The organism is Zobellia russellii, assembly GCF_018728565.1.
GTDB lineage: Bacteria > Bacteroidota > Bacteroidia > Flavobacteriales > Flavobacteriaceae > Zobellia > Zobellia russellii.
Map to the genome: position 1 here is coordinate 1 of NZ_JACSOI010000013.1, position 57671 is coordinate 57671.

57 protein-coding genes (1 of these 57 running past the window's edge) are annotated in these 57671 nt (G+C 38.1%); 35 read left to right on the plus strand and 22 right to left on the minus strand.

Annotated elements, in window-relative coordinates; translation table 11 throughout:
- Both H9565_RS19595 and H9565_RS19600 read left to right on the plus strand, forming a co-directional pair.
- On the plus strand, positions 1–678 hold a 678-nt coding region (locus tag H9565_RS19595; protein WP_215442072.1), incomplete at its 5' end, for a DUF5011 domain-containing protein.
- Between the two features lie 783 nt (positions 679–1461).
- Entirely contained in the window at positions 1462–1932 is a 471-nt protein-coding gene (locus H9565_RS19600) for a hypothetical protein (protein WP_215442073.1), read from the plus strand.
- 71 nt (positions 1933–2003) lie between these two features.
- Here H9565_RS19600 and recG read toward each other — a convergent pair whose 3' ends face one another.
- Positions 2004–4109 (minus strand): ATP-dependent DNA helicase RecG, encoded by a 2106-nt coding sequence (recG, locus tag H9565_RS19605; protein ID WP_215442074.1) that lies wholly within the window; start codon positions 4107–4109, stop codon positions 2004–2006.
- A 78-nt stretch (positions 4110–4187) separates the two neighbouring features.
- Here recG and H9565_RS19610 point away from each other — a divergent pair, with 78 nt between their 5' ends.
- Together H9565_RS19610 and H9565_RS19615 are read left to right on the plus strand one after the other, a co-directional pair.
- Positions 4188–6251 carry a M1 family metallopeptidase gene (locus tag H9565_RS19610; protein ID WP_215442075.1) on the plus strand — a complete coding sequence of 688 codons (2064 nt, stop codon included), beginning with the start codon at positions 4188–4190 and terminating at the stop codon, positions 6249–6251.
- A complete protein-coding gene (locus H9565_RS19615; protein WP_215442076.1) occupies positions 6251–7171 on the plus strand; it encodes a patatin-like phospholipase family protein in 921 nt (306 codons plus the stop codon). The genes H9565_RS19610 and H9565_RS19615 overlap by 1 nt, the downstream gene beginning before the upstream one ends.
- Before the next feature lie 62 nt (positions 7172–7233).
- Here the strand turns inward: H9565_RS19615 and H9565_RS19620 are convergent, their stop codons facing one another.
- From H9565_RS19620 to H9565_RS19635, 4 genes are all read right to left on the minus strand, one after another.
- Positions 7234–7755, minus strand: coding sequence for a DUF7935 family protein (locus tag H9565_RS19620; protein ID WP_215442077.1), 522 nt, complete (start codon positions 7753–7755; stop codon positions 7234–7236).
- Between the two features lie 74 nt (positions 7756–7829).
- Positions 7830–8600, minus strand: coding sequence for a hypothetical protein (locus tag H9565_RS19625; protein ID WP_215442078.1), 771 nt, complete (start codon positions 8598–8600; stop codon positions 7830–7832).
- A gap of 66 nt (positions 8601–8666) precedes the next feature.
- Positions 8667–10241, minus strand: coding sequence for an FMN-binding glutamate synthase family protein (locus tag H9565_RS19630; RefSeq protein ID WP_215442079.1), 1575 nt, complete (start codon positions 10239–10241; stop codon positions 8667–8669).
- Positions 10242–10294: 53 nt separating this feature from the next.
- Positions 10295–11569, minus strand: coding sequence for an amidohydrolase (locus H9565_RS19635; RefSeq protein ID WP_215442080.1), 1275 nt, complete (start codon positions 11567–11569; stop codon positions 10295–10297).
- A 260-nt stretch (positions 11570–11829) separates the two neighbouring features.
- Between H9565_RS19635 and H9565_RS19640 the strand changes: the two genes are divergently transcribed.
- From H9565_RS19640 to H9565_RS19655, 4 genes are all read left to right on the plus strand, one after another.
- Positions 11830–13692 carry a DNA topoisomerase IV subunit B gene (locus H9565_RS19640; RefSeq protein WP_215442081.1) on the plus strand — a complete coding sequence of 621 codons (1863 nt, stop codon included), beginning with the start codon at positions 11830–11832 and terminating at the stop codon, positions 13690–13692.
- 25 nt (positions 13693–13717) lie between these two features.
- A complete protein-coding gene (locus H9565_RS19645; protein WP_215442082.1) occupies positions 13718–16450 on the plus strand; it encodes a DNA gyrase/topoisomerase IV subunit A in 2733 nt (910 codons plus the stop codon).
- 14 nt (positions 16451–16464) lie between these two features.
- Complete coding sequence (gene mscL / locus H9565_RS19650) at positions 16465–16896, plus strand: large conductance mechanosensitive channel protein MscL (protein WP_215442083.1); 432 nt, start codon at positions 16465–16467, stop codon at positions 16894–16896.
- 111 nt (positions 16897–17007) lie between these two features.
- Positions 17008–17964, plus strand: coding sequence for a sterol desaturase family protein (locus tag H9565_RS19655; RefSeq protein ID WP_215442084.1), 957 nt, complete (start codon positions 17008–17010; stop codon positions 17962–17964).
- Positions 17965–18200: 236 nt separating this feature from the next.
- Here the strand turns inward: H9565_RS19655 and H9565_RS19660 are convergent, their stop codons facing one another.
- Complete coding sequence (locus H9565_RS19660) at positions 18201–18578, minus strand: DNA topoisomerase IV (RefSeq protein WP_215442085.1); 378 nt, start codon at positions 18576–18578, stop codon at positions 18201–18203.
- Positions 18579–18603: 25 nt separating this feature from the next.
- The gene (locus H9565_RS19665) at positions 18604–18987 is read right to left on the minus strand and encodes a helix-turn-helix domain-containing protein (protein ID WP_215442086.1); all 384 of its coding nucleotides are present in this window, start codon (positions 18985–18987) and stop codon (positions 18604–18606) included.
- 290 nt (positions 18988–19277) lie between these two features.
- On the opposite strand from H9565_RS19665, the gene H9565_RS19670 reads away from it, so the two are divergent.
- The 3 genes from H9565_RS19670 (at position 19278) to H9565_RS19680 (ending at position 21571) form a co-directional block, all read left to right on the plus strand.
- Positions 19278–20387, plus strand: coding sequence for a M14 family metallopeptidase (locus H9565_RS19670; RefSeq protein WP_215442087.1), 1110 nt, complete (start codon positions 19278–19280; stop codon positions 20385–20387).
- A gap of 115 nt (positions 20388–20502) precedes the next feature.
- Positions 20503–20982, plus strand: a complete 480-nt coding sequence (locus H9565_RS19675; protein WP_013995861.1) for an Lrp/AsnC family transcriptional regulator — start codon at positions 20503–20505, stop codon at positions 20980–20982.
- Between the two features lie 70 nt (positions 20983–21052).
- Entirely contained in the window at positions 21053–21571 is a 519-nt protein-coding gene (locus tag H9565_RS19680) for a DinB family protein (RefSeq protein WP_215442088.1), read from the plus strand.
- Positions 21572–21580: 9 nt separating this feature from the next.
- On the opposite strand, the gene H9565_RS19685 is transcribed toward H9565_RS19680, so the two are convergent.
- Positions 21581–21907, minus strand: a complete 327-nt coding sequence (locus tag H9565_RS19685; RefSeq protein ID WP_215442089.1) for a hypothetical protein — start codon at positions 21905–21907, stop codon at positions 21581–21583.
- Between the two features lie 130 nt (positions 21908–22037).
- Positions 22038–23102 carry a 3-dehydroquinate synthase gene (aroB, locus tag H9565_RS19690; RefSeq protein ID WP_215442090.1) on the minus strand — a complete coding sequence of 355 codons (1065 nt, stop codon included), beginning with the start codon at positions 23100–23102 and terminating at the stop codon, positions 22038–22040.
- A 127-nt stretch (positions 23103–23229) separates the two neighbouring features.
- On the opposite strand from aroB, the gene H9565_RS19695 reads away from it, so the two are divergent.
- The gene (locus H9565_RS19695; protein WP_215442091.1) at positions 23230–24396 is read left to right on the plus strand and encodes a proline dehydrogenase family protein; all 1167 of its coding nucleotides are present in this window, start codon (positions 23230–23232) and stop codon (positions 24394–24396) included.
- A gap of 40 nt (positions 24397–24436) precedes the next feature.
- Here H9565_RS19695 and H9565_RS19700 read toward each other — a convergent pair whose 3' ends face one another.
- The 6 genes from H9565_RS19700 to porX form a co-directional block, all read right to left on the minus strand.
- Positions 24437–24817 (minus strand): DUF4258 domain-containing protein, encoded by a 381-nt coding sequence (locus tag H9565_RS19700; RefSeq protein ID WP_215442092.1) that lies wholly within the window; start codon positions 24815–24817, stop codon positions 24437–24439.
- A 142-nt stretch (positions 24818–24959) separates the two neighbouring features.
- Positions 24960–26159, minus strand: coding sequence for an alanine dehydrogenase (locus tag H9565_RS19705; RefSeq protein ID WP_215442093.1), 1200 nt, complete (start codon positions 26157–26159; stop codon positions 24960–24962).
- Positions 26160–26265: 106 nt separating this feature from the next.
- Positions 26266–26649, minus strand: coding sequence for a hypothetical protein (locus tag H9565_RS19710; protein WP_215442094.1), 384 nt, complete (start codon positions 26647–26649; stop codon positions 26266–26268).
- A 378-nt stretch (positions 26650–27027) separates the two neighbouring features.
- Complete coding sequence (locus tag H9565_RS19715; protein ID WP_215442095.1) at positions 27028–27288, minus strand: hypothetical protein; 261 nt, start codon at positions 27286–27288, stop codon at positions 27028–27030.
- A 193-nt stretch (positions 27289–27481) separates the two neighbouring features.
- Positions 27482–27892, minus strand: coding sequence for a tRNA (adenosine(37)-N6)-threonylcarbamoyltransferase complex ATPase subunit type 1 TsaE (gene tsaE, locus H9565_RS19720; RefSeq protein WP_215442096.1), 411 nt, complete (start codon positions 27890–27892; stop codon positions 27482–27484).
- A gap of 13 nt (positions 27893–27905) precedes the next feature.
- Complete coding sequence (gene porX, locus H9565_RS19725; protein ID WP_215442097.1) at positions 27906–29447, minus strand: T9SS response regulator signal transducer PorX; 1542 nt, start codon at positions 29445–29447, stop codon at positions 27906–27908.
- A gap of 144 nt (positions 29448–29591) precedes the next feature.
- Between porX and H9565_RS19730 the strand changes: the two genes are divergently transcribed.
- The 20 genes from H9565_RS19730 to hisIE all read left to right on the plus strand — a co-directional run bounded on the left by H9565_RS19730 (position 29592) and on the right by hisIE (position 49916).
- A complete protein-coding gene (locus H9565_RS19730) occupies positions 29592–30821 on the plus strand; it encodes an HD domain-containing protein (RefSeq protein ID WP_215442098.1) in 1230 nt (409 codons plus the stop codon).
- Positions 30822–30844: 23 nt separating this feature from the next.
- A complete protein-coding gene (gene lpxD / locus H9565_RS19735) occupies positions 30845–31894 on the plus strand; it encodes a UDP-3-O-(3-hydroxymyristoyl)glucosamine N-acyltransferase (RefSeq protein WP_215442099.1) in 1050 nt (349 codons plus the stop codon).
- Positions 31875–33260, plus strand: coding sequence for a bifunctional UDP-3-O-[3-hydroxymyristoyl] N-acetylglucosamine deacetylase/3-hydroxyacyl-ACP dehydratase (locus H9565_RS19740; protein WP_215442100.1), 1386 nt, complete (start codon positions 31875–31877; stop codon positions 33258–33260). The genes lpxD and H9565_RS19740 overlap by 20 nt, the downstream gene beginning before the upstream one ends.
- Before the next feature lies 1 nt (position 33261).
- Entirely contained in the window at positions 33262–34047 is a 786-nt protein-coding gene (gene lpxA / locus H9565_RS19745; RefSeq protein WP_215442101.1) for an acyl-ACP--UDP-N-acetylglucosamine O-acyltransferase, read from the plus strand.
- A gap of 82 nt (positions 34048–34129) precedes the next feature.
- Positions 34130–34696: an elongation factor P gene (gene efp / locus H9565_RS19750; protein WP_215442102.1), complete on the plus strand. Its 567-nt coding sequence runs from the start codon at positions 34130–34132 to the stop codon at positions 34694–34696.
- Positions 34697–34754: 58 nt separating this feature from the next.
- Positions 34755–35687, plus strand: coding sequence for a UDP-3-O-(3-hydroxymyristoyl)glucosamine N-acyltransferase (locus tag H9565_RS19755; RefSeq protein WP_215442103.1), 933 nt, complete (start codon positions 34755–34757; stop codon positions 35685–35687).
- Between the two features lie 70 nt (positions 35688–35757).
- Complete coding sequence (gene sucD / locus H9565_RS19760) at positions 35758–36630, plus strand: succinate--CoA ligase subunit alpha (RefSeq protein ID WP_215442104.1); 873 nt, start codon at positions 35758–35760, stop codon at positions 36628–36630.
- 116 nt (positions 36631–36746) lie between these two features.
- The gene (fabG, locus tag H9565_RS19765) at positions 36747–37493 is read left to right on the plus strand and encodes a 3-oxoacyl-[acyl-carrier-protein] reductase (RefSeq protein ID WP_215442105.1); all 747 of its coding nucleotides are present in this window, start codon (positions 36747–36749) and stop codon (positions 37491–37493) included.
- A 70-nt stretch (positions 37494–37563) separates the two neighbouring features.
- Positions 37564–39591 (plus strand): VWA domain-containing protein, encoded by a 2028-nt coding sequence (locus H9565_RS19770; protein WP_215442106.1) that lies wholly within the window; start codon positions 37564–37566, stop codon positions 39589–39591.
- A gap of 10 nt (positions 39592–39601) precedes the next feature.
- On the plus strand, positions 39602–40417 hold the full coding sequence (locus H9565_RS19775) for a prohibitin family protein (RefSeq protein WP_215442107.1): 816 nt from the start codon (positions 39602–39604) through the stop codon (positions 40415–40417).
- 249 nt (positions 40418–40666) lie between these two features.
- The gene (gene hisG, locus H9565_RS19780) at positions 40667–41524 is read left to right on the plus strand and encodes an ATP phosphoribosyltransferase (RefSeq protein WP_215442127.1); all 858 of its coding nucleotides are present in this window, start codon (positions 40667–40669) and stop codon (positions 41522–41524) included.
- Positions 41525–41533: 9 nt separating this feature from the next.
- Positions 41534–41971 carry a GNAT family N-acetyltransferase gene (locus tag H9565_RS19785; protein WP_215442108.1) on the plus strand — a complete coding sequence of 146 codons (438 nt, stop codon included), beginning with the start codon at positions 41534–41536 and terminating at the stop codon, positions 41969–41971.
- Between the two features lie 5 nt (positions 41972–41976).
- Entirely contained in the window at positions 41977–43266 is a 1290-nt protein-coding gene (gene hisD, locus H9565_RS19790; RefSeq protein ID WP_215442109.1) for a histidinol dehydrogenase, read from the plus strand.
- 679 nt (positions 43267–43945) lie between these two features.
- Positions 43946–44995 carry a histidinol-phosphate transaminase gene (hisC, locus tag H9565_RS19795; protein WP_215442110.1) on the plus strand — a complete coding sequence of 350 codons (1050 nt, stop codon included), beginning with the start codon at positions 43946–43948 and terminating at the stop codon, positions 44993–44995.
- Positions 44996–45020: 25 nt separating this feature from the next.
- Positions 45021–46157 carry a bifunctional histidinol-phosphatase/imidazoleglycerol-phosphate dehydratase HisB gene (gene hisB / locus H9565_RS19800; RefSeq protein WP_215442111.1) on the plus strand — a complete coding sequence of 379 codons (1137 nt, stop codon included), beginning with the start codon at positions 45021–45023 and terminating at the stop codon, positions 46155–46157.
- A gap of 83 nt (positions 46158–46240) precedes the next feature.
- A complete protein-coding gene (gene hisH / locus H9565_RS19805; protein WP_215442112.1) occupies positions 46241–46828 on the plus strand; it encodes an imidazole glycerol phosphate synthase subunit HisH in 588 nt (195 codons plus the stop codon).
- Between the two features lie 159 nt (positions 46829–46987).
- Positions 46988–47755 (plus strand): 1-(5-phosphoribosyl)-5-[(5-phosphoribosylamino)methylideneamino]imidazole-4-carboxamide isomerase, encoded by a 768-nt coding sequence (gene hisA / locus H9565_RS19810; RefSeq protein ID WP_215442113.1) that lies wholly within the window; start codon positions 46988–46990, stop codon positions 47753–47755.
- A 74-nt stretch (positions 47756–47829) separates the two neighbouring features.
- On the plus strand, positions 47830–48585 hold the full coding sequence (hisF, locus tag H9565_RS19815) for an imidazole glycerol phosphate synthase subunit HisF (protein WP_215442114.1): 756 nt from the start codon (positions 47830–47832) through the stop codon (positions 48583–48585).
- A gap of 28 nt (positions 48586–48613) precedes the next feature.
- Positions 48614–49306 (plus strand): aspartate/glutamate racemase family protein, encoded by a 693-nt coding sequence (locus H9565_RS19820; RefSeq protein WP_215442115.1) that lies wholly within the window; start codon positions 48614–48616, stop codon positions 49304–49306.
- 10 nt (positions 49307–49316) lie between these two features.
- Positions 49317–49916 (plus strand): bifunctional phosphoribosyl-AMP cyclohydrolase/phosphoribosyl-ATP diphosphatase HisIE, encoded by a 600-nt coding sequence (gene hisIE, locus H9565_RS19825; RefSeq protein WP_215442116.1) that lies wholly within the window; start codon positions 49317–49319, stop codon positions 49914–49916.
- 8 nt (positions 49917–49924) lie between these two features.
- On the opposite strand, the gene H9565_RS19830 is transcribed toward hisIE, so the two are convergent.
- The 4 genes from H9565_RS19830 to H9565_RS19845 all read right to left on the minus strand — a co-directional run bounded on the left by H9565_RS19830 (position 49925) and on the right by H9565_RS19845 (position 51995).
- Entirely contained in the window at positions 49925–50647 is a 723-nt protein-coding gene (locus H9565_RS19830) for a head GIN domain-containing protein (protein WP_215442117.1), read from the minus strand.
- 55 nt (positions 50648–50702) lie between these two features.
- A complete protein-coding gene (locus H9565_RS19835) occupies positions 50703–50897 on the minus strand; it encodes a hypothetical protein (protein ID WP_215442118.1) in 195 nt (64 codons plus the stop codon).
- Positions 50894–51559, minus strand: coding sequence for a hypothetical protein (locus H9565_RS19840; protein WP_215442119.1), 666 nt, complete (start codon positions 51557–51559; stop codon positions 50894–50896). Before H9565_RS19840 ends, H9565_RS19835 begins: the two co-directional genes overlap by 4 nt.
- 118 nt (positions 51560–51677) lie before the next feature.
- On the minus strand, positions 51678–51995 hold the full coding sequence (locus H9565_RS19845) for a winged helix-turn-helix transcriptional regulator (RefSeq protein WP_215442120.1): 318 nt from the start codon (positions 51993–51995) through the stop codon (positions 51678–51680).
- A gap of 119 nt (positions 51996–52114) precedes the next feature.
- On the opposite strand from H9565_RS19845, the gene H9565_RS19850 reads away from it, so the two are divergent.
- Both H9565_RS19850 and H9565_RS19855 read left to right on the plus strand, forming a co-directional pair.
- The gene (locus H9565_RS19850) at positions 52115–52627 is read left to right on the plus strand and encodes a lactoylglutathione lyase family protein (RefSeq protein WP_215442121.1); all 513 of its coding nucleotides are present in this window, start codon (positions 52115–52117) and stop codon (positions 52625–52627) included.
- 198 nt (positions 52628–52825) lie between these two features.
- A complete protein-coding gene (locus tag H9565_RS19855) occupies positions 52826–53836 on the plus strand; it encodes a hypothetical protein (protein WP_215442122.1) in 1011 nt (336 codons plus the stop codon).
- A gap of 67 nt (positions 53837–53903) precedes the next feature.
- On the opposite strand, the gene H9565_RS19860 is transcribed toward H9565_RS19855, so the two are convergent.
- The 3 genes from H9565_RS19860 to H9565_RS19870 are packed head-to-tail and all read right to left on the minus strand — an operon-like array spanning position 53904 to position 56057.
- A complete protein-coding gene (locus H9565_RS19860) occupies positions 53904–54992 on the minus strand; it encodes a hypothetical protein (protein ID WP_215442123.1) in 1089 nt (362 codons plus the stop codon).
- Positions 54976–55515: a hypothetical protein gene (locus H9565_RS19865; RefSeq protein WP_215442124.1), complete on the minus strand. Its 540-nt coding sequence runs from the start codon at positions 55513–55515 to the stop codon at positions 54976–54978. Before H9565_RS19865 ends, H9565_RS19860 begins: the two co-directional genes overlap by 17 nt.
- Positions 55515–56057 (minus strand): RNA polymerase sigma factor, encoded by a 543-nt coding sequence (locus H9565_RS19870; protein WP_155601226.1) that lies wholly within the window; start codon positions 56055–56057, stop codon positions 55515–55517. The genes H9565_RS19865 and H9565_RS19870 overlap by 1 nt, the downstream gene beginning before the upstream one ends.
- 244 nt (positions 56058–56301) lie before the next feature.
- On the opposite strand from H9565_RS19870, the gene H9565_RS19875 reads away from it, so the two are divergent.
- Positions 56302–57671, plus strand: partial view of a TonB-dependent receptor gene (locus H9565_RS19875; protein ID WP_215442125.1) — the 5' portion only. 1039 nt of this gene lie beyond the right edge of the window; only the first 1370 of its 2409 coding nucleotides appear in the window; the start codon lies at positions 56302–56304; its stop codon lies beyond the right edge, outside the window.

The window sequence follows — 57671 nt, forward strand, 5'->3', positions numbered from 1 at the left end:
ATCCAAATATCGGGCACTGTAAATACCGACGTTGTTGGGAATTACACGGTCACCTATAACGTGAGCGATGCTGCGGGCAATGCTGCACTTACCGTAGAGCGTAGTGTAGAGGTAAGCGTCGCCCCGGATACTACACCGCCGGTAATCACCTTGATAGGGGGCGACGTGGATTTAACGGTGGGCCAGAACTATGTGGAACAGGGAGCAACGGCAAATGATAACGTTAATGGCGATATCACGGCCAACATCCAAATATCGGGCACTGTAAATACCGACGTTGTTGGGAATTACACGGTCACCTATAACGTGAGCGATGCTGCGGGCAATGCTGCACTTACCGTATCGCGTAGTGTCATCGTAAGTGCTCCAGTTGTAGTTACGCCAAAGGCTTCATTTAGTGGTTCACAAAATGTCAGTAATGGACAGCCGTCGGTCAGCGGAACAGTTACAATTTCAAATGGACCAATGACTTTTAACTTTGGGATGACCTCATTTGGGCCCGAAAGTGGAATAATAACATTCACAATCAGTGGTAGCAGTTACACTGTATCTGTCCAAGGGGGTGAAAGTCAAAATCGAACATTAACAGAAAGTTTTCCTCCCGGCACATACAATTACTCGTTAACTTTAAACGGTCCAGGTAATTACAACGGAGGGGTGATTGCTCAACAATTATAAAAAACTTAGAACTTTATCTTGTGAATTGTATTTATAAATTTCACGAATTCTAGCAGTGTTAGAATCAGATACTATTTTGCTAATTTAAAATCAAATGGTTTAAAATAATACAGTAGTTTTATTTTACAAAAACATACATTTTATTATTCTTTTTAGTTAAAAAAGGCCCTCCTATACTATAATTAAAATAATATTTACGAGGTTTTCCTATAGGACCATAATAAATTAGTGCAGTATAAGTACAGAAAATTTTTGATTATAGCAAGAAAGTCGAAATTAACTATTCTATACCACCCCAAATACTGCCGCCAAAGCTATGTTAGCGAAGGTAACTATAAACAATGGCATGCATTTAGAGAAAACAACAACATATCATAACAATATTGTACATATTTTTAGAGTTCTTTTATGACACCAAAACATTGGGCCGTTTTTACGGCGAATACTTCACAAAAAGAGGAAACTGATAACAGCACTTTTATAAGGGCCACTTCCCGAAGGTTTTTATGAGCTGAAAAATTTAAAGGGGGGCTAATTTCCAAATTGGCCGTTGAGCGCTTTATTGACAGAGAACCGCCATGATAGTAAGGTTATTACATCAGACACTTAACAAAGTTTAAAATCAATGTCTAGTGGGGAGCAAAAAAAAGCATAATTAAAATATATCCTTAGCAGCTAGCGGGATTTTATTGTTCTGGATAACCCATTTGACAATCTGGATATTGACGCCCAAGAAGGCCTCAAGAATACACTTCAGGAAGTTTCGGTTCATACCCCCCCCCTTTGGTACAAATATTAAGTCGCAAAGCAGATGTAATGCCCTTTGCTAACACGTTTTATAAGTTGGAAGGTAAAGATTTAGTTGCCACAGGTACGCCTGATGATTTTACGGCAACCGCTACTATAACAATTGAGCCAGCTCCAACATCGATAACCTATAATGAATCTACCGGAGTATACACAGCACCAGCAGGGTCACGAGTTACAGTTACACTTAGTTCATCCGGAACTGGCAAAGGAAGGGCTAGTGTTTCAGGCGGAGGTGGTGGAGCATCTACCAGTTGGAACGGACTAGAGGAAGATGGCTTTAGCGATAATGATTCTTATCAATTTAACATGCCATCTAGTGAGAGCGTAACTTTTTCTTCTGATCATTTAGAAATATTTGGTAGTTCGGATTCTAGAGTTACTATAACTAATAATCAAGGAGGGACTGAAAGTTTTATTGTAGAAAAAATTGGAGGTATCCCATAATTTTTTTTGGAATTGTAGGGGCATAATTTATCTGGTAGTTAATCTTCCTCCAATTTTGTTCTTTGATAAAATCAACTTATATAATTCCAAATATTCTTATACTTCACAAGTTGAGAATAAGCATGTCTTATGACCAGGTTTTCTGGTTTTTCAAGCGAGGGGTCATTTTTTAAAAGTTGCATGGCATGGAAGCGCGCAGTCTTGAGAATATCGTTGTCTTTTACAATGTCTGCTATCTTTAGGTTGAGTACACCACTTTGTTGGGTACCCATAATATCTCCCGGACCCCTTAGTTTTAAATCGACTTCAGCTATCTCAAAACCATCATTGGTTTGTACCATGGTCTGCAGTCGGGTTTTTGCTTCGGTAGAAAGTTTGTGACTTGTCATTAGAATACAAAAACTCTGATCAGCACCTCTACCTACACGACCGCGAAGTTGATGTAATTGCGACAATCCAAATCTTTCTGCACTCTCAATAATCATTACCGAAGCGTTTGGAACATTTACACCTACTTCAATCACAGTAGTAGCAACCATGATTTGTGTTTCTCCTTTTACAAAGCGTTCCATCTCATAATCCTTATCTGCGGGTTTCATTTGACCATGAACAATAGAAATTTGAAATTCCGGCATGGGAAAGTCACGCGCAATACTTTCATACCCATCCATTAAATCCTTATAATCCAATGCTTCGGATTCTTGAATAAGTGGATATACAATATAAACTTGTCGTCCTTTTTTAATTTCGTCCCGTATAAATTGAAATACCTTTAAACGGTTACTGTCATATCTATGGACTGTTTTTATAGGTTTACGACCAGGAGGAAGCTCATCAATAGTAGAAACATCCAAATCGCCATAAAGACTCATTGCTAAAGTACGGGGAATAGGTGTTGCGGTCATCACCAAAATATGTGGGGGAATATTGTTTTTATGCCAAAGTTTTGACCGCTGCGCTACACCAAAACGGTGTTGTTCATCCACAATGGCCAAGCCTAAATCCTTAAATTTTACTTTATCCTCAAGAAGTGCATGTGTGCCGATTAAAATTTGGAGCTCTCCGCTTTCTAACTGCTCATGAATAGGATTCCGAGCCGATTTTTTAACGGAACCGGTTAAAAGCGAGCAGGTAATTCCAGTTCCTTTTAAAAGTTCAGCAATTCCGGTATAGTGTTGATTGGCCAGAATTTCTGTCGGGGCCATCAAACAAGCTTGAAAGCCATTATCGATTGCCAATAGCATGGCCATGACTGCAACTATAGTTTTGCCGGAACCTACATCACCCTGCAGCAATCGGTTCATTTGGGCGTTACTACCTAAATCACTTCGTATTTCTTTGATTACTCTTTTTTGTGCCCCGGTAAGTTCAAAAGGTAAATGGTTTTTATAAAACTCATTGAAAATTGTTCCTACCTGATTAAAATTAAAGCCTTTTATTTTTTGCTTGTGCAGCATGTTCTTTGCAATCAATTGCATTTGAATGTAAAATAGTTCTTCAAACTTCAATCGGAATTGCGCCTTGGCCAACAACTCTTGATTCTTTGGGAAATGGATATTGAACAAGGCTTCACTCTTGGACAACAATTTTAGTTCGTACAAAAGCTTATCGGATAGTGTCTCGGAAAATCGGCTTTTGGTTTCAATAAATATCTGTTGAATCAATTTACTGATGACCCTATTGGAAATACCTTTATTGCTTAATTTTTCCGTAGAAGGGTAAACCGGTTGCATGGTTACTTTTAACCCTTGCTCATGGTCTTTTAAAAGCTCCATTTCTGGATGTGGCATAGAAAATTTGCCATTGAACCAATTGCATCTACCAAAAATCACATAGGGCGTATTGAGCTTTATGTTTTCCCTGATCCATTTTTGACCTCTAAACCAAACCAGTTCCATTTCACCCGTCTCATCAACAAAACTGGCAACCAGACGCTTGCCTTTCTTTTGCTCTACGGTTTTAATATGTACGATCTTACCCACTATTTGTACATCTGCATTGCTACGTTGTAGCTGTCCTATTTTATAGTAGTGGGTCTTGTCGATATAGCGGTTCGGGAAAAGATTGAGTAAATCTTGAAAGGTGTGTACGCCCAGTTCAGACTGTAAGGTTTCTGCCCTATTGGGGCCTACACCTTTAAGATATACGATAGGGGTCTGAAGAGAATTAGCGTTCATGCGACTAAATTAGGGGATAGGTACAATTGCGACAAACTAAAATGCTAAATTTGGTCTACTATTTGTTCGTAACATTTCATGAAAAACCTTTTTATACTCTTTTTTTACTGTTCCTTGTTTGTCGGTTTTGCCCAACACCAAGATAAAGTAGACTTTACACAAGCTAATATTTATATAAAACCTATTCCTGCTACAGAAGAAATAAAGGGCGGTGTAGTATATCGGTTTAATGTACTACAAAATGTAGATTCGGTCTTTTTGGATGCAAAGGATATGATATTTTCCAAGGTTGAGCTCAACGGAAAAAAAGTGAAACACCGTAAAACGGATAAAACCATTTCGATTTATAAAAAATTCGAGCAAGGAACATCGCACAAGCTTGTTCTGGACTACATAGCAAAACCGAAACAGACCGTATACTTTTTGGGTTGGAATGATGAAATAAAGGAAAACGAGCAAATTTGGACCCAAGGCCAGGGTAAATACACGAGCCATTGGTTGCCCAGCTTTGATGATATGACCGAAAAAGTAGCTTTTGACATTACCATTCATGCGCCACAAGCATATGAGGCAATTGCGAACGGTAAATTGACCATTAGGCCCTTGGAGGAGGATGAAAACCCAGTATGGAATTTTGATATGGAAAACCCTATGAGCAGTTACCTTTTGGCTTTTGCAATAGGTGATTATAGTAAACAGGAACTGAAATCCTCTAGTGGCGTATCCATTAAAAATTATTATTATCCGGAGGACAGTACAAAAGTTGAACCTACGTATCGTTATACGAAAAGAATATTTGATTTTTTGGAGGATGAAATAGGTGTTCCGTATCCGTGGCAGAACTACAAACAGATTCCGGTACGGGATTTTCTGTATGCAGGGATGGAAAATACAGGAACTACCATATTCTCTGATGGATATGTCATTGACTCCACAGCATTTATAGATAAGAATTACGTAAATGTCAACGCCCATGAAATGGCACACCAATGGTTTGGTAATTTGGTAACGGAGCAAGATGGAAATCATCATTGGTTGCATGAAGGTTTTGCTACCTATTATGCTTATTTAGCTGAAAAGGAAATCTTTGGCGATGACCATTTTTATTGGAAGCTTTTTAATACGGCCAAAGAACTTCAAGAAATATCGGAAGAAGGGCAGGGGCAGGCACTGGTGGACCCCAAAGCCAGTAGTGCAACCTTCTATGAAAAAGGGGCTTGGGCATTAGTATTATTAAAAGATAAAGTAGGAGAGAAGGCCTTTAAAACTGGAGTATCTACATATTTGAACAAACATCGATTTAAAAATGCAACCATTGATGACTTTATTCAGGAGATAGAACTGGCTTCCGGTCAAAACTTAGATGATTTCAGGGGAACATGGTTGCATTCAACAGACTTTCCGGTTGAAGATGTAAAATCATATCTTATCGGTCAAAATGAATCCATTCGATTGTTTTATGAGGTAAAAGCGTCTGATTTTAATTTGAAAAAATGGCTTGGTGATGAATTACCCGTGGAGTTTAAAGTTGTGTTAATCGAAAAATTTCAAAAGCAAATAGTAGATAATCACTTGGAACCTTTATTGGCACAAGACTCAAATTTAGAAATTAGACAAAAGGGAATCCAGTTCATCAATAAGATAGCAGAGAGTCAAAAGGAAGTTTTTGAGCCATTATTGAACGACCCAAGTTATGTTACTCAGGAAATGGCCTTGTATAAACTATGGTCTTCCTTTCCGGAAAACCAAAAGACCTATTTAGATGCTACCAAAGGAGTTCAAGGATTGCCCAATAAAAATGTTCGTTTGTTATGGTTGTTACTAGCTATTGCCACAAATGATTATGAGGCTCATAATACAACCCGTTATTTTGCTGAGTTAAGCGCTTACACTTCTCCGGAGTACGGATGGGAAGTGCGGATAACAGCCTTTCAATATTTACAGGAAATTGGTTTTACGGATGAAGCTTTGGTTAATTTAATAAAGGCTACGGAACATCATTCATGGCAGTTTAAGAAATTTTCGAGAAATTTAGCGGACAAACTCCTAGAGGACAACGATTACAAAACGCGTATCTTGAAATTGTTGAGCAAACTAAATAAAGAGGAATCACGTTATATAAATAAAAAACTGTACGAATAATGAGGGCATTGGTCATATCTGGTGGTGGTAGCAAAGGGGCTTTTGCCGGAGGGGTAGCGCAATACCTTATGGAAGAACTCCATTTTAAGTATGACCTGTTTTTGGGTACATCTACAGGTAGTTTGCTTATTTCTCACTTGGCCCTACAGAAAGTTGAAAAAATCAAAGAAGTTTACACCAGTGTAAACCAACATAGTATTTTTAGCAATTGCCCATTTACCGTTCAAAAGAAACATGGAGTTCATACCATTGGTATAGACCATTGGAACGTACTAAAGAATTTTTATAAAGGACGAAAGACTTTTGGAGAAAGCAGAAACCTGTTGAAGCTTATAAAAAACACTTTAACAGTAGAAGAATTTGAAAATTTAAAGAACGGGCCAAAAGAAATTATTGCTACGGTTTCCAACCTATCTTTAAATCAGGTAGAGTATAAGAGTATTAATGATTGTACCTATGAGGAGTTTTGTGAATGGATATGGATTTCCTGTAACTACACACCCTTTATGAGTTTGGTGCGCAAGAATGGTTGTGAATATGCCGATGGTGGACTGGGGAATATGGTGCCTATTGAGGAAGCTATAAAACGAGGGGCAAAAGAGGTAGATGTTATTGTACTGCAGACTGAAGTAAGCCACTTAAACCGCCTTCCCTCTAGAAATGCATTTTCATTGTTGACAACCATGTTTGAATATATGCTTGATAGGATAGAACACCAAAACATAAGAATTGGTAAATACGTGGCCAAGCATAATGATGCTATTATCAACTTTTACTACACACCTACGGTATTGACAACAAACTCATTGATTTTTGATAAGGAAAAAATGACCGTTTGGTGGGAGAGTGGTTATAATTTTGCCAAGTTTAAAAATACTGAACTCAACCAGATAGAGCCGGAAAAAGGAGAAGTATTGTAAAAAAGAAAACCCGCATAAAGTTTAATTTAAGCGGGCTTATATTTTCAATATATGATTTTGGATTATTCCCAGAGATAACCTATTTCTTTTTTAATGAAAGATAATGCAGTTGCGGAGGGCGATTGTTTTTCCATGGTTTCCGTTAGGATGTCTTCCCTTAATTTATCCGCAGAATCGGTTTCGCTCATTGCCGCTTTACGAATCATTTGCACCGTTGCACTTTTTGCTGCTTTTATAACGTTCCAACATTCATCGGTCATGTAAATCTGCTGAGAAAGATTGTGCTCAAATTCATTTTCAACACTTTTTATCAAAAGACTTTCGTAAGCATTTTTATCCGAAGATTTTGGTGCCACCCTCACTACTAGACTAGGAATTGCTATTCGTTCAAGAAAAAGTGCCATACGTTCGTAGGCCTGTAGGCGAACCGGTATGGTATTCTTTTGAGAATCTTTGTGCAATAGAAAGCGTCTACGACCATCCTCGTTTTTAGTGTGTAACTTAAAAAAATAAAAGGCAACGACCCCTGTAACTACTGCCGGCAATAAAAAGCCGAACATTTGTAAAATTCCTTCTCCAGACATTTTTTCGGTATTTGGTTATTTGGATACTAGAACGGAGGATTTTATCAAAAATTATACGATTTTTCGTATAATCTTTAGTTCTTCATTTGCTCTCTTACCATTAAATAGAATTTGTTGAAGTCAGGATGAATATTGACTTGAACCCCTTCTTTAAGGTTGCCGTCTCTTCCTAGAGCTGTCATACGTTCAGAAGCTATAGCAAACTTGTTTTGTAGGGCCGCTGCAATAGTCATGCTCTGTTTTGCGGGAGTTTCAAGGTCTCCGGTCATGCTAAGACCCTCTATGGTAACCGATGTGCTAGGGTTTGCAATCAGGATGTTCGCAATTTTCTCCACCCATGCTTCACCTTCTGCGGTAAGAGTTGTGCCCGTATCGCTTCCATATAAGCTAGATAAGTCCGAAGATACTACTACGGCACCACCCGAGACCGCTATTTTTGCGTTTTCTCCCATGGTTTGTTTTACATTGGTTAAAACAACTATAGTGGTAGAATCATTAGTGGCAATGGCATCTTTTATTGCTTTAAGCTGATTTTCCTTGGCTTCCAAGCTGGCCATGGCAGTTGTTACCATGTTTGAATTTTTATTGGAAACCTCGGCAAAACTATTCAAGTTCTTCATTAACGTGTTGTTGGCGTTTTGAAGTTCGGTTACTTGGGTTTCAAACGATTCCGCTTTTGCAACAGCTACTTTTTCATTTTTTCTCGCATCAAAGACCTGGTCGTTCACAGAATCCAATTGCATTTTTAATTGGGCTATTTCTTCTAAAAGGTCGCTTTTTCTTTGGGCTTGTACGGATAGACACGTAAAAATCAAAAGGGCAAGGGTAAGTAGGGGGTGTTTCATAAATAACTCGGATTAAAATTCTTATTTCTCGATTTGGAATACTATGTTATTATAAACAAATGTATATTATTCTTTGCTGTTTTCACAATGCTTTCCGCCCAAGTGGATACAATCATATAAATTTTGCATACTCTCAAAAGGCACCTTGGCCTTGTTGTAACCGTATGAAGAGGCTAAACTACGGTTCAGGTCGTTGTCATCAACATTTAGTTGAATATCATCCATAGTGTATTGACAGGGGTGTTCATATCCCGAGGCATGTGTAATTTCTAGGAACTCCTTCCTAAACGTCATAAAATATTGTGCCAAACGGTCTGATTTTAATGGAATGTCAATTCCCTTTTGCAACCATTTGTTTTGAGTGGCCACCCCTGCCGGACAGCGGTTAGTGTGGCACACTTGGGCCTGTATACAGCCAATACTCATCATAGCTTCTCGGGCAACATTAATACAGTCAACCCCCATAGCAAAAGCCATAGCTGCTTTGGCGGGAAAACCTAACTTGCCACTACCTATAAATACAATACGCTCCGTTAGTCTTCTTTTTAAGAACACCTTATAAAGACTGGAAAAACCATAGACCCACGGTAAAGAAACATGGTCTGCAAAAGACGGAGGGGCGGCTCCTGTTCCGCCTTCACCACCATCTACTGTAATAAAATCTGGACCTTTACCCGTTTTTTCCATTAAATCGGCCAATTCCTCCCATTGCTCAAGTTTGCCAATGGCTCCCTTTATACCTACGGGCAACCCGGTCTCATTAGCAATACTTTCAATAAATTCTAAAAGTTCGGGCACGGTATTAAAAGCCTTATGGGTAGCTGGCGATATTACATCTTTACCAACTTCAACGCCTCTAATTTCGGCCAATTCAGGTGTTATTTTGGCCCCTGGAAGTACGCCTCCCTTGCCAGGTTTGGCTCCTTGGGACAATTTAATTTCAATTGCTTTTATAGTTGGATTCTCGTCAACCAATTTTTTCATTTTTTCCATGGAGAAATTTCCATCTGGAGTACGTACCCCAAAATAACCTGTACCAAAATGAAAAATAACATCCCCTCCTTGTTTGTGGTAATTGGAGAGTCCGCCTTCACCTGTGTTATGGTATGCGCCAGCTTTAGCAACACCTTTGTTCATTGCTTCTACCGCTGCAGCGGATAACGAGCCAAAACTCATGGCCGAAACGTTTATAATGGAACCAGGACGAAATGGTTTTCTTCGCCCGTTATGGGCACCCATTACTTTTGCGCAGGGAAGAAACGTTTTATCCGTGGCATTTATATGGGTATCAGGTACCTTATATGCCATCATTTGATTCTTTACAAAAATATGTTGGTGCGCATAGATGTCACGGTCCGTACCAAAACCTTCGTAATTATTTTCCTTCTTTGCGGAGGCATAAATCCACCCTCTTTCAATACGGTTAAAGGGAAGTTCTTCACGGTTGTTCGCTACAAAATATTGACGCATTTCCGGACCAATGCTCTCCAACCAGTATCGTAAATGGCCAACTATGGGAAAGTTGTGGGAGATGGTATGCGAACGCTGAAAAAAGATATCTCTTAATGCGACTATCAAAAGGAAAATAAGAATCCATACCCACCAAGAAATACTTTGTAAAATTGAAATAAGTTGGTCCATATATAAGCTAAAAACAGTTTAAAGTAATAATTGACATAGAAATTAATAAGTAGTTATTTATCAAGAAAATCTATGCTCATTTCAGTTAGTACTTTTACTCCAAGTAACAAACCGCTGTCGTCAATAACGAAATCCGGTGTGTGATGTGGAAATGACTCCGTTGTTCCTGGCGTCATTCCTCCTAAAAAGAAGAAAAAACCAGGAACTTCTTTTTGAAAATAAGAGAAATCTTCAGCTCCTGTAACGGCCTTTTGTGTTTGTACATTGTTCGCTCCCGCTACTTTGTTTAATGTAGGTAGCATTTGTGTGACTAGTTCAGGGGCATTATACGTAATATCTGTAGCATCTTTGATTTCAATAGTGGCTTCGCCTCCATATGCTTTGGCGATAGTGGGCACCATTTCTTGCATACGTGTATTGATTAGAGCTTTCATGTCATAATCCAAAGTGCGTATTGTACCAATCATTTCTGCACTTTCGGGAATGATATTGAACCGTACGCCACTGGTTATTTTTCCAACAGTGATTACAGCAGCTTCATTGGTGAGTTCGGCTTCTCTGCTTATAATGGTTTGCAGTCCATCAATAATTTTCGCACTGATTAAAATAGGGTCTACTCCAGACCAAGGTCTTGCACCATGGCTTTGTTTTCCTTTTACATGGATGGTGAATTTTTGGGCAGCCGCCATTGTGCCGCCAGATTTATAGCGAATTACCCCAACTGGGGTTTGGGAATTTATATGAAGTCCAAAAATAGCATCTACCTTGGGGCTATTAAGAACACCTTCTTTTACCATGAGCAGAGCCCCGCCTTCTTCGCCCTCTGGTGGGCCTTCTTCCGCAGGTTGAAAAATAAATTTTACGGTACCTTTTATTTTATCGGTATGCTTGGAAAGAATTTCTGCAACCCCCATAAGAATAGCAGTGTGGGTATCGTGTCCGCAAGCATGCATAACGGGTACTTTCTCTCCTTTGTAATCTGTTGTAACGGTAGACTTATAGGGTAGATCATTCCGTTCAAATACGGGTAGGGCGTCAATATCTGCACGCAAGGCTATAACCTTTCCAGGCTTTTTTCCTTTTAAAATCCCAACAACTCCGGTATGGGCTACTCCGGTTTGTACTTCTATACCTAAGGAAGTAAGGTGCTTTGCAATTTTTTCCGCCGTCTTAAATTCGCGGTTAGAGAGTTCGGGGTTTTGGTGTATTTCCCTTCTCCAATTTATAACTTTACTTTCTATGGCCTCGTATTCCTTTTCAAAATTTTGGGCTAGGGAAGAGGTAATGGGTGCAATTGTAAAAAGTAGACCTAGTAGTAGTTTGTTCATTCTGTGGAGTATTAAATGGCGTAAAAATGATTCCCTTAAATTATTTCGTTGGATGCTTTTGGTCTTAAAAAAACAGAAGGATTACAGATTTTTCGATTTTTTGACCAAATTAGCCTTGTTTTGGGTTGAAATATGACTTATTTAGCGAATATATCAACAAAATGGCTAAAATCATTGTTAATTACTTTAACAGTTTGGGGTTTCATCTTTTTAATTGTCGTCTTATCTTTAGCGATACTTTAGTTCCAAACCCCTGATTTATGTCCGAGAATTCCAATTATACAGAAGATAATATACGTTCACTTGATTGGAAGGAGCACATCCGACTGAGACCTGGTATGTATATTGGTAAGTTGGGTGATGGTTCTTCTGCTGATGATGGTATATATATCCTTCTAAAAGAGACCATAGATAACTGTATTGATGAATTTGTAATGGGAGCGGGTAAGACCGTTGAGATTTCCATTCAAGGAGAACGTGTTATAGTTCGTGATTACGGTCGTGGTATACCTTTGGGTAAGGTGGTAGATGTGGTTTCTAAAATGAATACGGGTGGTAAGTATGACTCGCGTGCGTTTAAAAAATCCGTTGGTCTAAACGGTGTTGGTACCAAGGCTGTAAATGCTCTTTCCAGTTATTTTCGCGTAGAAAGTACAAGAGATGGAAAGTCCAAATCTGCCGAGTTTAAAACAGGTGAGCTTCAGAATGAAGAACTTCTGGAGGAAACAACAAGAAGGCGTGGCACCAAGGTTAGCTTTATTCCTGATGAGACCATTTTTAAAAAGTTTAAATTTAGAAATGAGTACGTAGAGCGCATGCTCAAAAACTACGTGTATCTTAATCCAGGGCTTACCATTGTTTTTAATGGGGAGAAGTTTCATTCAGAAAACGGATTAAAGGATTTGTTGGAGGACAATAACAATGCTGAAGACATCCTGTATCCGGTCATTCATTTAAAAGGGGATGATATAGAAGTAGCCATTACACATAGTAAAACACAGTATAGTGAGGAGTACCACTCTTTTGTAAACGGTCAGCACACTACCCAAGGAGGTACGCATCAGGCCGCTTTTCGTGAGGCTCTGGTAAAAACTGTCCGTGATTTTTATGGAAAGAGTTATGATGCTTCGGATATTAGAAAATCCATTATTTCGGCTATTTCCATTAAGGTGATGGAGCCTGTTTTTGAAAGTCAAACAAAAACCAAATTGGGGTCTACCGAAATGGGAGGAGATTTTCCAACGGTGCGGACGTACATCAATGACTTTATTGGAAGGTATTTGGATAATTACCTTCATAAGAACCCTGAAACTGCCGATAAGTTGCAACGTAAGATTGTAATGGCCGAAAAGGAGAGGAAAGAATTGAGCGGTATTCGTAAACTTGCTCGGGACCGAGCCAAAAAAGCCAGTCTTCATAATAAAAAACTAAGGGACTGCCGGGTGCATTTGGGCGATATGAAGCACGATAGGCGATTGGATAGTACTCTTTTTATTACGGAGGGGGATTCCGCTTCCGGTTCCATTACCAAATCAAGGGATGTGAATACGCAAGCCGTGTTTAGTCTTCGTGGGAAGCCTTTGAATTCATATGGGATGTCTAAAAAAATCGTATACGAAAACGAGGAATTCAACCTGTTGCAGGCTGCTTTGAACATAGAGGAATCTATGGAAGACCTACGTTACAATAATATTGTAATAGCTACTGATGCAGATGTTGATGGTATGCACATTCGCTTGTTGTTGATTACGTTCTTCTTGCAGTTCTTTCCTGAATTGATAAAAGAGAACCATTTGTATATTTTGCAAACCCCACTGTTCCGTGTTCGAAATAAGAAGGAGACTATTTATTGTTATAGCGAGGAAGAACGAAAAAATGCGATTCAAAAACTATCGGGCAAGCCGGAAATTACACGATTTAAAGGTTTGGGGGAAATCTCCCCAGATGAGTTTCAGCATTTCATAGGGGATGATATTCGCCTAGAGCCCGTTATGTTGGACAAGGCTATGTCCATAGAACAATTGTTGAATTTTTACATGGGCAAGAATACACCGGACCGACAAGAATTTATTATAAACAACCTTAAAGTGGAGGTTGACCTTATAGAAGATACTCAATTATAAACCAAAGAAATACGATTTTTTCTGAATGGAGGAAAATGACGAACTGAACGAAGCTGAAAATCAAAATTCACCCGAAGACCAATCCAACGGAACGGCCAATGATGGGCAAGAACAAATCAATAGTTCCGAGGCGGTAAATGGCGAGGAACAAAGTCCTGATGATGCACTTACCCGTGTTACGGGAATGTACAAAGACTGGTTTTTAGATTATGCGTCCTATGTTATTCTAGAGCGTGCTGTCCCTGCTATTGAGGATGGGTTTAAACCGGTGCAGCGTCGTATCATGCATTCCCTTAAGGATTTGGATGATGGCCGCTATAATAAAGTGGCCAATGTGGTTGGGCACACCATGCAGTATCACCCTCACGGTGATGCCAGTATTGCCGATGCCATGGTGCAGATAGGGCAAAAAGACCTGTTGATAGATACACAGGGTAACTGGGGGAATATTTTAACTGGGGACCGCGCTGCAGCCTCAAGGTATATAGAAGCTCGTCTTTCAAAATTCGCTCTGGAAGTTGTTTTTAGCCCTAAAATCACGGAGTGGCAACAATCGTATGATGGTCGAAAAAAGGAACCGGTAAACCTCCCTGTTAAATTTCCGTTGCTTTTGGCTCAGGGGGCAGAGGGTATTGCGGTGGGGCTTTCCACTAAGATTATGCCTCATAACTTTGTTGAGCTTATTGATGCTTCCATTAAGCATCTGAAAGGGCAACGATTTAAATTGTTTCCTGATTTTCCTACTGGGGGAATTATCGATGTTTCTAATTATAATGAAGGTCTTCGTGGCGGGAAGATAAGAGTGCGCGCGCGAATAGCTCAACATTCTAAATCTACACTGATTATAAGTGAGATACCTTATGGGACTAATACTTCTTCTTTAATAGATTCTATCCTTAAGGCGAACGATAAAGGGAAAATTAAAGTCAAGAAAATTGAGGATAATACGGCTGCCGAGGTCGAGATTTTAGTGCATCTGCCAACTGGTATTTCCCCGGACAAAACCATAGACGCCCTTTATGCATTTACGGCTTGTGAATCTTCTATTTCGCCATTGGGCTGCATTATTGAAGACAACAAACCGCTCTTTATTGGTGTGGTGGAAATGTTACGCCGATCTACGGATGCTACGGTTGAGTTATTGCGACAGGAACTTGAAATACAGTTGGCGGAGCTTGAGGAGCAATGGCATTTTGCGTCGTTAGAGAGAATCTTTATTGAAAATAGAATCTATCGGGATATTGAGGAAGAGGAAACTTGGGAAGGAGTAATTGCTGCAATCGATAAAGGTTTAGCTCCTTTTACTAAGCATTTAAGACGGGCCGTCACAGAGGAAGATATAACCAGGCTTACGGAAATAAGGATAAAAAGAATTTCAAAATTTGATTTAGATAAGGCACAGCAACATCTTGATAATCTGGAAGAAAGAATTGCAGAGGTGAAGCATCACCTAGCGCATTTGGTAGATTATGCCATTGCGTATTTTCAGCGATTAAAAGATACGTATGGCAAGGGTCGCGAGCGTAAATCAGAGATTAGATTATTTGATGATATTGAGGCTACCAAGGTAGTTATGCGCAACACAAAGTTGTATGTAAATCGCGAGGAGGGTTTTGTTGGAACTTCTTTAAAGCGGGACGAATATGTAACGGACTGTAGTGATATTGATGATATAATCGCCTTTACCCAAGATGGTAAGATGATGGTCTTTAAGGTAGATTCCAAGACTTTTGTGGGGAAGGGTATTATTTATGTGGCGGTCTTTAAGAAAAAAGATAAGCGTACCGTTTATAATATGATTTATAGAGACGGCAAAGGTGGCGCAACCTATATTAAGCGCTTTAACGTTACCAGTATTACGAGAGATAAGCATTATGAAATGGGTAGCGGTAAGGCGGGTACTTTTGTGCATTACTTCTCAGGAAACCCAAATGGCGAAGCAGAAGTGGTAACTGTTAATCTTAGGCACGTAGGAAGTATTAAAAAGCTGAAATGGGATATTGATTTTGCAAATATCATGATCAAGGGCCGTGCTTCCAAAGGTAATATTGTCACCAAGTATTCGGTAAAACGTATTGAATTAAAAGAAAAAGGGTTGTCTACCTTAAAACCGAGGAAGTTGTGGTTTGATGAAACCGTACAGCGTTTAAACATGGATGACAGAGGTGAGTTTTTAGGTGAATTCACAAGTGAAGACCGTTTATTGATAGTAAATCAGAGCGGACTTGTAAAAACTGTTATTCCGGAGCTTACCCTTCATTTTGATGAAGATGTAGTTGTTCTTGAAAAATGGATTCCTAAAAAGCCGCTTTCCGTAGTGTATTGGGAAGGAGAGAAGGAATTGTATTATGTAAAACGTTTTCTGATCGAGAATCCTGATAAAGAGGAGAATGTGCTTACGGACCATCCTAAATCTCAAATTGAAATCATTAGCACGGACCACAGGCCAATGATTGAAGTGGTTTTTGCTAAAAAACGGGGTCAGGATCGGAAGGATAATTGGGAGCTAAGTCTAGAGGAGTTTATTTCCGTAAAGGGGATAGGTGCCATGGGCAACCAGCTGACAAAGGAAAAAGTACTTGAAATCAATATGCTAGAGCCTTTGCCTTATGAAGAGCCGGAGCCTCAAAAAACTGAAGATATTGAGGTTGTTGATGAGCAAAATGTACCTAAAACACCTAGTTCTAATGGAACTGAGTCCGGAAAGCCTAATAAAGGTGATGACGGGGATGAAGTCCAAACTTCTTTGTTTGAATAAAGTAATTGTCTAGTATGGGAAACTTTATACAGGAATTTAAAAATTTTGCAATAAAAGGTAATATGATTGACATGGCTGTCGGGATTATTATTGGTACCGCGTTTAACAATGTTATTAATACGTTGGTCAAAAAGATTATCATGCCTCCTTTATCTCTTTTGACGGATGATGTTAACCTCAGGGATAAAAAATATATTCTTAGGGAGGCTGTTGGAGAAGCGCAGGAAGTTGCTGTGGGTTACGGGGAAATGCTAGAGGTTCTAATAGATTTTTTGATAATAGCGCTTACCATATTTGTTGTAATAAAAGGGTTTCATAGGTTTAAGTCAAAGGCGGAAGACCCTGAAAACAAAGAAGTTGAAACCCCTAAAAATATACAGTTACTAGCTAGTTTGGAAAAGCTTATGCAAGAGCAGAACGCTTTGCTTCAAAATAAGAAAAAGTAATAGGATTTTAACCACTGCATATGTATTCACTATACCGTCATAGCTTTAAAAAATAATCAGAATGTCGATTAGGTCTTATTAATGCTATCTTTGCAAAAAAATTGTTTTAAAATGGATTTAACGAACCCCCTAATTTATGGAGTACCCTGCTTCATAGCGTTTATATTGCTGGAAATCACTTACAGTCACACCCATGGAGACAAAGATCTTTATGTGTGGAAAGATTTTATGGCTAGTGGAGCAATGGGTATTGGTTCGGCAATTTTAGGTCCCCTTATTAAGATTACGGTGCTTATAACCGTCTTTACATACACTTACGAGTTTTTTAACCCTATAGTAGATGGTGTTCGTACCAATATTATGGGATATGAGTCTTTTGGTTATGCGTGGTACGTGTTTTTACTTTGTCAATTGGCCGATGATTTTACGTATTACTGGTTCCACAGGGCAAATCATGAGATAAGAATTTTGTGGGCCGCGCATATTGTGCACCATTCCTCGGACCACTTTAATCTAGGTACGGCCATTCGTAATGGTTGGTTTACGCTTTTGTACAAGCCTTTCTTTTATATGTGGATGCCTGCAATTGGTTTTCCGGTGGAAGTTGTAATTTTTGCTTTGGCCATAGAATCTTTTTGGCAGTTTCAATTGCATTCGCAATATGTTCCTAAAATGGGATGGGTAGAAAAGATTTTCAATACACACACCATGCACCAAGTGCACCATTCTCAGAATGTAGAGTATTTGGATAAGAACCACGGAGGGTTTTTGAATATTTTTGATAAGATGTTCGGGACTTGGAAAGAGTTGGACGATGATGTGGAGGTTAAATTTGGAGTAATTCACGCTCCAAAATCATATAACCCTCTTGTGATTTTAACTCATGAGTTTAAGGATATTTGGGCAGATGTAAAGAAGGCTAAGAAATTTTCGCACAAACTTATGTATATTTTTGGTCCTCCTGGTTGGAGCCCGGATGGTAGCACCCTTACAGTTAAACAACAACAGCGACTGTTTAAACAACACCAGAAGAAGAGTCCAGAGGTTGCTTATAGTAGACCTAACTAAAATCATTCAGAATAATTAAAAAGCCGACCTTAAAATGTCGGCTTTTTTTATGGTTTTGCTGCTAGGACTTCGATTATGACGGTAAAATTCACCCTGCAAGACTTTGTGTTCAGAATAATGATTCCCGCTCGGAAAAGGCTTTAAATCGACTGTCTTTATAGCTTTTCCTTTAGAGGTGAAGTGTATTTTGGTAAAACACTCTTTTTGCCTGTCTCTGCGTAAAGAATAAAATTGTGTTACTCTGTCCTTGTGGCGGTGCCTCTGGAGCGCTTGCTGTCTCCTACAATGTTAAATTCAAATGTATACGAGTCATCCGTAGTGGATAATATCTTCATGTGAACGGATTGCTCTTCGGACTTGTTCTTTGGATTGATTTTCTTTACAATGTATTCGCAATCGTTTATCCATCTAACGGATGCTGAATCCGCCTTGCCTTCAAAGTAATCAATCTCTAAATCACCGTTGCGAAGAAAAATGGTTGTCTTTTCCTCTCCATCTATAGTGGTTGTAAAGGCGTATTTGCCGTCCTTAAAATCAGAGCAATTTCTTTCCGGATTGTAGCAAGAGGCTGTAAGGATAAGGATTAAAAGTGCGGGGAATAGTTTCTGTATCATCCCAACAAAAATAAAGAATTAAAGTCTATTCATTGTTATAGGCTTCAAAACTTCCATCCGAATAAAAAATAACAATTTTTTCAATAGTCTTTTTGGGGTTGCCTGTTGGTTTTAGGGGTAAAGTATTAGGTGTCGGATTTGTTTTTGGCTGTGCTTTGGTTTTGGCAGGGGAGTTTTCTGCATCCGTTGGAAAAGTTCCTTTTCCATTCAGTAGCCAATATAAGTTTACATCCGGAAAAACATTCACCACCTTAAGTACAAAATCTAAACTCGGTTTGTTTCTGCCGGATAACAGATGGGAAATGCTAGAGCGTTGTACGTTAATTTTATCGGCAAAACTAGATGCGGAAAGTCCGTAATACTTCAAAAGATGCTCAAGACGCCCAATAAAATCAGAAGTGTTTACCATTGTAATATATATTGCTGTAAAAGTAGCTAAAAGTTGCTAAAACCACATTAAAAATAGCAAATAACATAACTTAAGATGCACTTTTTTGTTTACATGAATACATTTAAACAGCTGATTAATAATATTTTAATGCTATATCCAGGAGCATGTTGATTTTAAGTATATTTCCAGGTTACATTTGTGTACTTCAGCTAGGAATACTTTAAATATAATGTTTACAAATGTGTATTTTTAAGATTACAATTGTAAATTATTAAGGAGTTATTTTTGTATCCAAATTTAGATGTCAAATGAGCATTTTAAAAGATGAATATAGTTCTGTAAAGGAAAAATCCGTTAGTGGGCGATATGTGATTAACGAGCAAATTCTAGAGTTCTTGGAAAAGAACAGGGAGAATTTGTTAGTGAAAACAATTGGTGAGTCCGTTCAAAAACGTAAGATAAAAAGTCTTCAACTTGGGAACGGTTCTGTAAAAATATTTATGTGGTCGCAAATGCACGGAAACGAATCTACAACCACAAAAGCCGTTTTGGATTTCGTTAATTTCCTAAACGGAAAGTCGGTTTTGGCTCAGGAGATTTTGGAAAAATGTACACTCTTAATTATTCCAATGTTGAACCCCGATGGTGCTGCAGTCTATACTCGGGTAAATGCAAATGAGATTGATTTGAATAGGGATGCCCAAGACAGGACCCAGCCGGAAAGTGTGATATTGAGAAATGTTTTTGATGAGTTTAAACCGGATTATTGTTTTAACCTTCATGATCAACGTACCATATTTAATGTTGGAGAAACCTCTAAACCGGCTACCGTATCATTTTTGGCTCCCGCTCATAATCCTGAAAGAAGTATCTCAAAAACGCGGGGAATTAGTATGCAATTGATTGTTGCTATGAATACGGTTTTGCAAAAAATGATTCCGAACCAGGTGGGGAGGTATGATGATGGATTTAATGCGAATTGTGTTGGGGATAGTTTTCAGATGTTAAACGTACCTACCATATTATTTGAATCAGGACATTTTCCTAAGGATTATGAAAGAGAGCAGACTAGGGCTTATATTTTTCAAGCCATTACAAGTGCGGTAACTACCATTGCACAAGATACGATTAATGAATATGAGCAAGATGACTACTTTAAAATTCCAGAAAACGGAAAGCTTTATTTTGATGTGTTAATAGAGAATGCTCAAGAACTTGATTCAGAATTAGAAAATGGTGATGGTATCGGGGTGCTTTATAAAGAAGTTTTAAGAGGGAATACTATTGAGTTTGAGCCTAGAATTGAAAAAAAAGGTAATCTTGATGCTTTTTTTGGCCATGAAACATACAATTGTCTTAATAAGGCAGATTTAGATGAGTTAAGGCAACAGTCTTTTTATCAGTTGATTAAAGACTAATTTTTTTGAGCATTATTTTTTAAAATCATTGAATCTTTACGTTTTTGTTAAAAAAACATAACTTTTAATGCGTATTATTTCTTAATTTTTTATTTTTGCCGAAAACACAGCCACAATGGGAAAAGTAAAGTTAGACGAAATTGATCACCAAATTCTGGATATGTTAATTGATAACACCAGAACTCCATTTACAGATATAGCAAAAAAACTCTTGATTTCGGCAGGAACAGTTCATGTTCGTGTTAAGAAAATGGAAGAGGCAGGTATCATAAAAGGGTCATCACTTACATTAGACTATGTAAAACTTGGTTACGCCTTTATTGCTTACGTTGGTATATTTTTGGAGAAAACACACCAGACAAAATTTGTGTTAGAGCGTTTGGAGCAGATTCCAAATGTTACCGTGGCACATATTACCACTGGAAAATTTAATATTTTCTGTAAAATTAGGGCTAAAGATACCAATCACGCTAAAAACATTATTTTTAGAATAGATGATATAGATGGAATCAGTCGTACGGAAACTATGATTTCACTAGAGGAAAGTATTAATGATAAGAAGCGGTTAATGCATACAATTTTTAACGAATTGTAACGAACCGTTTTAAACAGTAATCTAAATTCCTGGGCGGTTATTCTTCTCAGGAATTTTTATTTTATAGCCTATGAAAACTTCGGAGCTTAAACTGGCAGACCCCATTCCTTTTTATAAAACCTATATTGATGTATTGGGGGAGGTAGAGTTGTTGGATATGTTGGAGAGGCAACTTCAGAACTTTCCTGATTTTATTAAAAGTATTTCTGAAAGCAAATTATCTCATGCATATGAGGTAAATAAGTGGACGGTTGCTCAAGTGTTATTACATATTATAGACTCGGAACGAGTTTTTCAGTATCGCGCCTTGCGGTTTTCAAGAGGGGATGAAAAGGCCCTTCCAGGTTTTGATGAAAACACTTATGCGTCAAATTCCAATGCGGAAGTGCGTTCAAAGAATAGTCTTATAGAAGAATATATAGCGGTGAGAAAATCCACTATTACCCTCTACAAAAGCTTTGCTCCGGAAACGCTACAAAAAACAGGTGTAGCTAGTAACCTGCCATGGAATGTGGCTGTGTTAGGTTTTGTTATTTGTGGGCACCAAAAGCACCACCGTAATATTTTACGGGAGCGTTATCTTTTGTAAAAATAGAGGTTAATCTTGGTCCTCTGATTCAAATTCCGTTTCGTTGTCGGATTCGTAATCCAGGTTTCCTGCTTCTTCTAAAATGGGCTGGGAATCCGTATCTAGTTCCTTTTCCATGTTTTCTTCAAAATTTGCTATAAAATTAGACAAGCTCTTGCTTATTTTGACCAAATAGATAGTGTCATTGGTTCTTAATTCTACAGCTTCAATTGTTTCGCCTTTAAGGTTTTTGAAGATAATAATGTCATCATCGCCATAACCGTCTGAGTAGGTTTCTATTAGCAATGAGGCGAGTTCGTGGTCTAACTTCTTGTAGTCAACTAATTTTCGTAACATAGTAGGTTGGTTTTATCCTGATTTATTTCAGGAGGTTTTTGATTTGGGTTATAAATCTTAACCTAAACTATGTATTTTTTACGATGAATTCCTTAAAGAGTTGTCAAATAAGGAGAATTAGTATATGTAGCTATTGTTCAGCGTAGTATGCAAAAGCATCTTCATATAATTCATCAGGAATGGTAATGTCTATATCCGGCTCTCCAATTGTAGATATCAACACAAAATTAATGTTGCCATGTGAATTTTTCTTATCGAACTTCAATAAAGATAAGATGGTTTTTATGTCTTCTTTGGAGAAGGTTACCTTTTCGTAATGAGAAAGGAATGTAGTCTTAATGTCTGCTAATTCTTCATCCGAAAGCCCTAAAAGACTTTTGGAAAGGTAAGCTTCAAGAATCATACCTATACCTATAGCTTCGCCGTGCAACAGCGCCTTATGTACTTTGCTTTCCAAGAAGTAAGACTCAATGGCGTGGCCCAATGTATGTCCGTAGTTAAGTATTTTCCGCAAATGTTGCTCCGTAGGGTCTTGTAGTACCACTTCGTTTTTAATAATAACGGAATCGTATATTAAATCATCAATATTTAAAAAGTTGGTAACTTTTTTAAGTGCTTCCCAGTAGCTTTTGTTTTGGATAAGTCCATGTTTAAGCATTTCTGCAAAACCACTGCGTAACTGCCTTTCTTCCAAAGTTTTTAAGAAACTGGTTACTATCAGTACCATTTCAGGTTGGTTGATTACTCCAATCTGGTTTTTTAATGGACCAAGGTCAACCCCTGTTTTTCCTCCTACAGAAGCGTCAACCATAGAGAGTAGGGTTGTGGGTACATTTATGAAATTTATACCCCTTTTAAAAGTAGATGCAACAAACCCCCCTAAATCGGTTAGGACGCCACCACCTAGGTTAATGACGAGACTTTTTCGGTCACCATCAAGTTCGCTCAGGGCTTCCCATACGCCTGTACAGGTGTCTATGTTTTTGTTTTCTTCACCAGATTCAATCTCAATAATCTCAAAATTATAATCGCCCTGTATTTGGGTCATAAATGACGGCAGGCAATGTTCGTGCGTGTTTTCGTCTACAAGAATAAAGATTTTGGAATACGCCTTACCGGATAAGTGAGCATTGAGTGCGTCGTAAGCTCTTTGGTTAAAATGTACGGCGTAGGAAGAAGTTGTTATAGACTGCATTAATAGGTGATTTTTTATTCCGCTAAAGCGAAGTTTTTTAACGACTGATGTGCAAAATAAAGCATATTTTTTATCTAAAGAATACAATTTCTGTCTTTATATTTGGTCCCGCTAGAAATCACAATAAATGAAACGAATTTTTGAAGATACCGCAATTGCTTTTGCTTTGAAAACCGACTCTGAGCTGGAGCGTGCTTATTTTTTGTTCCGTATGATTGCCAACGAACCCCTTGTTCGTATTGGAACAGCAATGACAAATTTTGCCATTAAAGCGCATCTTCCTGTGGAGGGGTTGATAAGGGCAACTGTGTTTGACCATTTCTGCGGAGGTGTTAATGAGAAGGATTGTATGCCGGTCGTGGATCGGATGTACACTAAAAATGTATGCTCCGTTCTGGACTATTCTGTGGAGGGTAAGGACACGGAAGATCCTTTTGATGACGCTATGGCAATGATTTTAAAAGTTCTGGATTTCGTTAAGGAGAAAGATGCTATTCCTTTTGCGGTATTCAAGCCTTCGGGTTATGGTAGGTTTGCTCTTTTTCAAAAACGCAGCGAGGGTAAAGAATTGACCGATAAAGAGGAAGAAGAGTGGCAAAGGGTAGTGGCCCGTTTTGATAAAACGTGTAAAAAAGCACATGATTTGGATGTTTCCTTGCTTATAGATGCAGAGGAAAGTTGGATGCAGGATGCTGCTGACCAGCTTGTGGAGGATATGATGCGTAAGTATAATAAGAAGAAAGCTATTGTATTCAATACATTACAAATGTACCGTTGGGATAGATTGGACTATTTGAAACAACTTCAGGAACGAGCCAATAACGATGATTTTAGAATAGGAATGAAAGTGGTTCGTGGCGCTTATATGGAAAAGGAGAATGATAGGGCCGAAGAAAATGGTTATAAATCCCCAATATGCAGTTCAAAGCAAGAAACGGATGAAAACTTTGACAATGCCGTTGCATATATGTTGAATCACTTAGATACTGTTTCCATTTTTGCTGGCACCCATAACGAAGAAAGTTCTTATAAGCTGATGGAACTTATGGCAGAAAAAGCCATTGCAAATAATGATGACAGGGTATGGTTTGGGCAGTTGTACGGTATGAGTGATCACATTTCCTTTAATCTAGCCGATCAAAATTATAACGTAGCCAAGTATTTGCCTTTTGGCCCTGTGCGGGATGTAATGCCTTATTTAATTCGTCGTGCGGAAGAAAATACTTCGGTGGCAGGGCAGACTACAAGAGAATTGTCACTCCTTAAAAAAGAGCGGCAACGAAGAAAAATTTAAGTTTTATAGGGCCTGGAACAGTAGTTTCGGGCGTTCTTTTTTAATAAGAAATAGATTCTAAAAGAGCTTTCTCTTTACAATTTCTGATTTTTAAAATAGCTTCTTTATCCTGTATTGTACCTTCAATAATATATGTTTTGCAGGGTGTAGTCTTTGTTTGGCTATTGGAAAAATCTACATCGCCGTTTCTTAAGATGTTGGCGATGTCTACTGTATCTATTTGTTTTTCGCTAAATAAACGGCTTACGTCATCAGAATAAGACATTGGCTTGGAGCGAATGTCCTTTAGGGTCCTGCAGTTGGGAAAATAGCAAAATTCCGTACCTGTTTCTTTTGATTTTTTCTTCAGAAAAAACGTTAAGAAAACAATTCCGATTGATAGTCCAATGAGGTAAAAACCTAAACGTTTTAAAAAATCCATGGTTTGCTATTGCTGAAGTTAGTTTCCTGTGTTTTAAGTTAAATTGTGAATTTAAATTGTCACTAATTCTTAAAACGGTGGCAAAAATAGCAATAAACCGTCTATTTATGGGGTCTATGCTTTGAGTATGTTCAAAAAGTCTTTAAAAAATTAAAAAGTTGATGTCACTATACTGTAAATCAAACCATTCACCAACGGATTTATTGGTTAATATCCCGTGGTACATGTAAAGTCCGTTTCTTAGTCCTTTATCAAACCGTAGTGAATTCTCCAATCCGCCATTTTCTCCTAATTCAAGCAAATAAGGAGTGAAAATATTACTGATAGAAAGTGTTGCCGTTTTTGGATAGCGAGAAGGAATGTTAGGCACCCCATAGTGGATTACTCCAAATTTCTCAATAGTGGGTTTGTTGTGGGTGGTTACGGAACTGGTTTCAAAGCATCCGCCCATATCAATACTTACGTCAATAATAACCGCGCCTTTTTTCATATGCTCTACCATGGAGCTGGTAACGACCACAGGTGATCGGTCTTTGCCGCGTGTAGCACCAATGGCTACATCACATCTTTTTAATGATTTTAACAGGTTCTTAGGCTGAATGGTAGATGTGTATACTGTTTGTCGTAATTTGGATTGGATGCTACGCAATTTTGAAATTGAATTATCAAAAATTTTGACATTGGCACCAAGTCCTAATGCAGACCGCGCGGCAAATTCACCAACGGTGCCTGCTCCAATTATAACTACTTCTACTGGGGGTACGCCACTTATATTTCCAAACATGAGTCCGTTACCGTCATTGGTGGCTGCCATTATTTCTGAGGCTATCAGAACTGAAGATATACCCGCTATTTCACTCAGTGATCGTACGGCTGGATATTTGCCATCTTCATCACGAATGTATTCAAAAGCTATGGCGGTAATTCGTTTTTTGGCCATTTTTTCAAAATAGGCCTTGCTTTGTGTTTTAATTTGTAAAGCAGAAATGATGGTAGCTTGTGGGTTCATCATTTCAATTTCCGATAGAGTAGGTGGTTCCACTTTCAATAAAAGTGGGCAGGAAAAAACCTTTTTTGTATCGCGGGTTATTTCTCCACCAGCATTTGTGTATTCTAAATCTGTATAATTAGCGCCGTCCCCAGCACCTGACTCAATTAGGACCCTGTGCCCGTTAGAGGTTATGGCGTTAACCGCATCTGGGGTAAGACAAACACGTTGTTCTTGATACTGGTTCTCTTTTGGGATTCCTATAAAAAGTTCGCCCTTTTGGCGAAGAACTTCTAGGGTTTCCTCTTGTGGAAGCAATTGCTGTTTGCTAAAAGGAGAAGAAGGTTGGTTCATAGTTTTTACGTCTAATCGTGTAACACGCGATTAACAGTAAAAATACGATATTTTGATGAATTTTAAGTGATAAGTCGCTTTACAATCCTGCAAATTTAGTCCGAAATTAAAATTTTAAGTGAAGCCAATTGTTTACTCGGTCCTGCACTTGCTTAAAAGTGGATTCCATACTTCCTGTGGATAATTTAGGGTCTGCTGCATCCGGTGTAGATTGGTAATCGGAAGAAGAATTATTTGCAGTTTCAGATGAAATAAATTTATCTAGTTTTTTATTGTCTGATCGAGCGGCTTGCTTTTTCTTTAAGGCCGTTAGTTCTGCCTCCATGGCTTCTAGGTCTATGCCGTGTACATATTTGTCATAGAGTTTAATTCGAATAAAATAAACTAATGGTATAACCACCATACAAACGGGAAGTAGCCATAAAATATTTCTTGTATCAATATATGTGTCGTCTGTATAAAAAACCTCAAAAATTTGAAAAGCGTACATTAATAAGGGTATCAGAATTATATGATACCACCAATGTTTACACGTTAAAAACCAAATAAATAACAAAGCAAGGGGGACTGTTTTTCCAAGTAGGAACCATGCATAGGTGTTTAAGTTTGCAAACCCGTTTCGGTCAACAGTAAGTCCGAATAAATTTATTGTTGCTTCGGGGTCAGTAGGAAGGTATTCGTGAAGCTTGAAAATAAATGGAGAAGCGGCAATGAAAAAAATAACGACAGATTCAACAATAAATCGTACTCTTATTTTTTTATTTTCAGGGGACTTTTTCATTGAAGCATCAATTCCTATATATGGGGTAACGAAAAAAAGGGTAATTTATTGATTACCCTTTTAAAAAAAACAATTTTTATTTTATTTCTATTTTTTTCTGTTCGAAGTGGTGATTTTACTTCTGTCTACAGATTGTCTGTTAGATACGGTAATCTTGCTTCTGTCTACAGATTTTCTATTTGTTGTAGTAATCTTACTTCTGTCTACTGATTTTCTGTTGGTTGTGGTAATTTTACTTCTGTCTACGCCTTCTTCATAAACTGAATCATCAGAAGCAACATCACTAGATTCACAAGAAACGGCTAAAAGAGATGCGCATGCTAAAAGTCCAAATACTAATTTTTTCATTTTCAGGGGTTTTAAGTTATTAAAGATTAATTAGTTATAGCGCAAAAGTAAGAGAAAAAACTCGCCAATGTACGTTTTTAAATGTTAAGGCTAAGCAATTTGTCCGATTTATTTTACACTTTAGCCAATTTAACAAGTTTCGTACAATAAAGTTGTACGAAAAACGATGTTTTCGACCAATGGTAAGATTTGTTTAAGAAATTTTCAAAAGTCGTGTATTTGGGTCTAGTATTTCAATGTGTATTTGGGTGCTGTTTTCAGGTAGGAAAGAGGAGATTTTTTCGGGCCATTCAATAAAAACCCACACATCTTGATTTAAATAATCTTCCAAACCCATGTCCAAGGCTTCAAGTTCATCGTTCAGACGATAAAAATCAAAATGGTAAGCCAATAATTCTCCTTCAAGGTTTTCATATTCATTAACAATACCAAAGGTTGGGCTGTTTCCGGCATCGGCGGCACCAAGCTGATTGGCAATGGCCTTTATCAATGTGGTTTTCCCTGCTCCCATAGGGGCATCAAAAAGAAGTACTTTGTCCGTTGCTTTTTCAATAACCGTTGCAGCAACATTTTTTATATCATTTTCGGTATAAGTGATATTCATAATCTTTACTAAGTTATTTTGGTAACAAAACTACAAACGGAATAATCATTTCTTCTAAAGAAATCCCCCCATGTTGGTAGGTGTTCCGGTAATAGCTAACATAATGGTTGTAGTTATTGGGGTAGGCAAAGAAAAGGTCATTCTTCGCGAATATAAACGAACTGCTCATATTAATACGTGGCAAATGTATCTGAGCGGGGTCTTTGGCGGCCAGGACATCCTTTTCTTCATAAGTGAGGCTTCTTCCTGTTTTGTATCTAAGGTTAAGGCTGGTTTCTCTATCTCCTATGACTTTTGATGGTTGCTTTACGTTAATTGTACCATGGTCTGTGGTGATAATCAACTTCATGCCCATTTGTTGTGCCTGTTGAATTATTTCTAATAACGGGGAGTTTTTAAACCAACTTTGGGTGAGGGACCTGTAGGCTTTGTCATTGCTGGCTAATTCTTTAATGACTTCCATTTCTGTTTTTGAATGGGAAATCATATCCACAAAATTATACACCAGTACAGTTAGGTCGTTGTCTTTCTGGGATTTAAAATTTTGGCACAGGTTTTTACCTTGTTTAAGTGTACTTATTTTATGGTATTCCCACTTTAAATTTAACCCTAGTCGTTTAATCTGCTCGCCTAAAAAATCTGCTTCGTGAAGGTTTTTGCCTCCCTCGTCCGTATCGTTTTTCCACCACTGAGGATGTTTTTTTTCCATTGCCATTGGGGTTAGACCGGAAAAAATGGCGTTACGGGCGTATTGCGTTGCGGTGGGCAGGATACTAAAATAAGATTCCTCCTTATTCTTTTTATAGAAGGAACTTACGGTGTCCTCAAACGCATACCATTGGTCATAACGTAAGTTGTCTATAACAAGAAGCAACGTGCGCGAATCTTTTAGTTCCGGTTGAACAAGTTCCTTGAATAGAGTGTGAGAGAGTACAGGCCCGTTACCCTCAAACCAATTTTGGTAATTTCTATCTACAAATTTTCCAAAATGGTTGTTGGCTTCGGTTTTTTGGGATTCCAGTATCTCGAACATGCTGCTGTCCTCAATATCTTCTAAGCGTAGTTCCCAATAGATTAATCGCTTGTAAAGGTCTACCCATTCCTCAACTGAATTAACCATAGAGAGGTCCATGGCAATTTTTCTAAATTCTTGCTGATAGTTAGATGTTGTTTTTTCTGAAACCAGGCGTGAGTGATCTAAATTCTTTTTTAGTGATAATAGAATTTGATTAGGGTTTACGGGTTTAATAAGATAATCGGCAATTTTGGAGCCAATAGCTTCTTCCATAATAAACTCTTCCTCACTTTTGGTAATCATTACCACAGGAATGGAGGAGTCCAGTACTTTTATTTCCCCTAAAGTTTCAAGGCCAGATATGCCGGGCATATTTTCATCTAGAAAAACAATATCAACTCTGGTTTGTTGTAATTCTTCCAATGCTTCTTGTCCGCTTTGGCTAGTGATTACATCATACCCTTTTCCTTGTAAGAATATAATATGTGGTTTGAGTAGGTCTATTTCATCATCTACCCATAATATGGTAATTTTATTCATTTAATAGGTCTGTTATTTCAATTTTAAATGGTGCAAAATAGCTTTCAACTAAAGAAATAGGACTCAAAAAATTAATTTACCCAGTTTATTACTTTGTCTTTTAACTAACTTTACCGCCGTGAACACTGCAAAGCAATCCTCATTTTGATAAACTCTAGAAAATTGAAAATTTTTAATGATCCAATTTACGGATTTATTACTATTCCCAACGGACTAATATTTGACTTGATCGGACATCCTTATTTTCAGCGTCTGAGACGTATTTCTCAAATGGGGTTATCTTATTTGGTATATCCTGGGGCTCATCATACGCGTTTTCATCATGCTCTGGGGTCAATGCATTTAATGCAGAAGGCTTTGCAAGTTCTTAAGTATAAAGGGGTAGAGGTTAGTGCGGCAGAGGAAGAAGGTTTGTGCATCGCTATTCTTTTGCATGATATAGGGCACGGTCCTTTTTCTCATGCTATGGAGCATAGTATTGTAGAAAGTACTGATCATGAACACATTTCTTTGCGGTTTATGGAGGCTCTTAATGAAATCTTTAACGGAAGATTAACGCTTGCCATTTCTATTTTTAAGGGGCAATATGAAAAACGCTTCTTAAATCAGTTAGTTTCAAGTCAATTGGATATGGACCGGTTAGATTATCTTAAAAGGGATAGTTTTTATACAGGGGTTGCCGAGGGTAATATTAATTCCGAACGATTAATTACCATGCTCAATGTGGTTGACGGTAATCTTGTAGTTGAAGAAAAGGGGATTTATTCTGTTGAAAAATTTCTAATGGCCAGAAGGTTTATGTACTGGCAAGTTTATTTGCATAAAACAGGAATCGTAGCCGAGCAATTATTGATACGTATTCTTAAACGTGCAAAAGAGATTATGCATGGAGGGCAAGTTGTGGTCTGTAGTGATGCCCTTCGGTTTTTTATGGAGAACCGAATTGAAAAACAGGATTTTGATGCGGATATTCTCAACACCTTTTCTAAATTGGACGATGTAGATGTGCTGGCCGCTATAAAATCATGGCAAGACCACCCGGATTTTGTGTTGTCCAAGCTTTGTGAGATGCTTATAAACCGTTGGTTTTTGAAAGTTAAACTTAAGAACAGTCCTGTTGACAGTAGTATTTTTAAAAAGCATTCCACACGGATAAAGGAAAAATATAACCTTTCGGACCAAGAAACCGCATATTTCGTGTTTAAAGGAAAAATTGAGAACAAGGCGTATGATCGTCATCATCAGAACATCAATATATTAAAGAAGAATAGGAGGTTGATAGATGTAGCCAAGGCTTCAGATCAGTTGAATCTAAAAGCGCTTTCAAAAACAGTTACAAAATATTATATCTGTTATCCCAAAGATTCTGTTTAACTATTTTTCTTACTTTTGTGCTCATGGTATTTACAGCAGGTCAAATTGCAGGTATTTTAGAAGGTGAACTACAAGGAAATCCAGAGGTTACCGTTCATAAATTGGCCAAAATAGAGGAGGGCGAAGAAGGAGCCCTAACTTTTTTAGCCAACCCAAAATATACTTCCCATATTTATACGACAAAAGCGTCCATTACAATAGTAAATAGGGATTTTGTTCCTGAGCATGAGTTAGTGACTAACCTTATTAAGGTAGACGATGCTTACGAAGCGTTTTCAAAAATATTGGAATTCTACAATCAGGTAAAGAACAACAAGATTGGTATAGAAGAACCCGTGTTCAAATCCGAAACGCTTACGTACGGTAGCGACTTTTACCTTGGAGCTTTTTCTTATATAGGAAATAACGTTACTATAGGGGATAATGTAAAGATTCATCCTAACGTATATATTGGCGATAATGTTTCCATAGGTAATAACGTAAGCATTTTTGCGGGAGCTAAGATTTATTCGGAAACGGTAATTGGGAATAATTGCGTAATCAATAGCGGTGTTGTTATTGGTGCGGACGGATTCGGTTTTAGTCCGGATAAAAATGGAGAGTATCAAAAAGTACCACAAACCGGTAATGTTATCCTAGAAGATAATGTTGATGTAGGTGCGGGAACTACTATAGATAGGGCAACACTAGGTTCTACCATATTAAGGAGAGGGGTGAAGCTGGATAATCAGATTCAGATTGCACATAATGTCGAAATAGGGGAACATACCGTTATAGCCGCTCAAACCGGAATTGCTGGATCAACCAAGATTGGAAGACGATGTATGATTGGTGGTCAAGTTGGTATTGTAGGTCATATTACCATTGGTGATAATGTAAAAATACAAGCACAATCGGGAATTGGCCGGAATATTAAGAGCAATGAAGTGTTGCAAGGGTCTCCTGCCCTGAACTACGGTGATTATAACAAATCGTACGTTTACTTCAAGAATTTACCGAAGATTTTAAATAGAATTGACGAACTGGAAAAAAACTACAGCGATCAATACAAGAATGAAACAGAGAACCATTAAAAAAGAGGTTATTCTAAAGGGCGTTGGTCTTCATACCGGTGCCGAGGTAACCATGAAATTTGTTCCCGCACCAGAAAATCACGGGTACGCATTTAAAAGAGTAGACCTAGAAGGTGAACCGATTATTGAGGCAGACGCCAATTACGTAATCAATACGCAACGAGGGACCAACTTAGAAAAAAGAGGGGTTAAAATCCAGACTTCGGAACATGTTTTGGCAGCTTTCGTTGGCTTGGAAGTAGATAACGTACTTATTGAATTAGATGCTCCGGAACCTCCAATTATGGACGGTTCTTCTAAATATTTTGTTCAGGCCATTGAAGAAGCCGGTATTGAAGAGCAAAATGCGGAACGTGAAGAGTACATTGTAAAAGATGTTATCTCTTTTAAGGATGAAGCAACTGGTAGTGAGATTACTGTGATACCATCGGAGGAATATCAAGTAACTACTATGGTAGATTTTGGAACCAAGGTTTTGGGTACTCAAAATGCAACTTTGGAGCGCTTATCAGACTTTAAAAGTGAAATATCCGAAGCACGAACATTCAGTTTTCTTCACGAGTTAGAAATGCTTTTGGAAAACGGACTTATTAAAGGTGGAGACCTTAATAATGCTATTGTATATGTAGATAAGGAGATTTCCGAAGAAACCATGAAAAAACTAGAAAAAGCTTTTGATAAGAAAAAGCTTTCTGTTAAACCTAATGGTATTCTGGACAACCTTACTTTGCACCAACCAAATGAGGCGGCACGTCATAAATTATTAGACGTAATTGGTGATGTTGCTTTGGCAGGTACACGAATCAGAGGTAAAATTATTGCCAATAAGCCTGGTCATTATGTAAATACCCAGTTTGCCAAGAAAATTTCAAAAATCATAAAATTAGAGAAACGTAATAAAGTTCCTCAATATGATTTAAATCAACCTCCTTTGATGGATATTCATCAAATTATGGATATGCTTCCGCATAGACCTCCATTTTTGTTGATTGATCGTATTTTGGAATTATCCGACACCCATGTGGTGGGAATGAAAAACGTGACCATGAACGAAAATTTCTTTGTTGGTCATTTTCCCGGAGCGCCTGTTATGCCTGGTGTTTTACAGGTTGAAGCCATGGCCCAAACGGGTGGTATTCTGGTTTTGAGTACGGTTCCGGATCCAGAAAATTATTTGACCTTTTTCATGAAAATGGACAATGTTAAATTTAAGCAGAAAGTACTTCCGGGAGATACGTTAACTTTTCACTGTAGCCTTATTACACCAATTAGAAGAGGTATCTGTCACATGCAAGCCTATGCTTACGCAAATAATAAATTAGTGTGCGAAGCAGAATTAATGGCGCAAATAGCTAAAAAGAAATAGAATGAATCAACCTCTTGCCTATATTCACCCGGGCGCAAAAATTGCTAAAAATGTTGTAGTAGAACCATTTACTACAATTCATAACAACGTAACGATAGGTGATGGTACTTGGATCGGTTCTAACGTAACCATAATGGAAGGAGCCCGCATTGGAAAAAATTGCAACATTTTTCCCGGTGCCGTTATTTCCGCTCCACCGCAGGATTTAAAATATAATGGAGAAGATACCATAGTTACCATTGGTAACAACACTACTATTAGGGAGTGTGCGACCATTCATAAAGGTACTTCTGACCGTAACAAAACCGTAATTGGTGAGAATTGTTTGATTATGGCCTATTGTCATATTGCTCATGATTGTATTGTGGGTGACAACTGTATTTTTTCCAATAATTCTACCCTTGCGGGGCATGTTACTATTGGAGACAATGTAATTCTTGCCGGTTTGGTTGCCGTACATCAATTTGTATCAGTGGGTCAACATGCGTTTGTAACAGGTGGTTCGTTGGTAAGAAAAGATGTGCCTCCTTTTGTAAAAGCGGCACGTGAACCTCTTTCTTACGTGGGTATCAATTCTGTGGGTTTACGAAGACGTGGTTTTCAATCGGAGAAAATTAGGGAAATACAGAATATCTATCGTATTCTTTACCAAAAGCATTATAACAATTCACAGGCCACTCAAATCATAGAGGCTGAAATGGAAGCTACTCCGGAAAGGGATGAGATTCTTCAGTTTATTAGAGATTCCCAACGTGGTATTATGAAAGGATATTTCAGCAATAATTAATCAAGGTTTTTAAGGTGCGTAGTTCAGTTGTTTATAAAAGAGCTACCATTGATAAAATCACACAATAAATAGCAAACTAGAAATGGCATCAACATCAGATATTAGAAAAGGACTATGTATTCGCTACAATAACGATATATACAAAATCATTGAATTTTTACACGTTAAACCAGGTAAAGGTCCAGCTTTTGTTCGTACCAAATTGAAGAGTATTTCCACTGGAAAAGTTTTGGATAATACGTTTTCAGCAGGTCATAAAATTGAGGATGTTCGTGTAGAGACACGCTCTTACCAGTTTTTGTATCCTGAGGGTGAAACCTATCATTTTATGAATACGGATGATTATAACCAAATAACGCTTCAAGAAAGTGCATTAGATGCTCCAGGGTTATTGAAAGAAGGTGAGGTTGTAAAAATTCTTTTCAATACGGAAGATAGTATGCCTTTATCCGTAGAAATGCCCGCTAGTGTTGTTCTAGAGGTAACGTATACGGAGCCAGGAGTAAAAGGAAATACGGCTACCAATGCTACCAAGCCAGCTAAGGTTGAAACCGGAGCAGAGGTAAATGTTCCTTTGTTTATCAACGAGGGTGATAAAATAAAAATAGAAACGGATAAAGGTACGTATATGGAGCGCGTTAAGGAATAAGCGCTATTCATTACTGACTTATATCGATTTTAAAAATACTAACTGATACTTTGCTCCTTTGAAATTTCCAAATCCTCAGCGCCTAAAGACTATTGCCTCCATAATTGATTGTGAATATGTGGGTGCGGACGATTTTCAGGTTTTGGGCATGAACGAAATTCATGTAGTTGAGAATGGGGATATTGTTTTTGTAGACCACCCTAAATATTACGATAAGGCTTTAACTTCAAAAGCTACTATTGTCTTGATAAACAAGAAAGTAGATTGTCCTGAAGGAAAAGCACTTTTGATTTCTAATGACCCTTTTCGCGACTTCAATAAGCTTTCGGTACATTTTAGACCGTTTGAAAGAGCGACTGCATCGGTTGCGGTTTCGGCAGAAATAGGAGAGGGAACCATTATTCAGCCCAACGTATTTATAGGTAACAATGTAAAAATTGGCAAGAACTGTTTAATTCACGCCAATGTCTGTTTATATGATAATTGCGTAATTGGGGATAATGTTAGTATTCATTCGGGTTCAGTTTTGGGAGGGGATGCCTTTTACTATAAAAACCGTCCAGAAGGGTTTGATAAACTAATTTCCTGTGGAAGAGTAGTTATTGAGGATAACGTTGACATTGGTGCGCTTTGCACTATTGATAAAGGTGTAACCGGTGATACAACTATAAAAAAGGGAACAAAATTAGACAATCAAGTACATGTTGGGCATGATACCGTAATAGGCGAAAAGTGTCTAATTGCTTCACAAACCGGAATTGCGGGTTGTGTAGTCATAGAAGATGAAGTTACGCTTTGGGGCCAAGTTGGTACCAACAGCGGGATTACCATAGGAAAAAAGGCGGTAATTATGGGGCAAACAGGAGTGACTAAATCCGTTGCTGGCGGTAAGAGTTATTTTGGTACACCCATTGAAGAATCGCGAGAAAAGCTAAAACAATTGGCTTATATTAAAAAAATTCCGTCCATTCTAAAAAAATTAGAAGAATAATATGCAGTCTAAGTTCAGATTTCATTTGTAAACCTATATTTTTGTCACATTAAAATAAACTAGAGAGTATATGAGCGTTTTAGTCAATAAAGATTCCAAGATAATTGTTCAGGGATTTACAGGTAGTGAAGGTACTTTTCACGCAGAACAAATGATAGAGTACGGTACCAATGTTGTTGGTGGTGTAACCCCTGGAAAAGGTGGTCAAGAACATTTGGGAAGACCTGTTTTTAACACGGTTGAAGAAGCTGTGGAGAAAGTAGGTGCAGATACTACAATTATTTTTGTACCGCCCGCTTTTGCTGCTGACGCTATCATGGAGGCTGCTAGTGCAGGTATTAAAGTAATCATTACTATTACAGAAGGTATTCCTGTTGCCGATATGGTAAAGGCTTCTAACTATATTAAAAATATGGATTGCCGTTTGGTTGGTCCTAACTGTCCTGGTGTAATTACTCCAGAGGAAGCTAAGGTAGGTATCATGCCAGGCTTTGTTTTCAAAAAAGGAAATGTTGGTATCGTATCTAAATCAGGCACGTTAACTTATGAAGCTGCGGATCAGGTAGTTCGCCAAGGTTTAGGTATTACTACAGCTATTGGTATTGGCGGAGATCCTATTATTGGAACTACAACCAAAGAAGCGGTTGAACTTTTAATAAATGACCCAGAGACTGAGTGTGTTGTAATGATAGGTGAGATTGGTGGTCAATTAGAAGCGGATGCGGCTAAATGGTACAAGGCAAGTGGTAGTAAAAAACCAGTTGTAGGATTTATTGCCGGTGAAACTGCTCCAGCGGGTAGAACTATGGGTCACGCAGGTGCTATTGTTGGCGGAAGCGATGATACAGCTCAGGCAAAAAAGAAGATTATGAGGGAGCATGGAATTCATGTTGTGGATTCTCCAGCAGAAATTGGTGTGAAAGTAAAAGAAGTTATGGGTTAATTCCCTTACGGATATAAGAATCCCGTTTTCGACTTATCGGAAACGGGATTTTTTTATAGCCCTTTTATAAAACAAAACTTATATTTGAAGTAGAACAAAGCAAATCTATATAGAGGATGAAATTGTTAGAAGGAAAAAATGCCATTATCACGGGTGCCAGTAGAGGAATTGGTACTGGTATTGCCCGAGTTTTTGCTGAAAACGGGGCCAATGTAGCTTTTACATACAGTTCAAGTGAAGCGCCTGCTTTGGCACTTGAGAAAGAATTGTCCGGTCTAGGGGTAAAAGCCAAGGCGTACAAAAGTAATGCGGCAAGCTTTGAAGCGGCAGAGCAATTGGTGGCCGGAGTTCTTGAAGATTTTGGAGGAATTGACATTTTGATCAACAATGCGGGCATAACCAAGGACAACTTGCTTATGCGTATGTCAGAAGCTGATTTTGATAGTGTTATAGAGATTAACTTAAAGTCCGTTTTTAATATGACCAAGGCGGTTCAACGTACCATGTTGAAGCAACGTAAAGGAAGTATTGTAAATATGAGTAGCGTGGTTGGTGTTAAAGGAAATGCCGGACAGACCAATTATGCGGCTTCAAAAGCAGGTATGATCGGGTTTACTAAATCCGTTGCTTTGGAGTTAGGTTCCAGAAATATTAGATGTAACGCTATTGCACCTGGATTCATCGAAACCGAAATGACGGATAAGCTAGATGAAAAAGTGGTTCAGGGCTGGCGAGATGGTATTCCACTAAAAAGAGGTGGCTCTCCTGAAGATATTGCAAATGCGTGTCTATTTTTTGCTTCGGACCTTTCGGCCTATGTTACCGGTCAGGTACTGAATGTAGATGGCGGCATGCTTACATAAGATATACTTTTAAGGGGAAGGCATGAGTCCTTCCCTTTAATTTGTTATAGCTTAAAAAGAAACTTCCTTAATGAATACCCAGACGATTCTTCTTATAATCTTAGCCGTAATAGTCTCGTTGGCGCTGGTGTTATTTCAGTATTACCATAAAAACAAACTTAGGAGCAAGCTAAGCATTGCGCTATCGTTTTTACGCTTTATTACGTATTTCTGCGGTTTTCTACTGCTTATAAATCCCAAGTTCACAAAAAACGAATACACAACGGAGAAAGCTAACCTTATAGTTTTGGCCGATAATTCTTCTTCGGTAGCCACGGCAAAAGAAGAAGTACATCAAACTATAGAAAATCTTAAACAGAGTGGAGCTGTTCAAAAACGCTTTGTGGTGGATACCTATAATTTTGGCAGCTTTTTAAAGGAAGGGGATAGTCTTTCCTTTAGAGAAAAGAATACGAATATTTCGCAGGCTCTGTCCGCCTTAAAAGACATATATGCCACTACAAATTCTGCTGTTGTTTTACTTACGGATGGTAACCAAACGTTGGGTCAAGATTATGATTTTAATAGTAGTGGCGGGCAATTACCCATATACCCTATAGCGGTTGGTGATACTACCCGTTATGAAGACCTTGCCATATCTCAGGTTAACACGAACAGATATGCTTTTCTCAAGAATAAATACCCGGTTCAAATTTATGTGTCCTATTCAGGAAAACGAGATGTCACGGTTCCGGTTCGTATTGCATTAAATGGGAAATCGGTTTTTAGACAAAACGTTTCATTTTCCAGTATCAATTCCAGTGAAGTAATCAACACATTGTTGAATGCAAATTCCGTGGGAACCAAAAATCTTAAGGTTACCATAGGAAACCTGGAAAATGAAAGAAATACGGCCAACAATAGTAGGGAAGTGGTAGTAGAGGTTATTGATGAAAAAACAAAAATAGCTTTGGTCTCTACTATTGTGCACCCAGATATTGGAGCGCTTAAAAAATCCATAAAAAGTAACGGTCAACGGTCAGTTTCTATCTTGAGTCCTACGGACGATTTAAGGAAGTTTGAAGGAGTAGACCTTTTTATCTTATATCAACCTGGCCCAAATTTTAAAGGCGTTTTTGATTATATCGAAAATACAAAGGCAAATACGTTCACCATTACAGGACCTAAAACCGATTGGAATTTTCTAAATAGTGCACAAAAAAGTTTTACAAAGAACAGCTACAATCAAACCGAAGAGGTTTTTGCGGTTACCAACTCCGGTTTTGGACTTTTTAACATAGCAGATTTTTCCGTGGAAAATTTCCCACCTCTTCAAAGTAGTTTGGGAGACATCGTATTACATGGAAAAAACGATATTTTGCTAACACAGCGCATCAAAGGAGTTGATTTGAACCAGCCTTTATTGGCTGTTTTTGAAGAAGGAAAAAAGAGAGATGCAGTACTTTTTGGAGAACATATCTGGAAATGGCGCATGCAGAACTACCGAAATGAACAGAGTTTTAAGAATTTTGATGATTTAATTGGGAAGCTAACGTTGTATTTGGCCAGTAATAAATCGCGAGAGCGACTAACCTTGGACTATGAAAATACATATACGGGAAGTGATGACGCCAGAATTTCCGCAACTTATTTTGATAAAACTTTTGTGTTTGATGCCAATGCGGAAATGCTTCTAAAGCTTAAAAATTCTGAAACCAAAATTACTTCCGAGATTCCTATGTTGTTGCGTGGTAATTATTATGAAGCAGATTTAAGTAATTTATCGGCTGGTAAGTATGATTTTACGGTTTCGGTTAAAAAAGAAAATCTATCAAAGTCGGGAAGTTTTACCATACTTGATTTTGATGTTGAAAAACAGTTTCTGTCTACTAACTATGAAAAACTACAACGTTTGGCCCAGAACACTGGCGGAAGCCTGTTTTATCCCAATCAAAATCAAGATTTAATACAAGATTTGTTAGGAGACGATAGGTTCCTTCCAACCCGGAAAAACAAGCAAAATGTTGTATCTTTGATAGATTTCGGACTGCTGTTAGGACTTATGGTTATTGCCCTTGCTGCAGAATGGTTTTTAAGAAAATATAACGGACTAATATAAATTACAATAAATGGACAAATTACCTAAGATTGCGTTACCAGTAATATTCGCTTTTATTTTTATTATCATTTTAATTTCAAAATCTGCGGTCACCATAGGTTCCGGTGAGGCAGGTGTGCTCTATAAAACTTTTGGTGGTGGTGTAGTAACGGATGAGGCGCCTTTAGGTGAAGGTTTTCATATTGTAGCGCCATGGAACAAGGTTTTTATTTATGAAGTAAGACAGCAAGAGGTTCTTGAAAAAATGAACGTATTGTCCAGTAATGGTTTGGATATTAAACTAGAAGCGTCTGCTTGGTTTGAGCCTATCCGTGGTGATTTGGGTAAGTTGCATCAAGAAAAGGGTGAGGCTTACGTGCAGAGAGTTTTGTTGCCTACCATACGTTCGGCCGCACGTTCTGTAGTTGGGCGCTATACACCTGAGCAATTATATTCCAGTAAGAGAGATGCCATTCAACAGGAAATCTTTGATGAAACTCAAAAAATTGTTTCCGGGCAATATATTCAGTTGAATGAAATATTGGTAAGAGATGTTACTTTACCGCCAACTATTAAAGATGCTATTGAGCGTAAATTAAAGCAAGAGCAAGAGTCCTTGGAATACGAGTTTAGATTGGTCACGGCTCAAAAAGAAGCGGAAAAGGTAACAATTGAAGCGCAAGGTAAGGCGGATGCCAACAGAATTTTAAGTGCTTCGTTAACGGACAAGATTTTACAGGATAAAGGTATAGATGCCACATTAGAATTGTCTAAGTCTCCTAATGCAAAAGTAATTGTTGTTGGGGGCGGAGAATCAGGGCTGCCCTTAATCTTAGGGAATAACTAATCTGTGTTAAGTAAAAGGTAGTTGCATTGTTTTTGTTTATTTTGGAACTATTCTTTTGAGAATTGAAAAATAGATTTTACTTTTACCTCATAATGAAAAACAGAACTACACATCATCATTTCCATATTCACGCTCTGGCGAGGTAGGAATGTATTGTAGTAGTGCAACATATTTAAAAACCCGTTTGAGCAATCAAACGGGTTTTACTTTTAGAGCTCTTTTGATGGCTTGAACATAACAAAGATGAAAATGACAAAAATTAGGATTGCTATTCAGAAATCAGGTCGGTTAAACGAAGATTCGCTTCAAATATTAAAGGATTGCGGGGTGTCTATCGATAATGGAAAAGACCAGTTAAAAGCCTCATCTAGAAATTTTCCTTTAGAGGTATTTTACCTACGTAATGGAGACATCCCTCAGTACTTAAGAGATGGTGTAGTAGATATTGCTATCATTGGGGAAAATGTGCTGATTGAAAAAGGAGAGGATATTGGTATTGTCGAAAAACTAGGTTTCTCAAAATGTAAAGTGTCTTTGGCGGTACCTAAATCGGTGAAATATAAATCGGTTCAAGATTTTGAAGGAAAGCGTATAGCTACTTCTTACCCTAATACAGTTCAAAAATATTTAGAAGGAAAAGGGGTGAAAGCAGATTTGCATATTATCAATGGTTCTGTGGAAATTGCCCCAAACATTGGTCTTGCGGATGGTATTTGTGATATCGTTTCTAGTGGAAGTACCCTTTTTAAGAATAACCTTAAAGAGGTAGAAATCATGCTTACCAGTGAAGCTGTTTTGGCCGTGTCACCTAATATTGACGAAGAAAGAAAGGAAATTTTAAAGAAACTTCAATTTAGGATAAAGTCGGTTCTTCAGGCACGCCAATCTAAATACGTATTGCTGAATGCACCTAACGATAAGTTGGATAAAGTATTGGAGTTGTTGCCGGGAATGAGAAGCCCAACAGTTTTGCCATTGGCGGAAGAAGGTTGGAGCTCGGTTCATACGGTAATCAATAAAGATAAGTTTTGGGACGTAATAGATGAGTTGAAACAGGCCGGTGCAGAAGGTATTTTGGTTTGTCCAATTGAAAAGATGGTACTTTAATTTTCCGGTATGACGGGCGATTTAAATTTAGAGTTAATTCCGTATGATAAAATGGAATCTGTTCTGCCTTTGATTTTTGAATTGAATCAAGGTAAACTTTCCGAGGAAATACTGAAAAGTCGTTTAAAGGATATGTTGGCCATGGGCGGATACCAATGTCTGGGAGTCTATGATAAACAAAAGTTGATTGCCTGCTGTGGTATATGGCTTTTACAAAAGTTCTATAAGGGCAAACACTTGGAGCTGGACAATGTATTTGTAAGTGAAGCATATCGTAGTAGAGGAGTTGGTAGGTTAATGATGGATTGGCTTTCGGAATACGGCAAAAGTATGGATTGTGCCAGCTTGGAGCTGAATTGCTACTTGCATAACGAAAAAGGAGTAAAGTTTTGGAAACGTCATGGTTTTGAGCCTTTAGGATACCATATGATTAAGAATTTAGAGTAAAGAAAATGAACAAAATATACAATCCGGATAGGGCAGAGTGGAGTGCTGTTTTAAAACGTCCAACGCAGACCGTAGCGGATATTGAACAGACGGTTGAAGACGTTTTTAAAGAAGTGCAAAGCAGTGGGGATAGCACTTTAAAGAAATACACTCAGAAGTTTGACGGTGTACTTTTAGAAGATTTAGTAGTTTCGGAAGAAGAAACCCAAGAAGCTTCTAAACTGGTATCGGAGGAGTTAAAGAAAGCCATCCAACTTGCCAAGAATAATATAGAGGTATTTCACAAGGCACAAAAAACCACAAAGGTTTCGGTACAAACTGCAAATGGGGTACAATGTTGGCAAGAAAAAAGACCTATTCAAAAAGTAGGACTTTACATTCCTGGAGGTACGGCACCTTTGTTTTCCACAATTCTGATGCTCGCTGTGCCCGCTACCATTGCAGGTTGTGAAGAATTAGTGTTGTGCTCTCCACCAAACAAAGAAGGTAAAATCAATCCTGCCATTTTGTACACCGCAAATTTATGTGGGGTAAAGAAAGTATTTAAGGTGGGCGGTATTCAGGCGATTGCCGCTATGACATTTGGTACGGAAAGCATTCCCGGAGTGTACAAAATTTTTGGACCTGGTAACCAGTATGTAACGGTTGCCAAACAGATTGCAACGAAATATGGAATTTCAATAGATATGCCCGCGGGACCCAGTGAGCTTTTGGTTTTGGCGGACGATTCTGCCAATCCAGCATTTGTTGCTTCGGATTTGTTGAGTCAAGCGGAGCATGGTGTAGATAGCCAGGTTATTTTGGTTTCCACTTCAAAAAACATGATTGATGCCGTAGAGAAAGAAGTGGAAAAACAACTGCAGGAACTACCTCGAAAAGATATTGCCGAAAAAGCCATTGCCAATAGCAAATTGATTTATGTTGCGGATAACCAAGCGGCAAACGATTTAATCAATGAATACGGTCCAGAGCATTATATTGTTTGTGTAGAAAACGAGGATTTCTTTATTGATAATATCAAGAATGCCGGTTCTGTATTTATCGGAAACTATACACCGGAAAGTGCGGGAGATTACGCTTCAGGAACCAATCATACTTTGCCTACCAACGGTTACGCCAAGCAATATAGCGGTGTTAATTTAGATAGTTTTATGAAGAGTATGACGTTTCAGAAAATAAGTGAATCGGGTATACAGGAAATTGGCAATGCAATTGAAATCATGGCGGAAGCAGAAGGACTTCAAGCCCACAAAAATGCGGTAACGCTAAGACTCAACAGTTTAAAGGGTGAATAGGTAGTTTTTTAATAAATGGTATATGGACAATTCAATTAAGACGTTCTTTTCGTTTTTAGTCAATAAGGATGAAAAAATTTTAACAAAGTTGTTTTTTTCCGTAATGGTCTTGATACTCATATTACTGTTAAACAACATTTTTGGATTTTCCTTTTATTACAACAGTGACAAGAAAATTAATCAGATTAAAGAGGTCAATTTAGTTTTAAATGATAACGATATTTCTAATGAGGTTCGAGATGGTTTACTGGCTCTGAGGCACGATATTCTGTATCGTAAAGATATTTTTGAAAAAATTGGAGAGTTAAAATTAAGAAAAAATACAAGTCAGGCTCAGGAGAATTATATAAAATCAAGTACTCATAAGGTCTTGAATTTTTTATCATCCTCGTGGTATTTTATTTTGGTTGTAGTGATATTTCTAGTCAAATCGTTTAGGACTAGAGATTTTAGTTTGGTCAATGTGTTGATATCATTGTTTTTTGGATTAATGATTTTTGGGGTTTGTTTGGCCTTATATTTTATAATGGATTTAATTCCTATAATTTACTCTAAAATGATATGGTTGAACTACGTACTGAATGCGTTAGTATTATTAATAATATTTTATCCATTGATAAAGTTGGATTATGAAAATAATTTTAAGTAAGATTATCTATTTTGGATAGAGATTTATAAAATGAAAGAAAAATTCAATATACAAAACCTGATTCGGGAAAACGTAAAAGGCTTGAGTCCGTATAGTTCCGCTCGTGACGAGTATGTTTCGGATGGCTCGGATATGGTGTTTCTAGATGCCAATGAAAACCCGTTTGAAAACGGGGTAAACAGATATCCGGATCCGCAACAAAGAGGTTTAAAATCGGTATTAGCGGAACAGAAGGGTATTGCTGTGGAGAATATCCTTTTAGGAAACGGAAGCGATGAAGTACTGGACTTGATTTTCAGAACTTTCTGCGAGCCCAAAATAGATAACATTATTTCCTTGCCTCCCACTTATGGCATGTACAAAGTGCTGTCCGGAATAAATACGGTAGAGAATAGAGAAGTTTTGTTAATAGATGATTTTCAGCCAGATGTAGATGCTATTTTGAATGCTGCAGATGAGCACTCCAAACTGTTGTTCCTATGTTCGCCTAACAATCCTACCGGCAATATTTTTAAGGACGAAATCATGGTGGATTTATTGAATAAGTTCAATGGTCTGGTTGTAATTGATGAAGCATATATTGATTTTTCAGGAAGCGAAAGTTGGGTGACAAGATTATCGGAATTCCCCAATCTAGTGGTTACGCAAACGCTTTCTAAGGCGTACGGTATGGCCGGAATTCGTTTAGGAATCTGTATTGCTTCTAAAGAAGTTATAGCGGCAGTGAATAAAATTAAACCGCCTTATAATGTCAATGAGCTAACGCAACAGAAGGCGCTCCAAAGGGTCCTGGATACAAGCGCGGTCAGAAGTGAAGTATCCAATATTTTAAGTGAAAGGGAGCAATTACTTAAAGCGTTACATGAAGTGTATTATGTGAAGCAAATCTATACTTCCGATGCCAATTTTGTGCTCGTAAAAGTAGATGATGCCACCAAAAGATACGATCAACTATTGAAGGAAGGTGTGGTTGTACGGAACAGAACAACGCAGCCATTATGCGAAAACACCTTGCGGTTTACAGTGGGTACACCAACCGAAAACAAAAAATTAATTGAAGTATTAAAAAAGCTAATCTAAACCAATAGCTCAAGAAACTCATACCATGGCGAAGAAAGTTTTATTTATAGATAGAGACGGTACAATAATAAAAGAAACCGTAGATGAGCAGATAGATGCATTTGAAAAAATGATTTTCTATCCTAAGGCATTTACGTTTTTAGGTAAAATAGCCAAAGAATTAGATTATGAATTGGTTATGATTACCAATCAAGACGGCTTGGGAACGGATGTTTTTCCGGAAGATACGTTTTGGCCGGTACATAATTTTATCTTGAAGTCTTTTGAAAACGAAGGAGTCGTTTTTGACAAGGTCTTTTTGGATCGCACGTTTCCTCATGAAAACGCGAATACTAGAAAACCGGGTACAGGTTTGTTGACGGAATATTTTTCCGAGGACTATGATTTAAAAAACTCATTCGTAATAGGTGATCGGTTAACGGATATTGAGCTGGCCAAAAACCTAGGTTCAAAAGGTATTTTTATAAACGATGAAACCAATTTGGGTACGGGTGAAATTACGGTAAAGCGTGAAGAACTGGATTCTGTCATTGCTTTGGAAAGTAATGATTGGGAGAAGATATATGAGTTCTTGAAATTGGAGGAGAGAGCATCGGAAACGCATAGAAAGACCAATGAAACTGATATTTACATTAACCTAAACCTAGACGGAACGGGTAAGAGCGATATAAAAACGGGCTTGTCTTTCTTTGATCATATGTTGGACCAATTGGCTCGTCATGGTCAAATGGATTTGGAAATAAAGGTAGATGGCGATTTAGAAGTAGACGAGCACCACACTATAGAAGATACCGCAATTGCCCTTGGAGAAGTCTTTCATACTGCTTTGGGTTCTAAAATGGGCATTGAGCGTTATGGTTTTTGCCTTCCGATGGATGATTGTCTTGCTCAGGTAGCCATAGATTTTGGCGGTCGCAACTGGTTGGTTTGGGATGCCGATTTTAAACGTGAAATGGTGGGCGATATGCCAACGGAAATGTTCTATCATTTCTTTAAATCCTTTACGGACGGTGCTAAGGCAAATTTAAACGTAAAGGCAGAAGGAACCAATGAGCATCATAAAATCGAAGCCATATTCAAAGCGTTTGCAAAAGCAATTAAAATGGCCGTAAAACGTGATGTTGAAAAAATGGTGCTACCAAGTACAAAAGGAGTTCTATAAAAATAGTAGCGAGTACTGATTGCAAAGTATTAAGTTTTCAATAGTCGCTTTGTTCTCATTACTTGATATTCAATGCTAAATAAATGAAAATAGTAATTATAAATTACGGTGCAGGAAATATTCAGAGCATCAAATTCGCTATTAAGCGTTTGGGCTACGAAGCTGTTCTGAGTAGTGATGTAGAGGAGATTCAATCTGCTGATAAAGTTATTTTTCCCGGTGTAGGCGAGGCCAGTAGTGCCATGACAAAATTGAGGGAAAGTGGTCTTGATAAGATAGTTCCAAATTTAAAACAACCTGTTTTAGGTATTTGTTTGGGAATGCAGCTTATGTGTCATTCTTCGGAAGAAGGCAACACCACCGGCTTAGGTATTTTTGATGTAGATGTGGTAAAGTTCAATAACGGGGTTAAAGTGCCGCAGATTGGTTGGAACCAGATAACAAATTTAAAGTCAGGGCTTTTCACAGGAATAGATGACAAAGAACACATTTATTTGGTACACAGTTTTTATGCACCATTATGTGAAGAAACCATAGCACAATCTGAATACGGACTAAAATACAGCGCTGCATTGGCCAAGGATAATTTTTACGGCACCCAATTTCACCCGGAGAAAAGTAGTGGTGTAGGCGAAAGGATTCTGGAGAATTTTCTTAATCGTATTGATTAATGAGTTTAGAGATTCTTATAATTAAACTGAAATTTATAGATTCTACTAACTACTAACTACTAACTACTAACTACTAACTACTAACTACTAACTACTAACTACTAACTACTAACTACTAACTACTAACTACTAACTACTTAATACCTTTTATAAAAAAATATGAGAATAATACCCGCAATAGATATCATAGATGGTAAGTGTGTACGTCTTTCAAAAGGAGATTACGACACCAAAAAAATATACAATGAGAATCCGTTAGAGGTAGCCAAGGCCTTTGAGGCACATGGTATTCAATATTTACATTTAGTAGATTTAGACGGCGCTAAGAGCAAGCATATTGTAAACCATAAAATTTTGGAACAAATAGCTTGTGGAACTACGTTGAATATAGATTTTGGAGGCGGACTCAAATCCGATGATGATTTGCGTATTGCGTTTGAGAGTGGTGCCAATCAGATAACCGGAGGGAGCATTGCCGTTAAGGATAAGGAAACCTTTTCAGGCTGGATTCAGACCTATGGTGCCGAAAAAATTATTTTAGGTGCCGATGCCAAGGATGAAAAAGTAGCGGTTTCAGGCTGGCAGGAAGAATCTACGGAAGAATTGATTCCGTTTATTTCCGAGTATCAAGAAAAGGGAATCGCTTATGTAATCTGTACGGATATTTCCAAAGACGGTATGCTAGAAGGTCCTTCTTTCGACTTATATAAAAAGATTTTGGAAGAATGTAAGGTTAATATGAGCGAAGTTGGTGGAAATGTTACCCAAGGCCTAAAATTGATTGCAAGTGGCGGAATATCAACTTTTGATGAACTGCCAAGACTTGCCGAAATGGGTTGTGAGGGAACAATCATTGGTAAAGCTATTTATGAAAATAGAATCAGCTTAAAGCAGTTAGAGGATTTTATCCTGCAAATAAGAGGTTAATCTTAAAGGGAGTAAACTAATGAACGGAGGAGTAGAGGTTTTTGAAATCCTTTTCAAAGTTCAAATTTTAAAATATGTTAGCAAAACGAATAGTTCCTTGTTTGGATATAAAAGATGGTAGAACGGTAAAGGGCGTAAACTTTGTTGATTTACGTGATGCCGGAGACCCAGTTGAACTGGCCGAAATTTACAGTAGGGAAGGAGCCGATGAGCTTGTTTTCTTAGATATATCGGCCACGGAACAAAAACGTAAAACCTTGGCAGATTTGGTATACCGTGTGGCGGAAAAGGTTAATATTCCGTTTACTGTGGGTGGTGGAATTTCTTCGGTTGAGGATGTGGATATTCTATTGCAGAATGGCGCGGATAAAGTATCCATTAATTCATCAGCGGTAAAAAATCCGCAATTGATCAATGACTTGGTTGCAAAATTTGGTTCGCAATGTATTGTGGTCGCCATTGATGCCAAACAAATTGATGGCGAATGGATTGTTCATTTAGTAGGCGGAAAAGTTCCAACCGAACGTAAATTGTTTGAATGGGCCAAAGAAGTTGAGGAACGTGGTGCAGGTGAAATTCTATTTACATCAATGGACCATGACGGTACCAAAGATGGTTTTGCCAACCAAGCTCTGAGTAAACTAAGTACGGAATTGAACATTCCTATAATTGCATCCGGAGGCGCAGGTAATATGCAGCATTTTACGGATACCTTTGTGGAGGGTAAAGCTGATGCGGCCCTTGCAGCCAGTGTTTTTCATTTTAAGGAAATCGGTATTAAAGATTTAAAAGAAGAATTAAAGGAAAACGGTATTCCGGTTCGGTTATAAAGTTTTTGGCTGATAAAAAATTACAGTGATGAAGAAAATAGGACTTATTGGAGGTATTACTTGGCAATCTACCCAGTTGTATTATGAGTTGTTAAATACCAAGGTAGCGGAGCTTCTAGGCGATAAAAATTCCTGTAGCTGCATTATTGAGTCCGTCAATTTTTCTGAAATATCTCATAAACAAGGTAAAGGCGATTGGGATTCGTTGCACGAAAAGATGTCCGATATAGCCATGGGATTACAAAATTCGGGAGCGGAAATACTTTTGATCTGTGCCAATACCATGCACCTGAGTGTCCCTAAAATAGAAGAGAAAATAGAAATACCGGTATTACATATTGCCGAAGTTGCAGGAGAAGCCGTTACATCTAAAGGGTGTAAAAAAGTACTGCTATTGGGAACCAAGTATACCATGGAGCTGGATTTCTATAAAGACATCTTGAAGAATAAGTTTGGTATAGAGGTATTGATTCCTTCAGCAGAAGACAGAGATACGGTTCATGGGGTAATTTATAATGAGCTCGCTAAAGGAATCATTAGCGAGGAATCAAAAAATAAATATTTAGATATTATTGGCAAGGCCAAAAAAGAAGGCGCAGAAGGCGTAATTTTGGGTTGTACCGAAATACCGTTGTTGATACAGCAAAAGGACTGTGATATTGCGGTAATAGATACTACTTTGGAACATGCGTACGCCGCGGTAAATTTTGCCCTTGCTTAAAACAAACAGAATGAAAATAGATTTTAATAAAAACGAAGACGGACTAGTACCTGCTATAATTCAAGATGCAGTAACTAAGAATGTGTTGATGTTAGGTTATATGAATCAAGAGGCTTTTGATAAAACGCAAGAGATCAAAAAGGTAACCTTCTATAGCCGTACAAAAAAGCGTTTATGGACCAAGGGTGAGGAGAGCGGAAACTTTCTTGAGCTTGTTGATATCAAGAATGATTGTGATAATGATACGTTGTTGATTTCCGTTAAACCCATAGGGCCAACATGTCACACCGGTTCCGATACGTGTTGGAATGGAGAAAATACCTCAAACTTTGGTTTTTTCTCTCAGCTGGAAGAAGTTATTAAACAGCGTCGTGAGGCTTCGGATTCGAGTAAATCATACGTTGCCTCTTTATTTGAAAAAGGCATTAACAAAATAGCCCAAAAGGTAGGGGAGGAAGCGGTGGAAACTGTAATAGAGGCCATGGATGATAACGATGACCTCTTTTTATATGAAAGTGCCGATTTGCTTTTTCACTACCTAATGTTACTTCAGGCAAAAGGTTTTACCTTAAAAGACATAGAAGCAGAACTGGTAAAGCGACACAAATAGTCGTTTTACTAGTTCCTGTTTTTTAATTGCGAAGCCCCCTTTATGCGTTCGTGGTTAATGACAGCGGTACCTTTATAATTTAAAGTACTTGCCCCCGTCGCTTCCACGTTTATTGATTCCGTTGCGGTAAGAAAAGCTTCACTGGCACCGGAGAGGTCAATATCAAGTCGTTCAATTTCAAGGTCGTAATCCCGTAAATCACTACTTCCGGAGAGGTCTGCATGTAAAGATTTTACCTGTCCGTAAACATCGGCCTCAGAAGCTCCGCCCATATCAACATCAAGATAGTCCGCTATAATTTCGCCGGTTATATCCGAAGCTCCTGAAAGTTCTATCTTTGCTCTTGTAATGTCCCAAGGGTTTTCAAGGGTTACACTTGCTGCCCCTGAAAGGTCAAATTCCGAAATGTTCTTAGCGGTTACAAATGCTTTTAAAGTAGGGTTGCCGGCAACTGTTGTGTACTTTTTTAACTTAATGATAAGCTCGTCTCCTTCTCGGGCCACCACAATACGTTCGTGTAGATTGTCATTCGCTTCAATTCTAATCTGTTCTTCTTCATCCGAAAAAGTAACGTAGACATCAAAGGCATTGGAAACCTTTAATTGATCATAATCGGAAATGGTCAAATCTTTGGTGGTGATTTCACCTGAAGCTTTTATGTGGTCATAATCACAGGAGGTTAAAATTAGGCATACCATAGCCATGGCGATAAACATCGTTCTTGTTTTCATTTTTGATTGATTTTAAGCTTGCTTTAGACCAAGCTGGTTGATGAATTGTACTGTTTTAGGCGTGGGTTAGACGCTCTTGTAGCTGCACCACGGGAATCCACTGAAAGTTGATGGGAGACCACTCTACTTCCACTGTGGAATTACTGGTGAAATTGTTCTTAAGAAACACTTGATTGTTTTCACTGAATACGTGCTGTGTTTCGATTACGTCATGACAATGTGCGCAAATTCCTTTGTTCGTTGCTTTCATTGGATGTTCTTTTTATAGCGGTTTCTACCCATATTAAAAATACCCACTTTTATTCCTAGTCCGGCAGAGAAGCCGTTTATTCGGGTAGTACGTGTTGGGGGAAGTTCTATTCTACTGGAAAATCTATATTTTACGCCTGCTTCCAATTGCAGATACCGGGAGACATTAAAGAGGGCACTTATTCCTGGTTCGGCCACGAAGACTACATCAAAATCGTCTTCGGTAAGTTCTTCTTCATAATCTTCATCATGAAAGTTATTTTCAATATAGCCTACACCACCGGCACCTACCAATAGCGGAAATGAAAGGTTTACGCGCTTTTTGCTAAAAAAAATAGGCTCTAGATGAAGACCTCCGTAAGCTCCTATTAAATCTTCGTTGCGAGAAAGACTATTGTTAAATACATCCTGTTCTGAATAAAGAAAGGTACCTGCAAAACCAACCTCAAATTGTTGGTTGGCCACATAGGCAACTTTTAATCCGCCGGTAAAAGAAGGTTCACCATCTATTTCCCCGGCGCCAAGGTCAAGTCCCAAATAAACTCCATGTACCACATTATTGCGGTCGTTGAACTCTAGGTATTCGTCAGTTGCATCTTGTCCAAAACTTGAAAAGGTAACTCCTGATACAAGAAAAAGGAGACTCATTTTAAGTAGTTTCATCACTGTTCGTTTTTCGATTGATTACCTAATAGACAACCGAAACCCTAAAAAGTTGCATATAAAATGAATTTTTTTTGAAAAAAAAAATTTACATACATTAAAACAAATGTAAATAGGCTCATTTTCTTTGTTGATGGTCTTGTGCTCCCCATTCATCCAAACTCCTTAAAATACCTTCAAGGGATTTACCTCTTTCACTTAAATCATATTCCACCCGTGGGGGCACGACGGGAAAAATTTTACGGTCAACAAGTCCATCTTTTTCTAATTCGCGTACTGTTTGGGTAAACATCTTATTGGAAATACCCGGCACTTTCTTTTGTAAAACTCCCGAACGCAATGGGCCTTCTAAAAGATGAAACAATACTAAAGGTTTCCATTTGGTGCCTATTAAATTCATTGTATAATCTAAAGGACAGTATTTTGTTGAAATCATATTTTGTATTAACTATTTGTAAATCAATAATTAACCCTTTTTGGTAACTATAGTACTTTTAGGTAAGTTATTGTTGTTAAGGTAAATATAGTCTTAATTTGTGCTATAAAATATAAGTTATGAATACAAATAGGGATTACCCCAAATCATTCTCACATATTGGAATTACCGTGCCTAAAATAGAAGAAGCAGTTAAATTTTATTCTGAAGTGATGGGCTGGTATGTAATTATGCCTCCATCTAAAGTAAAAAAAGAGGCGGATACAGCTATTGGTCAGATGTGTATAGATGTATTTGGTGAAGATTGGGAAGAGTTTGAAATTGCACACATGTCTACTTCCGATGGTGTTGGGATAGAGTTGTTTTCCTTTCCGCATGGTGTAAAAGAAGCTCCGGAATTTAATCCGTTCAATACAGGCTTATTCCATTTTTGTATACAAGACCCTAATATTGAAGATTTGGTAACTAAAATTGTGGAGTATGGAGGTAAGCAACGTATGCCCATACGCTCTTATTACCCTAACGAAAAGCCATATAGGATGTGTTATGTAGAAGACCCGTTCGGTATAGTATTCGAAATATATACGCATAGTTATGAGCTTACGTATTCCTCTGGGGCGTACACTAGCTAGAACTGTATGTGCATTTTGTAAAACGATTGGTTTGTTATCAAATCAATCGCTTTTTTGTAACTATATATGATTCATTAAATACTATAAAAAACACCGTATAATTGATTTCTTGTTAACTTATAGCATCAATTTTTTAATTAATTTTTGCTTATAATCAGTCTGTTGCATCTGGTAACGGACATTAACCGACCAACCAAAATGAAGATTATAGGTTCTTTTTCCAAACTTTTAACGGTAACTCTAGTATGGTTTTTATTCGCTTCTTTTATAGAAAACTCAGCCGATAATACAATTCTACCCAGTGAACCGCAAACATTGGAATTTAATGTAGACGGACTTTACTTTGCGGAGTTCTACGACTATATTTTTAGAGGACATTTTGAGGAAATCACCATGAAACGTGAGGATATGGAATTTCTTTTGATTTTTGGACAATATCTCAGGGCATATGGTGGTGGTTGTGCGGCATACTTGCCGAGTGACAAGGTTGAGATTATGGATCAGGTATGCGCCACAGAAGAAGTAACTAGAGACGGTTTTGGTACGGAAATCAGCCGGGTTTGCGTGCGTTACGAGTGGGTGGGTTCAGGACTTTATGCACGTCCTGACTTGTACAAAGCTAAAATGGAGGTAGAGGGCATACAGCGTTCGGATGGTTTGCGCACAACCATGCAAATGATTCTAGACCCAAATGCCATGGGAAATTCTGTGGATATGATCCACAAGACAAAAGGACTTCAAAATGATATGGTTCAACTGTATAAATTGAATGCTTGTGATAGCCCGGGATTAAGACGCTTTGAAGAAAACCTGAAACGTTTCGCTTTAAACGAGGCTTCCATTCGAACAAAGGAAAGTAGTAAGTATACCGAGATGAAGGCGTCTGGAGGCCCCACTGGTACTCAGAATTTCACAAAATTGGTAGATGACTTGGTGGGTGATCAGGCCGAAACCTGGGCGTTTAACCGCTATGTGGCGGGTAGTGTATCTGGGGTTACGGTATCTTCACGAGATGGTCAAGGCAGACCCACTCAGTTAAGTGCAGGTTATACTTATTCGGGTTTTAGCGGAAATAGCAAGGGTTCGGTGCGTATTACTTTTGAAAACGGACTTCCCAAGTGTATCTATTTCTTTGATTTCCCCAGAAATTGCAAAACGCCCAATAGTAGTATTTCGGCCTCTTATGCCCAAGGGGATTATGCTGAGTAATTTGTTTTTTTATAGTTCGAAAAGAAATCTCACTCAATTCTCACTACTCAATACTAATCACTAACCACTATAGCTCCTTCAACAAAACCACTCCTTTATTTCCTGTAATAGAAATACGCCCTATTGGATTTTTACCGTAAGTGGCTTTAATTTCCCGTAGTTTCTTGCCTTTGTCCAGTATATGGGAGTCTACTTCGTAAAATGATTTAGGTAAACGCACCAAGCCTTCTTCTACCGTTGCCATAAATTGGTGGGGAAAGTCCGAAATGTTAAGACTTACTTCCGATGATTCTTGTTCAATGGCAATTTTACTACTAGGGTTTATGATGTTCTCCACTGAAAAATCCGATATTTTTAAAATCAGGTCAATGTCATTTGCTAACCGACCTAAGCGTAGGTTACTGAATTTAAGCATTCCGTACAACGTGTTTACTTCTTCAAGGTCTACTTCGTCTTTATTTGAATAAAACTCTAAAGAACCAACCGTATGCAGGTCTATTTCACTCCCTGCACTGTTCAGTCGCATGGTTTTGGAATCGTCCATATCAAGTCCACCATTTTTCAGGTCCAGGTTGCCGTAATTAATATTTTTGGCCCTAAGTTTTCCGTATTTGATGACCACATCGGCTTTGTTCAGGTTGTCATTGATCCACATATCGCCATGCTGCACATCGGCTTTTAAAATACCGATCCAGTCTTCAATAAAAACATCACCAAACTTATTTATGATTTCCAGTTCAGCCTTTTCCGGCATATACACTTTGTAATCTATTTGAACATTACTTCGGTCAAAATCAAAAGGGTTGGCCTTATCAAAAAGGTTGGAAAAGAATCCCGAGCTGGTCTCACCAATTTCATAGCCCATAGAAATAAAGTTTTCACTGTCCTTGATCACGGGACGTATGCGCTCCAAAAGTTCTTGGGCATTGTCTTTCTTTTTATGGGTAACCGTAATATTAACGGTAATGGAGACCTCGTTTTTTGTCCACCCATAGATGTTTACGTTGCCGTATTTATTATCTAAATGAACTTCACCTGCATTGGTAAACCCATATGTTTTTGTTATTTTTTTAGACACCTTTTCCTGCGCCATGACCGGAAGGCCAAAGACTATCGCCGCAGCGAAAAGGAGCAGTTTTTTATAAATTGTATCCATAGTCGTCATCATTTAATTTTGATTCGTTTAACTGGCGTAAAAGATTCTCTATGAGTTCTATGCGCTTTCTGTAGTTGGAAACAATGGCTTCCAGTACCAGTTCATTATCTAGGTTGTTCTGCATCTCCAACTTTAGCTGGTCATATTCCTTATCTAGGTCATCCATAAAGGATAGAAATTCGGCTTTATCCGCATCCGAGAGATTCTCGTTTTTCTGCACCAATTGTACTTGGTAGGACACTAAATCTTGGTAGTGCATATCTATATCCTGTAATTCATTGGAAACAAATGTGTTATCATTGGCGGAGCTGCCTAAAAAGGTAATGCCAATAAGACTTGAAATCCCTAAAATAATAAGCACAGTGGCTGCTACCCGGAATACGGGCGATTTCCATAACGGCACCACTTTGGGTTTGGGCGGGTCTAATTTAGCTTCTATGTTAGCCCAGAGCTTGGCACGGTCTGCTTTGTGGTCATCAAATGCCGCCCTGTTCTCCCTGATATGTTTTTCAAAATTGTCCATTATAATGTGTTTATAATTTCAACGAGTTTCTTTTTTGCCCTGTGGTACTGTGATTTAGAGGTGGAGGTTGAAATGCCTAGCACTTCTCCAATTTCCATATGGTCATAACCTTCTAACAGGTACAGATTAATTATATTTTTGTAACCTAAAGGCAGTTTTTCTATACCTCTTTTTACCTTTTCCACATCCGTTTTATCTATCGGTTCGTTGTTTGGTTCTTCCGTTAGGTGATATTCATGGTCATCCATTGCCGCAAGGGGTAGTCGCTTAACCTTTAAGTGATTAATGCTTTTGTTGATGACTATCCGTTTAAGCCATGCTCCAAAGGTGCTTTCATATTTAAAGTTGTGTAGATTTTTGAAAGCGTCTACAAAACTGTCTTGTACTATATCTTCCGCATCTTCTTTTATTCCCAAAAATCGCATACCAATATTGTACATGGCATCTACATAGAGTTCGTACAGTTGGTACTGTGCGTTTCTATCGCCAGACTTGCTATTTTCAACAAGTGATTTGTGCCTAAAACGAATATCGGTTTCCAATTAATTTAAGAGGGTTGATTGTACTCTAAATTACATTTCAATAACAAAGACAAGCAAAAGTTGCAAGGGTTGCATTTGGTGAGAAATATTTAACACTAAGGTATAAATATACGGGTACTTATCCTTTAGCTATGTATTAGCTTCGCAACTTTAATCATTTTAAATAAAAATGAATAGGCATGCAACCTTCTTAAAAACCAGTTGTCCATAGAGGTGTTCATCAATCAAAACTAAAAAAAGTAAAATGACAAAAAAAGTAACGAATAGTTTATGGGCATTACGGCTAACGGCCGTTCTGAGCGTACTGCTATTATTGATAAGCGCACATGGTTTTGCGCAAGAGAGTTATACCGTAAGTGGTAAAATTAGTGATAAGGCAGATGGTGAAACCCTCTTTGGGGCTTCCGTATTTTTGGAAGGAACCACAATTGGGGTGGTTACCAATGAGTACGGGTTTTATTCCATTACCGCTCCAAAAGGGGAGTACCGCTTGCTTATTTCCTATATGGGATATGCAGAAATGTACCAAGAAGTAATTCTGGATAGAAACCAAAAGTTCAATTTTGAAATCTCGGAATTGTCTACTGAGCTAGAGGAAGTTGTGGTTACGGCAGACGAACCTGAAAGGGCAATTTTGCGTAAACCGGAAATGAGCGTGGTTAAAATGAACATTGCCACCGTAAAACAAATGCCCGTAGTTTTAGGGGAAGTAGATATTTTAAAATCACTACAGATGCTTCCTGGTGTGACCAATAATGGGGAGGGCACCGGTGGCTTTCATGTACGTGGGGGCGCAGGAGACCAAAACCTGGTGCTGTTGGATGAGGCCATTATTTATAATACCTCGCATATGTTCGGTTTTTTCTCTGTTTTTAATGCAGATGCCATTAAAGATGTAAAATTGTACAAAGGAGGTATACCGGCCAGATATGGCGGAAGGGTGTCATCCGTATTGGATGTGCGCCAAAAAGATGGTAATAGTAAGCAGTTTGCAGCAACAGGAGGAATTGGAATAATTTCTAGCAGGTTGGCTCTAGAAGGCCCTCTGTTCAAAGAAAAAGGTTCCTTCTTAATAGCTGGGAGACGTTCATATGCGGACCTCTTGTTAAAGGCGGCCGGAGAAGATAATAGCGTTAGTTTTTACGATTTAAACTTAAAAACGAACTACAAAATCAATGCGAACAATAGGTTGTTTCTTTCGGGGTATTTTGGAAGGGATGCCTTTGAATTGGGTGAAAACTTCACAAGTAGCTATGGAAATTCAACAGGTAACTTACGTTGGAACCATATTTTTAATGCCAAGCTTTTCTCCAACCTATCTGCGGTGTACAGTAAGTATGATTATGATTTGGGTATAACCACGGCAGAGTTTGACTGGGTTTCTTCAATCACAAATTATAACCTGAAGTATGATTTTAAATACTACTTCAGCGATAAGTTTAAGTTGGATTTTGGAGCAAGTGGCATATACTATGATTTTGATCCTGGTGAAATTAGGCCTACTTCAGAAACATCTGCCGTAAACCCTCTTAAACTTGATCAAAAAAGAGCTTTGGAAAGTGGGGTATACGTAAATGCCGAACATAAATTAACGGATAAATTAACGGCACAATA

What these genes read in the sequence shown, in the direction of transcription:
- hisH (WP_215442112.1), top strand. Translation starts at nt 46,241, where the DNA reads ATGAAAATAGTAATTATAAATTACGGTGCAGGAAATATTCAGAGCATC.
- H9565_RS19855 (WP_215442122.1), top strand. Translation starts at nt 52,826, where the DNA reads ATGAAGATTATAGGTTCTTTTTCCAAACTTTTAACGGTAACTCTAGTA.
- H9565_RS19705 (WP_215442093.1), bottom strand. Translation starts at nt 26,159, where the DNA reads ATGAACCAACCTTCTTCTCCTTTTAGCAAACAGCAATTGCTTCCACAA.
- H9565_RS19635 (WP_215442080.1), bottom strand. Translation starts at nt 11,569, where the DNA reads ATGAACAAACTACTACTAGGTCTACTTTTTACAATTGCACCCATTACC.
- H9565_RS19660 (WP_215442085.1), bottom strand. Translation starts at nt 18,578, where the DNA reads ATGATACAGAAACTATTCCCCGCACTTTTAATCCTTATCCTTACAGCC.
- H9565_RS19785 (WP_215442108.1), top strand. Translation starts at nt 41,534, where the DNA reads ATGACGGGCGATTTAAATTTAGAGTTAATTCCGTATGATAAAATGGAA.
- H9565_RS19775 (WP_215442107.1), top strand. Translation starts at nt 39,602, where the DNA reads ATGGACAAATTACCTAAGATTGCGTTACCAGTAATATTCGCTTTTATT.
- H9565_RS19645 (WP_215442082.1), top strand. Translation starts at nt 13,718, where the DNA reads ATGGAGGAAAATGACGAACTGAACGAAGCTGAAAATCAAAATTCACCC.
- H9565_RS19840 (WP_215442119.1), bottom strand. Translation starts at nt 51,559, where the DNA reads ATGAAACTACTTAAAATGAGTCTCCTTTTTCTTGTATCAGGAGTTACC.
- hisD (WP_215442109.1), top strand. Translation starts at nt 41,977, where the DNA reads ATGAACAAAATATACAATCCGGATAGGGCAGAGTGGAGTGCTGTTTTA.
- recG (WP_215442074.1), bottom strand. Translation starts at nt 4,109, where the DNA reads ATGAACGCTAATTCTCTTCAGACCCCTATCGTATATCTTAAAGGTGTA.
- H9565_RS19835 (WP_215442118.1), bottom strand. Translation starts at nt 50,897, where the DNA reads ATGAAAGCAACGAACAAAGGAATTTGCGCACATTGTCATGACGTAATC.
- fabG (WP_215442105.1), top strand. Translation starts at nt 36,747, where the DNA reads ATGAAATTGTTAGAAGGAAAAAATGCCATTATCACGGGTGCCAGTAGA.
- H9565_RS19610 (WP_215442075.1), top strand. Translation starts at nt 4,188, where the DNA reads ATGAAAAACCTTTTTATACTCTTTTTTTACTGTTCCTTGTTTGTCGGT.
- tsaE (WP_215442096.1), bottom strand. Translation starts at nt 27,892, where the DNA reads ATGAATATCACTTATACCGAAAATGATATAAAAAATGTTGCTGCAACG.
- hisIE (WP_215442116.1), top strand. Translation starts at nt 49,317, where the DNA reads ATGAAAATAGATTTTAATAAAAACGAAGACGGACTAGTACCTGCTATA.
- H9565_RS19820 (WP_215442115.1), top strand. Translation starts at nt 48,614, where the DNA reads ATGAAGAAAATAGGACTTATTGGAGGTATTACTTGGCAATCTACCCAG.
- porX (WP_215442097.1), bottom strand. Translation starts at nt 29,447, where the DNA reads ATGAATAAAATTACCATATTATGGGTAGATGATGAAATAGACCTACTC.
- sucD (WP_215442104.1), top strand. Translation starts at nt 35,758, where the DNA reads ATGAGCGTTTTAGTCAATAAAGATTCCAAGATAATTGTTCAGGGATTT.
- H9565_RS19655 (WP_215442084.1), top strand. Translation starts at nt 17,008, where the DNA reads ATGGATTTAACGAACCCCCTAATTTATGGAGTACCCTGCTTCATAGCG.
- H9565_RS19675 (WP_013995861.1), top strand. Translation starts at nt 20,503, where the DNA reads ATGGGAAAAGTAAAGTTAGACGAAATTGATCACCAAATTCTGGATATG.
- H9565_RS19715 (WP_215442095.1), bottom strand. Translation starts at nt 27,288, where the DNA reads ATGAAAAAATTAGTATTTGGACTTTTAGCATGCGCATCTCTTTTAGCC.
- H9565_RS19740 (WP_215442100.1), top strand. Translation starts at nt 31,875, where the DNA reads ATGAAACAGAGAACCATTAAAAAAGAGGTTATTCTAAAGGGCGTTGGT.
- H9565_RS19625 (WP_215442078.1), bottom strand. Translation starts at nt 8,600, where the DNA reads ATGAAACACCCCCTACTTACCCTTGCCCTTTTGATTTTTACGTGTCTA.
- H9565_RS19615 (WP_215442076.1), top strand. Translation starts at nt 6,251, where the DNA reads ATGAGGGCATTGGTCATATCTGGTGGTGGTAGCAAAGGGGCTTTTGCC.
- lpxA (WP_215442101.1), top strand. Translation starts at nt 33,262, where the DNA reads ATGAATCAACCTCTTGCCTATATTCACCCGGGCGCAAAAATTGCTAAA.
- H9565_RS19695 (WP_215442091.1), top strand. Translation starts at nt 23,230, where the DNA reads ATGAAACGAATTTTTGAAGATACCGCAATTGCTTTTGCTTTGAAAACC.
- H9565_RS19770 (WP_215442106.1), top strand. Translation starts at nt 37,564, where the DNA reads ATGAATACCCAGACGATTCTTCTTATAATCTTAGCCGTAATAGTCTCG.
- H9565_RS19850 (WP_215442121.1), top strand. Translation starts at nt 52,115, where the DNA reads ATGAATACAAATAGGGATTACCCCAAATCATTCTCACATATTGGAATT.
- H9565_RS19665 (WP_215442086.1), bottom strand. Translation starts at nt 18,987, where the DNA reads ATGGTAAACACTTCTGATTTTATTGGGCGTCTTGAGCATCTTTTGAAG.
- efp (WP_215442102.1), top strand. Translation starts at nt 34,130, where the DNA reads ATGGCATCAACATCAGATATTAGAAAAGGACTATGTATTCGCTACAAT.
- hisC (WP_215442110.1), top strand. Translation starts at nt 43,946, where the DNA reads ATGAAAGAAAAATTCAATATACAAAACCTGATTCGGGAAAACGTAAAA.
- aroB (WP_215442090.1), bottom strand. Translation starts at nt 23,102, where the DNA reads ATGCAGTCTATAACAACTTCTTCCTACGCCGTACATTTTAACCAAAGA.
- hisA (WP_215442113.1), top strand. Translation starts at nt 46,988, where the DNA reads ATGAGAATAATACCCGCAATAGATATCATAGATGGTAAGTGTGTACGT.
- H9565_RS19710 (WP_215442094.1), bottom strand. Translation starts at nt 26,649, where the DNA reads ATGTACGCTTTTCAAATTTTTGAGGTTTTTTATACAGACGACACATAT.
- lpxD (WP_215442099.1), top strand. Translation starts at nt 30,845, where the DNA reads ATGGTATTTACAGCAGGTCAAATTGCAGGTATTTTAGAAGGTGAACTA.
- H9565_RS19700 (WP_215442092.1), bottom strand. Translation starts at nt 24,817, where the DNA reads ATGGATTTTTTAAAACGTTTAGGTTTTTACCTCATTGGACTATCAATC.
- H9565_RS19860 (WP_215442123.1), bottom strand. Translation starts at nt 54,992, where the DNA reads ATGGATACAATTTATAAAAAACTGCTCCTTTTCGCTGCGGCGATAGTC.
- H9565_RS19845 (WP_215442120.1), bottom strand. Translation starts at nt 51,995, where the DNA reads ATGATTTCAACAAAATACTGTCCTTTAGATTATACAATGAATTTAATA.
- H9565_RS19865 (WP_215442124.1), bottom strand. Translation starts at nt 55,515, where the DNA reads ATGGACAATTTTGAAAAACATATCAGGGAGAACAGGGCGGCATTTGAT.
- hisF (WP_215442114.1), top strand. Translation starts at nt 47,830, where the DNA reads ATGTTAGCAAAACGAATAGTTCCTTGTTTGGATATAAAAGATGGTAGA.
- H9565_RS19680 (WP_215442088.1), top strand. Translation starts at nt 21,053, where the DNA reads ATGAAAACTTCGGAGCTTAAACTGGCAGACCCCATTCCTTTTTATAAA.
- H9565_RS19620 (WP_215442077.1), bottom strand. Translation starts at nt 7,755, where the DNA reads ATGTCTGGAGAAGGAATTTTACAAATGTTCGGCTTTTTATTGCCGGCA.
- H9565_RS19670 (WP_215442087.1), top strand. Translation starts at nt 19,278, where the DNA reads ATGAGCATTTTAAAAGATGAATATAGTTCTGTAAAGGAAAAATCCGTT.
- H9565_RS19685 (WP_215442089.1), bottom strand. Translation starts at nt 21,907, where the DNA reads ATGTTACGAAAATTAGTTGACTACAAGAAGTTAGACCACGAACTCGCC.
- H9565_RS19640 (WP_215442081.1), top strand. Translation starts at nt 11,830, where the DNA reads ATGTCCGAGAATTCCAATTATACAGAAGATAATATACGTTCACTTGAT.
- hisB (WP_215442111.1), top strand. Translation starts at nt 45,021, where the DNA reads ATGGCGAAGAAAGTTTTATTTATAGATAGAGACGGTACAATAATAAAA.
- hisG (WP_215442127.1), top strand. Translation starts at nt 40,667, where the DNA reads ATGACAAAAATTAGGATTGCTATTCAGAAATCAGGTCGGTTAAACGAA.
- H9565_RS19630 (WP_215442079.1), bottom strand. Translation starts at nt 10,241, where the DNA reads ATGGACCAACTTATTTCAATTTTACAAAGTATTTCTTGGTGGGTATGG.
- H9565_RS19830 (WP_215442117.1), bottom strand. Translation starts at nt 50,647, where the DNA reads ATGAAAACAAGAACGATGTTTATCGCCATGGCTATGGTATGCCTAATT.
- mscL (WP_215442083.1), top strand. Translation starts at nt 16,465, where the DNA reads ATGGGAAACTTTATACAGGAATTTAAAAATTTTGCAATAAAAGGTAAT.